This window comes from uncultured Anaerococcus sp., assembly GCF_963512375.1.
Taxonomy (GTDB): Bacteria; Bacillota; Clostridia; order Tissierellales; family Peptoniphilaceae; genus Anaerococcus.
In genome coordinates this window covers 1-57,671 of sequence record NZ_CAUPMI010000006.1, presented here as the reverse complement: position 1 = coordinate 57,671, position 57,671 = coordinate 1, and the positions used below count along the sequence as shown (strand labels likewise).

Sequence of the window (57,671 nt, the reverse complement as noted above, 5' to 3'; positions counted from 1 at the left end):
ATAAAAGATGACCTGACCTTGATGGATTGCCAAAAGATTCAGTTTCTAATATCTCGATTAGCTTTTCTTTAACTTGGGCTGGTTTATGGAGACTTGTTGCAGCATTGTCAAAATACATATTTTTCTATTAGCCTCCTTCCATTTTTACCTTTTCCCATTAGAAAAATCCCGTCATAATCATCTTTCGTAAGTATTTTCAAAGCCTTATCCAAATCTTCTTTCCTAATCCTTAGGGCAAAGCCACAGCCTGCATCTATTTCTGGAGGCAGGGGAATGAGCCTTGCCTTTTTGAAATCTTTGACCTTATCAAGGGCCCTGGCTGGGTCTTCGAATTTAGCAAAGGAGAAGAGGATAAATTCTTCTCCTAGCATGGGCTTACTACATGGTGGCTTCTTAAAATTTCTACAATCTTGTACATATTTGTAATCTCACCTACAGCTAGTTTTTCTTTAAGCTTGTAATTACCTAGGCAAAGGCCGCAAGAAAGGATTTCTACACCCTTACTAGCTAGATTTTTGAGATCTTCGATAGTTTTCTCATTATCGCTTGTTAAAAATACTCCTCTATTGTAGAAGATTACCTTTTCTGGGAGGACATCTTGTTCTGTAAGGGCATAGATGAAGCCTTCAAGTAGGCTCTTAGAAAATTCTTCATCGCCTTTTCCCATCCTATCATCAGATATAGCCACAACATATGATGATGTATTCATGGTTGGGGCATCATCCATGATTTCGCAAATCTCTTCAAGATTTTTCTTTAAACTTACCCTATAGACTCCATCTTCGATTTTCTCGCAAGCTGATTCGATTTTTAATTCTTTGGCCATTTTTGCAAGATTTTGTGTAGCAACTTCATTATCTACAAGGATCTCAAAGTCTGTTTCATCTGGATTTTCCTTAATTAGCTTCTTGGTTTCTATAACTGGTATTGGGCAAACTTTTCCTAAACAATCAATTTTTTTCATAATATCTCCTTATTTTACAATAACATCATAAGATCTCTTCTTCATCACTTGGCCTATTTGCCAAAGATCTAGGCCTTGTTTATTAAATTCATTTATAATTTTTTCTGCCTCTGATTTACAGGCTGCCACACAAAGGCCACCTGATGTTTGTGGGTCAAAGAGGACTTCTTCCATGGCAAAGTCATCAATCATAAATTCTACCTTATCTGCTAGGTAGGACCTGTTATTTTGACCGCCTGATGTGTAGAGAAATTTTCCGGCAAGGTCCTTAGCAGGACTTAGGATTGGGACCTTCTTGCTATCTATTACTATAGAATAGTCATCTCCTGCCATCTCTGACAGGTGGCCCAAAAGTCCAAAGCCTGTGATATCTGTAGCGGCGTGGATATGGTAATTTACAAATATATCCCTGGCATACTTATTAAGCTTAGCCATTTGGCTAACACAAGCCTTAAAATCATCCTCACTTACAAGGCCCTGGGCATAGTTTGCTGTGACTAAGGCTGTGCCAATTTTTTTAGTAAGTAAGATGACATCGCCATCTTCTGGAGTATTATTTTTCCAAATCTTAGATTTTTCTACCTTGCCTGTCACAGATAGGCCGTATTTTATGGTCTTATCGTGGATAGAATGGCCTCCTGTAAGGCTTGCCTTAGCCTCAGTAACCTTATCATTGCCTCCACGAAGGATTTCTCTTAATATAGCAAAGTCCTCTTCCAGCGGGAAGGTTACAATATTTAGGGCAGAAATAACTTCGCCCCCCATGGCATAAACATCGCTTAGGGCATTGGCTGCAGCGATTTGCCCAAAAAGGTATGGGTCTTCGACCATGGTAGGGAAAAAGTCCAATGTCTGGATTATACAAGTCTTACCATCAATATCTATAACAGCTGCATCATCCTTCTTGTCAAAGCCAACTATTATATCATCCCTCCTGTAGGGCTTTATATCCTTTAATAGGGAATCTAAATTACCAGCGGCAATTTTCGCATTGCAACCACCGCATACTTCTAAATTTTTCATAAGGCCTCCTATTAATATTTTACCAATTATTAGCAAAAATGAAATGGACTTGCAAACAATACCATACGAGTTTGATAAGCATTATCAAAGACTTGGAATATAAATATTTGAATCTAGTAAAACGTTTGACAAGATGGCTGATATATTAGATAATAGTGGGGGGATATAAAGATAGGGGAAGAATATGATTTATTTAGACAATGCAGCCACAAGCCTTATAAAACCAGACCTTGTTAAGGAAAGGCTTATGGAAAATTTTGATAAAATTGGAAATCCTTCTAGGGGTTTTAATAAAATAAGCCTAGCAAGCCTTCATATGGTTTTAGATACTAGGAAAAAACTTGCAAGACTTTTTAATATTAAGGATCCTAGAAGGATTGCCTTCACATCCAATGCTACAGAGGCTCTAAATATTGCCATATCTTCTTTTATAGGCAAGGGAGATCATGTTATAACATCGGTAATTGACCATAATTCAGTCCTCCGTCCCTTATATCTTAAGGAGGCTGAAGGAGCAGAAATATCCTTTATAGATTTTAAGGATAGGAAAGAGGGTCTACTTAATTATAATTCGATAGAAGCCATGATTAAGCCTAATACCAAGGCCATAATCATAAGTCATGTTTCAAATGTCACTGGCAATATCACAGATTTGGATTTTTTATCTAAGCTTTGTAAAAAACATGGCCTTCTCTTAATCGTAGATGCTGCCCAAAGTGCGGGCCTTCTTGATATAGATGTTGAAAAAATTGGTATTGATTGCCTTTGTTTTACAGGTCATAAGGCACTTTTTGCCATGCAGGGCATAGGGGGAATATACATAAGAGAGGGGCTTGTTCCCAAACCTATTAAGGTGGGCGGTGCTGGCTTTGCATCATTTGATAAAAATCATCCAGAAGAGATGCCAGATGCCCTCGAGGCAGGCACCCTAAATGGCCACGGGATTTTATCCTTAAATGCTAGCCTAGATTACATAAATGAAACAGGTCTTGCTAATATTAGAAAGAAAGATACGGATTTACTTTCATACTTTACAAAGAGACTTGAAGAAATCCAAGATATTGAAATATTTGGAGCTAAGGATTTGAGTAGTAGGGTTGGGATAGTAGCTCTTAGGTCGTCAAAAATTCCTTCAGATAGGCTAGCTCAAATATTATCTGATGACTATGACATAGCCACAAGGTCTGGTGCCCACTGTGCTCCCCTTTGCCACAAGGCCTTGGGGACTGATTCTGATGGTCTTGTGAGGTTTTCCTTTTCATATTTTAATGAAAAAGAAGAGATTGACCAAGTAATCTTAGCCCTTAAGGAAATTTTAGGAGAAAAAGATGATAGTAATAAGTTTTGATACAACAACTGATGCCATGATGATGGAAGATTTTGCTAAAGCGGGTAATTTTGGGGGAAGGCTTATCCCTATCCCTAACCAAATATCAGCAGGATGCGGCCTAGCCTTTGAGGCAGAAATGACAGATATAAATCAAATAAAAAAGATTTTAGAGGAAAAAATGGTCGTTTTTGATAAAATATATGACCTGGGAGATGTCAAATGAATTATGTAGGCATAGATATAGGCTCAACTGCAAGCAAGGTCTCTGTCATAGGCGATGAAAACTTTAATTTTGTAAGCCCGACTGGCTGGTCTTCTAAGGAAGTGGCAGGTGACATTAAAACTAGACTCCTTGAAAGGGGCATAGATGTCACAAGCGATCAGACCCGTGTAACAGCTACAGGCTATGGTAGGGTAAGTGTTGATTATGCTGACTTTGTAATTACAGAAATAACCTGCCATGCCAGAGGGGCCAGGGTTCTTTCAGGAAGCGATAATCTAGCTGTAATAGATGTTGGTGGCCAAGACACCAAGGCTATCCTTATCGAGGATAAGCTGGTATCGGAATTTCAGATGAATGACAAGTGCTCTGCTGGCACTGGCAAATTTATCGAGGTCATGGCCAATAAGCTAGGCCTTGGCATAGATGAATTATTTGATCTAGCTAAAATTGGAGAGCCCCTAGCAATTTCATCTATGTGTACAGTTTTTGCTGAAACTGAAATCACATCCCTTATTGGCGAGGGTAGGAAGAAAGAAGATATAGCAGCAGGAATTGTAGGCTCTGTCGCCCAAAAGGTTAGGCAGATGTATAACAAAATTGGAGAAAGCGATGATCTTATCCTAACGGGTGGCCTTTCAAATGTATCCTACTTTGCAGAGGTCCTCTCAGATTTAATTGGCAAAGAAGTAAAAAATGTAGAAAATGGACAATTTGCTGGCTCTCTTGGAGCAGCATACTTAGCTAAGGAGAAGAAAAAAAGATGAATGAAGTAATAAAAGATTTACCAGATATATTTGATGAATTTGCTGATGCGAGGAAAAATGCCTTTTTAAGTGTAAAGGAATTAAAGGATAAGGATATACCTCTAGTAGGTGCTTATTGTACATATTTTCCAGTAGAAATCGCCTGGGCAGCAGGAGCTGCGACAGTGGGCCTATGCTCAACTAGTGATGAAACTATACCAGAAGCAGAAAAAGACCTACCAGCCAATCTATGCCCACTTATAAAATCATCCTACGGATTCGCCAAAACTGACAAGTGCCCCTTCTTCTACTTTTCTGATGTCATAGTAGGTGAGACAACCTGCGATGGAAAAAAGAAAATGTATGAGCTAATGGATGAAATAAAGCCAGTTTATATGATGAACCTACCAAATAAACAAGATGAAAAGGCTAAGAGATATTGGGCAGATGAAGTAGCAGAATTTAAGACCTATATGGAAGATAAGCTAGGCGAAAAAATCACAGAAGAGAAATTAAGATCAGCTATAAAGCTTGGCAATGATATAAGAGATGCCCAGAAAAATATTGCCCAGACCATGAAGCTTGACCCAACACCAATGTCAGGTCTAGACCTCTTTCATGTCACCTACGGGACCCAATTTAAGATGGATAAAAAAGGTCTTGCAGATGAAATAAATGCTCTTGCAAAGAGAATAGTCGATGAGTACGACCCATCTGCTAGGGAGAAAAAGCCAAGAATAGTTGTAACGGGCTGTCCAATGGGTGGAGCTACAGAAAAGGTAATCAAGGCCATCGAGGATAATGGTGGAGTGATAGTAGCCTTTGAAAATTGCTCAGGAGAGAAAAATTTCGATAGAAATGTAGATTTAGAAGCTTATGATCTAATAAGATCGCTAGCTGACAGGTACATAGACATAGGTTGTTCAGTAATGAGCCCTGATACCAATAGATTTGAACTTTTAGGCAGATTAATTGATGAATATAAGGCGGATGGAGTCGTGGAAATGGACCTAGTAGCCTGCCACACCTACAATGTCGAAAGAGAAAAAATAAAAAGATTTGTTCAAGAAGAGAAAAATATTCCATACACCTACGTAGAAACAGACTTCTCATCCCAAGACCTTGGCCAACTCAATACAAGAATGGCCGCCTTTATAGAAATGCTATAGGATAATATTTCCTCTAAAAAAATTAGATAAGCTATGTATTATAAATAATTTCAGGACAAATAATATCTTTATAAGCAAATTATGGTATAATACATACAAACAATCTAATTTTGATTATATAAAGATAGAGGTAAAATATGAACGATTTTTGTTTACTAGGAGATTCTTGTATAGACTTTGACATGCAAGAAATAAAAGATAAAGATATAAGATTAATCCCAATAAATACAGTTCTAGACGGGGTTGAGTATGGCATAAATAAAGAGAGTATTAGCCTAGATAAATTTTACGAGCTTGTTAAAGAAGGTAAAAAGCACACAACTGTAGCAGCCAATCCTTTAACCTATGAGGAATACTTTAGGAAGGTACTTGAAGAAGGAAAGGATATCTTGTATGTAGGATTCTCATCTGGCTTATCTTCATCTTTTGCAAATGCTTCTATAGCTTGTGAAAACCTAAGAGAAGAATATCCAGATAGAAGAATAGAAATAGTGGATACCCTTGCTGGGTCAATCGAAGAGAGTCTAATCTTAGATATGGCCTACAAATTAAAGGTCAAGGGCCTAGACATGATTGAGATTAAAAAAATCCTTGAGGAAAAAATACCTTATATATGGGTAGAATTTGTGGTTGATGACCTAATGTACCTACAAAAGGGTGGCAGGCTTTCAAAAGGCAAGGCAATCATAGGTCAAGCTATGAAAATTGCCCCAATCCTAGTTACAGATAAGGATGGAAAGATAACCCAATATAAGAATGTAAGAGGTAGAAAAAAAGCTATAGCTAAGGTCCTAAAAGATATTGAAGAAAATATAGACACAAGTATTTGTGATGAAGTTTATCTATCATATTCATCTAATAGGCAAGAAGCAGAAATTATTAAAGAGGAATTAGAAGATTTAGGCATCTCTAAAGTAAATCTTTACGAAATGAGCCTAACTATAGGTGCCCACACAGGTCCAGATACCATAGTTTTTGCCTACGCATCAAAAAAAGCAAGAGAATAATTACTAAAGGAGCTAATTTATTTTTAGCTTCTTTTTTATTTAAAATTCCCTAGACTTAAAATTATATCAAAGTATAGTAAGAAAAATAATTATTCCAGCTTATATTTAGCCAGTATTGGCTAGGTAAATTCAAAAAAGAAAAGAGGTTATTATGAAAATTATTGGAGACGGCTTAACATTTGATGATTTACTATTAGTACCAGGTCCTTCAGAGGTTCTACCTAATGAAGTTGAAGTAGGAACTAGATTGACTAAGAAGATCAAGCTCAATATCCCACTCATGTCTGCATCCATGGATACAGTTACAGAATCCAGGATGGCCATAGCTATGGCTAGACAAGGTGGTATAGGTATCATTCACAAAAATATGTCTATAGAAGAACAAGCTCGAGAAGTCGACAGGGTTAAAAGAAGTGAGCATGGGGTTATTACAGATCCATTCTTCCTTCATCCATACAACACTCTTGCAGATGCCCTAGAAATCATGTCAAATTACAGGATTTCAGGTGTACCAATAGTAGATGATCAGATGTATCTTAAGGGAATTTTAACCAACCGTGATGTAAGATTCCAAGAAGACCCAAGTGTAATTATTGATGATATAATGACAAAAGATGGCTTAATAGTGGGTCATGTTGGAATTTCAATGACTGATGCTGTCAAAAAGATGGAATCTGGCAAGGTTGAAAAACTTCCAATAGTTGATGATGATTTCAAACTTAAGGGTCTTATCACCATCAAGGATATAGAGAAAACTCGCCAATATCCAAACTCAGCTCGTGATGAACACGACAGGTTATTAGTTGGTGCAGGTGTTGGTATTACAGGCGATATGATGGAAAGGGTCGATGCCCTAGTAGAAGCAAAAGTCGATGTAATTGCCCTAGATACAGCCCACGGCCACTCTAAGGGAGTTATGGATGCTGTAAGAAAGATAAAAGCTAAATATCCTGACCTTCAAGTTATAGCCGGCAATGTTGCCACAGGCCAAGCTACCAAAGACCTCATAGAAGCTGGAGTAGATTGTGTAAAGGTAGGTATAGGTCCTGGTTCAATTTGTACAACTAGGGTTGTAACTGGTGTCGGTGTTCCACAAATCTCAGCCATTATCGATTGCTATAAGGCAGCTAAGGAATATGACATTCCAATAATAGCTGATGGTGGTGTTAAATACTCTGGTGATATTACAAAGGCTCTTGCTTGTGGGGCAAGTGTAGTAATGGCAGGTTCTCTCTTTGCAGGTACTGAAGAATCTCCAGGAGAGACAATCATGTTTGAAGGTAAGCAATTTAAGGAATACCGCGGCATGGGCTCTCTTGCAGCTATGAAATCAGGATCAAGCGATAGGTATTTCCAAAATGATACCAAAAAATATGTCCCAGAAGGAGTAGAAGGTAGGGTAGCCTACAAAGGATCAGTAGGTGATGTCATCTACCAACTTCTAGGAGGCCTTAGGTCAGGTATGGGATATGTCGGAGCTCAAAATCTAGTAGAACTAGAAGAAAAAGCAAGATTTGTCAAAATAAGCCCAGCTTCTCTTGTAGAAAACCACCCACACGATATCCAAATCACAAGAGAATCTCCAAACTATACTAAAAAATAATTTTCATAAATCACTCTGTCGCTTAAGACTCATCTTTTGTGGCGGGGTGATTTTTCTTTATCAATTCGTGGATAAATATTAGATGGTATTTCTAAAAATTCAAAGTATAATACCCACTATACGATATCACATTAAAGTAAAAAGGAGTACATATGGCTTTATCATTAGCTATGAAAATATTTAAAAATCACTTACTAAAAGGAGAGCTTAAAACAGGGGAAGAAGTCGCAATAAAGATCGACCAAACCCTTACCCAAGATTCGACAGGAACTATGGCCTACCTCCAGCTTGAGGCAATGGATATAGAAAATGTCGCTACAGAAAACTCTCTTGCCTACATAGATCATAATATTTTACAAGCAGGTTTTGAAAATGCTGATGACCACGAATTTATAAAGTCAGCTGCCAACAAATATGGAATTACTTTCTCAAAGGCAGGAGCAGGCATCTGCCATCAGGTAAACCTAGAGCAATTTGCCAAACCTGGTCAAACCCTCTTAGGGTCTGACTCCCACACACCTACAGCCGGTGGCCTTGGCCAGCTTGCCATAGGGGCAGGAGGCCTTGAAGTGGCAGTTGCTATGGCTCGCGGCTTTTATTTTGTAAAAGTCCCTAAGGTATTTAGGGTAAATTTGACCAAGAAGCTAAATAAAAATGCCAATGCCAAGGACATTATCCTCTATATCATAGGCAAGCTTACCGTAAAGGGTGGTACAGGCTATATCATGGAATATACAGGCGAAGGGGTTAAGAGTCTTTCTGTTACAGACAGGGCAACCATCTGCAACATGGGAGCAGAGCTAGGTGCGACCACATCTATTTTCCCATCAGATGAAAATACCCTAGCCTATCTAAAGAGCCAAAATAGGGAAGAAGATTATGTTGAAATATCTGCTGACCCAGGAGCCTTTTACGATGAAAATATAGACATAGATTTAAGTAAGATAGTGCCAGCTGTAGCCAAGCCACATTATCCAGACCAATATGCAGTGGTGGGCAATCTAGAAAAGATAAAGCTTGACCAAGTTGCTATCGGTTCTTGTACAAATTCTTCTTATATGGACCTCATGAAGGTAGCTGCTATTCTTGATGGCAGGAAGGTTCACCCAGATGTATCCCTAGTTATATCACCAGGTTCTGCTACAATTTTAGAAAAGATTTCAGAAAATGGTGCCCTTGCTACAATGATAAAGGCTGGAGCAAGAATCCTAGAATCAGGCTGTGGCCCATGTATAGGTATGGGTCAGGCACCAAAATCAGACGGAGTTTCCCTAAGGTCCTTTAATAGGAACTTTAAGGGTAGGTCTGGCACCATGGATGCGAAAATCTATCTTGCAAGCCCAGAAACATGTGCAGTAAGTGCAGTCCTAGGCTATATAGCAGATCCTAGCGAGCTTGACTATCAGGAAAATTTCCCAAAAGATGTAGACTTTAACCATACAGATGCCTATTTTATAAGACCAGAAGATGACCACACCAAAAGAATCAAAGAAACAATTAAGGGTAAGAATATCAAGCCTTTCCCAAAGGCAAGTAAAGCAGGCGATATAGATAAAAAGGTAGTCTTTAAGGCAGGAGATGGAATAACAACCGACGATATCTGCCCATCAAATGCTAAGCTTTTGCCATTTAGGTCAAATATTGCCTATTTATCAGAATATGCCTTCACAACCAAAATCGACGACTTCAAGAAAAGATGTGAAGACATGGATGGTGGGGTCATCCTTGCAGGTGAAAACTATGGCCAAGGCTCATCCAGAGAGCACGCTGCCCTAATTCCTCTATATCTTGGAATAAAGGCAGTTGTTGCCAAGTCCTTTGCTCGTATCCACAGGTCAAATCTAATAAATAACGCAATTCTTCCACTAGTATTTGAAGAGCCTGCAGATTATGACAAAATTGACGAATACGATGACATTAGAATTGTAAATATGGAAGAATCTATAGAAAAAGATTCCTATATCTTAGAAGATTTGACTAAAAATATCAAGATAAAATTAAAATCAGATTTTTCAAATAGAGAAAAGCAAGTTCTCCTAGAAGGAGGCTACCTAGCTTATGCTAAAAATTTAGTATTGGAGTAAGTATGAAAGTAACACTAATAAAGGGTGATGGTATAGGCCCCGAAATAAGCCAAGCTATGAAGGAAGTAGTAGGAGCCCTAGACCTTGACCTAGAATTTGAAGAGATAAATGCAGGCCTTTCCGTCTTTGAAAAGGAAGGCACCTATATACCAGAAGCTCTCTTTGAATCCATAAATAAAAATAAAATCGCCATCAAAGGCCCAATCACAACACCAATTGGCCATGGTTTTAGGTCTATAAATGTAGAATTAAGGAAGAAATTTGACCTCTACGCTAATATCAGACCAATCAAGGCCCCAGGTCCATTAGAGTTAAAATTTGATGGTGTAGACATGGTAATCTTCAGAGAAAATACAGAAGACCTCTACGCAGGAGTTGAAGAGCAAATTTCAGACAATGAAGCCCACTCCATAAAGATAATCACAAGAGATAAGTCAGAAAGAATTATAAGGGCTGCCTTTGACTATGCCCAAGCTCAAAATAGGAAAAAAGTGAGTGTCGTAACCAAGGCTAATATAATGAAACTAACTGACGGACTCTTTCTAGATGTTGCAAGAGAAGTAGCCAAAGCCTATCCAGATATAGAAATGGAAGAAATCCTAGTCGATAACACTGCCATGCAGATGGTCATGCACCCAGAAAGATTTGATATTATTGTCACAGAAAACCTCTACGGCGATATCCTATCAGACCTTGGAGCAGGCCTTGTAGGCGGTCTTGGCCTCATGCCTGGAGTAAATAAGGGTAAGGATATTGCAATCTATGAATCAATCCACGGCTCAGCCCCAGATATAGCTGGCCAAAACCTTGCCAATCCTATTGCCATGCTCTTAACTCTCTGCCTAATGCTAGATGATATAGGAGAAAATGCCAAGGCAGCTAAGCTGAGATCTGCAATCTATAAGACCCTATCAGATAAGGCAAATTACACAAGAGACTTGGGTGGTTCTGCTACTACAAAAGAAATCACTCAAGCGATAATCAAAAATTTAGGGGTCTAGAATGGAAATTAATAAATACGCAGGCCCTATCAAAGAACTAAATAATATAGACAAGAGTCTCTATGACAAATTTGATATAAAAAGGGGCCTTAGGAATAAAAATGGGACAGGAGTCCTGGTTGGCATAACCAAGGTGGGGGATGTTTGCGGCTATAAGATAGAAGATGGCAAGAAAATCCCCGCCCATGGCGAGCTTTACTACAGGGGCTATCCTCTAACAAAGCTTGTAAAAGATGTTGAAGATACCCACAGGCTTGGCTTTGAGGAAGTAATCTATCTTTTGATTTTTAATAGCCTAGCCCAAAAAGAAGAGCTTGATAGCTTTAGGGAAATTCTAGCATCAAATATGACCCTACCAAGGGGATTTTTTGAAAATACTATTCTTAACCTCCCAGGTACAGACATAATGAACAAGATGATGGGTTCAATGCTAGCCCTTTATACCTATGACAAGGACCCAGACAATACATCTATAGAAAATGTCCTAGGCCAATCCCTATCGCTCATCGCCAAGATTCCTCTCCTTGCCATATATTCCTACCAGGCAAAACTACATAAATTTGGCAGAGAGTCGCTCATAATCCACAACCCAAGCCCAGATAAGTCAATTGCAGAAAATATTCTCTCCATGCTAAGACCTGACCAAGCTTATAGCAAGAAGGAAGCAGAAATCCTAGACCTCTTGCTTATAATCCATGCAGAGCATGGAGGAGGAAATAATTCAGCCTTTGCAACCCACGTAGTCTCCTCATCAGGCACAGATACCTATTCATCAATTGTAGCTGGCCTTGCCTCTCTCAAGGGCCCTAGACACGGAGGAGCCAATATAAAGGTAAGCAGGATGCTTGATAATATTAGGGAAAATATTAAGGACACTGAAGATGAGTCAGAGATTAAAGCCTACCTAGAAGATATCCTAGATAAAAAGTCCTTTGATAAGAAGGGCTTAGTCTATGGCCTAGGCCATGCAGTTTATACCCTATCAGACCCTAGGGAGCTTCTCTTAAAAGAGAAGGCTAGAGAGATAGCAGAGATAAAGGGCAGAATGAAAGACTTCCTTTTTATAGAAAGGGTTGAAAATATTGGAGCAAGGCTTATCAAGGATAGGAAAAACATGGCCTATCTTCCATGTGCCAATGTTGACCTATATTCAGGTTTTGTCTATGATATGCTAAATATTCCAAAAGACTTGTATTTACCAATCTTTGCTATAGCAAGGACAGTAGGTTGGTGTGCCCACAGACTCGAGCAAATCGAAGATGAAAAGATTATTAGGCCTGCCTACAAGTCTTTAAATGACAAGAAAGAATATATACCAATGGATAAAAGGTGAAAAGATTGGGTATAAGGTATTCTAAGGAGTTTATATGAAAGTTTCTTATATAAAAGCATTTGAAGACAATTACATTTGGACCATAGAAGAAGACAAGGACATAATATTAGAAGATCCAGGCGATTCCAAGCCTGCCCTTGAATATTTAGATGGTAAAAATCTTGTGGCAATCTTACTTACCCACAAGCACCTAGACCATATAGGCGGGGTAGAAAAGTTAAAGGCAAAATATCCTTTTGCTAGAGTATTTGGACCTATAGAAACAGAAAATCTAAATGATAAGACCCTAAAAGAAGGAGATACTTTTAGCCTTTTAGGCTATGATTTCAAAGTAATAAAGACAGCTGGCCATACCTATGACCACATTTCTTACCTTGTAGATGGCAGACTATTTTGCGGAGATGCCCTATTTTCATCAGGTTGCGGAAGAGTCTTTACAGGAAGATTCGACTTATCTTTTAAGACAATCGATAAAATAAGGTCTCTTCCAGAAGAAACCCTAGTCTACCCAGCCCACGAATATACAATAAAACATCTAACATCATCCAAAAATATAATTAAAGAAGACTTCATGGATGAAGAAATAAAAAAGGCAAAAGAAAGCCTAGCTTTAGGCAAACCGACCCTTCCAACAAGTATAAAAAGAGAATGGAAGATAAATCCACTATTTAAGGCGAAGGATCCTGAAGAGTTTAAAGTCTTTACTAAACTTAAGAATATGGACTAAAAAAACTCCCCAGCTTAGAATAAAATCTAAGTTAGGGAGTTTTCTTTAGGAAACAGTCATCATCATGAGAATTTATAAAGCCTACCGCCTGGAGGAAGGAATATATTGTCGTAGATCCTACAAATTTCATGCCACGTTTTTTAAGATCCTTTGATAGCTTATCAGAGATTTCTGATGTGGTCTTGTCATTTTCATAGATAATCTCATCTCCCACAAAGCCTTTTAAGTAAGCATAAAAAGACCCAAATTCTTCTTCAATTTGTTTGAAAACCTTGGCATTACTAATACTAGCCCTTATCTTTAGCTTATTTCTGATTATATCAGGATTATTTAAAAGCTCATCTATCTTTGTTGCATCATAGATTAGTATTTTTTCTAAATCAAATCCATCATAAGCCTTGCGGAAGGCCTCTCTTTTATTTAGGACAATCTCCCAAGAAAGACCTGCCTGAAAGGCTTCTAAAATAAGCATCTCAAATAGATAGTCTTCATCAAAATTAGCCTTTCCCCACTCCTCATCGTGGTAGATCACATAGGCAGGGTTATTAGGATTTACCCAAGAGCATCTTTTCATAATTATTTTCCTTTCTTTGGCATTTTAAATTTAGCCATATCATGGCCTTCTAGCTTCAGTAGCTCGTACTTATTATCTATCCCTCCTGCATAACCTGTTAGGCTCATGTTGCTCCCAATTACCCTATGGCAGGGGATGATTATAGAAATAGGATTGGCTCCAACAGCCCCACCTACAGCTTGACTAGACATATTTTTTATTTCTCTTTTCTTGGCAATAAGTCTTGCAATTTCCTTGTAGGTCATGACCTTACCATAGGGGATGGTAAGGAGGATTTCTATTACACTTTTCCTAAAATCACTCATTTCTGGAAGGAGAAATTTAGGGACAAAACCTGGGTTTATTCTTTTAAAATATAAGTCTAGGAAGCTAGTGGCCTCCTTAAAATTTTCGGGCTTATTTTTTAGAAAATCATCCTCATCAAAAGGAAAGGCATTCTCAAAATAAAGACCAGTAAGAATATTTCCTTCAGAAGTCATAATTATATTATCAAAATTTCTTGGAGTATAGTATCTATATAAGTAATTCATTTTCTTATTTTCGCTTTCAAAATAATTATACCCAAATAAGCGGTATGAATTTAAAATTATAAAGGAGGACCCATGGCCTTAGATGCTATAAACATTGCCCAGGAGGCAATTGACCTAATAAAAGAAAAAATAAATAACCTAAATAAGCTAAATATAATAGTGGCTGGAAAGACTGGTGTTGGTAAGTCTACCCTTATCAATGCTGTATTTAAAGATAACCTAGCCGAAGAAGGCCTGGGTAAGCCTGTTACAAGTCACATGAGAAAGATAAGCAAGTATGGGGTCCCGCTAAATATCTACGATACCAAGGGCTTTGAGCTTGGAAAAGATGTCCAGGAAGAGGTCAAAGCTGAGATAATATCTACTATTAATAATGGCCTTAGCAAAAATGACATCAATGAGGCCATTCATTGCATTTGGTATTGCATAAACACCAGCTCTAATAGGGTAGAGCCAGAAGAAATCGAGTGGATAAGAGAGCTTACCCACGAGAATAGGACGACCCAAGTGCCAATCATAATTGTCCTAACCCAGTCAATTTCAAAGAAAAATGCTGAGAAACTTCGTTCTATAATCGAGGATGAAAACCTGGATATAATCCAAGTTGTTCCAGTTCTTGCCAAGGACTTTGAGATAGAAGATGTAGGTACAGTCAAGTCTTTCGGCCTAGATAGGCTAATAAATATTATGGGACACGCTCTGCCAGAAGAGCTTCAAGACACCCTCCAGCATGTACAGATAGCAAATTTAGAAGCAAAAAAGTCAAGAGCAGTTAAGGCTGTAGCTGCAGCAGCCCTAGCTGCCACAGGCCAAGGTGCAGCCCCAATTCCCTTTGCAGATGCCACTTTACTAATCCCAACCCAAATAGCGATGATAGCATCAATTACAGTCATCTTCGGCTTCGATATCAATAAATCAGTCATCGCAGCCCTAGTTTCATCCACCCTAGGATCAGGGGGAGCGACACTTTTGGGAAGGACAGTTGTAGCCAATATCATAAAACTAGTCCCAGGAGCAGGATCCATAGCAGGAGGAGCCATATCAGCAGGCACAGCAGGAGTAATCACAGCAGCCCTAGGCACAGCCTATATAGCAATCATGGAGCAAGTATTTAAGGGAGAGATGAAATTAGAAGACATCACAACCAAAGAAGGCAAAGAAAATATCCAACAAATCTTCAAAGAAAACCTCAAAAATGGCAAGGAAAACTTAATGAAAATCCTTGAAAAGGGTAAGAAGAAATAAATTCAAATAAGAACCATTAAATAAATAGTTAAAAACAATTCTAGCTTGTAAAATACCTAAATAATGATATAATAATTGTAAGAGAAGCCACCTCTTAGGTCATCAAAAAAGCCCTTGATTAATTCAAGGAAAATGTAGAGTGCGATTCTTCATGAGAATCAAAAAAGACGGTAGCTGTAACTATCGTTTTTTTTTTATAATGGTAATTCAAATAAAGGCTCATAAATTTTAACAAAACTTTAATATAAAAATATCTGAATCGCTCAATAATGAGCGATTTTTTGCGTTGTAGTATTGTTTATAAAGTTCATATTTATGGGTATAAAATCAAATATAATAGACATATAAAAATAATATTGAGAGTATGGAAAGGAAATGAAATGACAGAAAAAGTAGCAATCCAAGAGACCTACGGCGAAAAATACCAACACTGTTGGGGATGCGGCGTTCAAAATAAAGAAGGCCTCCATCTCAAATCCTACCCAACAGATGATGGAAAAGAAGTAATATGCAAGGTAAAACCAGATAAGATGTACACAGGAGGAGTCCCATTCAACCTTTTCGGCGGTATGATAGCAATGCTATTTGACTGTCACGGCACAGCTAGCGCAGCCTACTTCAACCACCACGCCCAGGGCCTAGAACTAAATAAAGACACAGTAATCCAAAGATACATCACAGCCAGACTAGAAGTAGACTTCAAAAAACCAACCCCAATGGATGAAGAAATCATAATCAGGTCAAGCCTAGCAGAACTAGGAGAAAGAAAAGCAATAATAGAAATGACCCTAGAAGCAAAAGGAGAAATAAGAGCCAAAGCAAGAATGGTAGCAGTAAAGATAAAAGACCAATAAAAAGATAAAGCCCTCTGAAATAAAAAATAAGGGGGCTTTTAAGTTTGAGAACAAACGAAAAAGGACAAAATCAAACGCAAGATTCTTGCGTTTGAAACGTAAAGAATAAGATTTCTCCACTCGAAAGCTCGGTCGAAACAAGGGGATGAGAAAGTGATAGCACAGAAAAAAAGTAAAACTCGGTCGTGACGATAACCCTTCTCGAGTGTAACGAGAGAACTCATAGCTATGTATATATAGGGTTGTTAATCTACATTGGCATTAGGTAAATATAACCATTACCTTATAAAAACAAAAGTTTTCGCAGAAAACATCACCTTCCCATTCATCAACCTCAATGGAAAGTCCGTAGGCTAATTGATGCCACTCTTATCCGAATTGACTACACCCTTTCTCGAACATATGTGAGAGAACTCATGGTTCTTTTAATAGAAGGTTTTGTATCTGCATCGGCAGTAGGTGCATCTTACAATTCCCTTTCTTCGAGCGAAGGCCAGCCCGTCGGCTCCAGGAGACATGTCTATTAGAACTGTTAAGTCGTCATTATTAATTAAAATCAAAGAAAAACTATATACACTCTTCGTATAAGTAACATGCTGTTAAAAGTGTTTCTATTAATTTAAGCTTGTGTAATAGATCCCTCTGCTACGGTCGGGATAAGGGGAGTAAAGATATTGGGACAAGGGAAGGAGAAAGTGATAGAACAGAGAAAAGTAAAACTATGTCGTCACCATCCTCCCTTCTCGAACGAACGTGAGAGAACTCATCGATCTGTTCATATCGGGATATGTAATTACATCGGTATTAGGTGAATATCATCATTACCTTATATCTACAAAAAGTTTTCGAAGAAAACTCACTATTCCCTTTCATCGACCAAAGACAAGCTCGTCGGCTCAGAGAGATCAAGCTCGTCGGCTCCAGGAGACATGCCCATTAGAACTGATAGTAAGTCACAATTTACTCAAGTCAAAGAACAAATTCATCTTCAAAACCATAATCAAAATAAGATAGATTTAATTCATTACTCATAATCGACTCAAAAACCAAACGCAAGATTCTTGCGTTTGAAAATATTTAAAATATAATAAACGCAAAAGGAGAGATTATGAGGGAAACTTACAACTTAGAATTCAAACAAACCATGACAAACTCGTTCCTTAAAACAGTAGTGGCTTTTGCCAATTATGACGGAGGCAAAATTATCTTTGGTCTAGATGATGAGGCCAATATAATTGGGATAGAAAACCCTACAAAATTTGCTATAGACCTTGAAAATAAAATAAATGACTCAATAAATCCTCAAGTATCTTATGAAATAGAGATAGATCAAAATTATCTGGTAATATTAAATGTGGAAAGTGGTGATGATAAGCCTTATTTCTACAAATCCAAGTCATATAAAAGAAATGATTCAGCTACAGTCGAAGTTGACAACCAAGAACTTAAAAGATTGATACTTGAGGGGAAAAATATATCCTATGATCAGGTTCCATCCACATACAAGGATTATAAATTCTCATACTTAGAAGGTAAATTGCAGGAACAATTAGGCATAGATAAATTAAATAATGATATATTAAAAACTTTAGAGCTAATCGACAAAAATAACGAATTAACAAATGCAGGAGATATCTTTTCTGATAGAAACTCAAGAAATATGATAGATATTGTAAGATTTGGTGATGATATAAATACTATATTAAGCAGATTCACCTACAAGGATATGTCAATCTTAAAGGCCTTTGACCTAGCCCTAGATAAATACAAGGAATACTATAATATCGAAAAAATAGATGGTATGTATAGGAGAAAGATAGAACTAATACCAGAGCCAGCTTTCAGAGAAGCAATAGCCAATGCCCTAGTTCATAGAGATTGGATGATCCATTCCTTCATCCAGATATCCCTAACAGAAGAAGGAATCAGGATAATATCACCAGGCTCCCTCACCCAAGGCATATCAGAAGAAGAATATATAAATGGCAATTTATCCCTAATGAGAAACCCAATCATAGCAAATATATTCTTTAGACTGGATATAATAGAAGCCTTTGGTACAGGTATCAGAAGAATAAAAAAGGCATATGAAGATGAAGTAGTAAAACCAGAATTTAAAGTATACCAAAACTCAATAGAAGTCTTCCTACCTGTAATAGAAAAAAGCCTAGACCTAAGCATAGATGAAAACAAGGTTATAGAAGCTTTAATAAATAAAAAACTCTCAAGCTCTCAACTAGGAGAAATCACAGGTTTTAAGAAAAATAAACTCATAGACTTGTTAAATTCACTAATAGAAAAGTCTGTAGTAGTAAGAGAAGGTAAGAATAGGGGAACTAAGTATAAGTTAAGATAACAGAAAGGATATATTATGACAGATATAGTTATAGATAGCGTTTTAAAATATTTAGATGAATTAAAATGTAAAAATATTTCAAATGCTTATTTTAGAGGAGAATCAAAAAAATATGATTCTATTACATCATCTTATTTTAGAAAGGGCACTATAGACCATTCACAAACCACTTTTAAGGAATTTATCGAATCTTATCGATATGAAGTAAGTTCACAATTAAGTGAATTTGATAGAGAAAATTTTTTAGCATACGCTCAACATCATGGGTTGCCAACAAATTTGATTGACATTACAAGCAATCCTTTAGTAGCTTTGTATTTTGCATGTCAAAATAATTCTGAGGATTCGGGCTACGTATATGTGTTTAAGAGTAATAGATTTATTAATTTTCCCAATGAGCTAAAAGAATATGAGCTTAAAAGTATATACGAGGCTTTAATAAACAACGATAACATTCAAGAGATACTTTTTCATATTATTCACAAATATTATATTGAAAACTTTGATGATTTTATGCATTATTACTCAGAAAATATTTCTATCTATTTAGACTTTGTAAAAGGTAATATAAAAGAAGATCCAGATAAAAATTATTTAAAGTCTCAAGAAGAGGCAGTAGCATGGTTAAAGTCAGTAAAAGACCAATATGGTATGCAATATTATTTTGATAACTTTTTTGAAAAATTCTATAAAAATTCAGGGATTGATAATATAGAATCTGGACTTGATATAATAAGAGTTATTGGTAATTTATTAGGGTATAAAACTAATGATGACCTTTTCAGTAATCATACTGTGCTCATAACATTGTCATTTTTATCAACATTTATATTTTTGATTAGTACAAAAAAATTTAATGCATACTATATCTCAATGCCAAAATTTCCAGAAATGCTATATAGTCCTGAATTAAATTTTGATAGAATGAATCTTCAATCTGGCAAATTTATATATCAGAATGTGATCTATCCTTATCCTTATTTTCTAAATAAAGAAGAATGGACACCTACCCAAGAAGAAATAAAATATGATTATAAATTTAAAATAGAAAATAAAAATCAGATTTTAATTGAACTTGATTTATTAAACATAAATAATATGACACTTTTTCATGACCCAGACAATATTGCCTCATATATAAAAAATAAATATAAACCTAATGAAAATTAAACATTTTATTAAATAAACAAGAAATTGTAAGTTTTTTTACCTTATTTATTAATTTGCATGACTTGGGCGAAACTAGGGAGGAGATCAAGCTCGGTCGGGACAAGGTGAGGCAGAAGTGACAGCATAGGAAAAAGTAAAAATTGGCCGTTACCATCCTCCCTTCTCGAACGAATGTGAGAGTGCAAGCCTGCCCGGCTCTTTGAGGGCCATGGTTATGTGTATTTAGGGTTCTGTACCTACATCGGTATTAGGTGAATATCGTCATTACCTTATATCTACAAAAAGTTTTCGCAGAAAACCACCTTACCCTATCCCAAAACCTTCCTTTTCCCAAGGAAAACATAACCAATTTTAGCTTTCTTGACTTTGTTTGAAAATTACATAAACATCTCCTTGATTATGTTTACATAATCACAATTTTATATTATAATTTAATATATATCCATATGTCTTAACATGAATTTAATCAATTCACATAGTATTTTGTTAAGCATTTTATTATCTTGCAAAATCCTTATAATAAAAGATAATATAGATATAACAATTCAGGAGTAAGAAATGGAAAGCATTAAAAAACATCTTCCAAAAATTATAATAATAATTTCATTATTGATGAACATAGCCTTCGCTTATTTTATCAATAAATACAATATACTACCAATGAAATACAGGCTACTAGTAATAGGAAGCTCTATTTTGCTTATGCTTATCTATATTCTTTTATACACCAAGGGTAAAATCAAAGGCGCTTTTAACGTGCTTTATTTGATAGCCCTTGTTTTTATTGTTTTAGGCCAGGGAGTTGCCATGTCCTATGCCAATACATCCATTAGGACAATCGATGAAATAAACAAAAATAAGAACATCACAAAAACACAGATGTCCTATATAGTAAGGAAAGATTCACCATATAAGAGCCTAGAGGATATCAAAGATGCTAGCCTTGCTACATCTGAGGCAGACAATGAAGAAACCATAGATAAGATAATAAGCGAATATAATGACAAATATAAGGGAAATTTATCCAAGGTCAAATACGTAGACTATATAACCCTAGCCAAGAGCCTATTAAGTGGCAAAGAGGAAGTAATCCTTCTTAATGAAGGCTTTAGGCAAATCATAGAAGAAAATATCGAAGACTTCGCAGACCAGACCAGAATACTAGACTCAGTCCTAGTAGAAGGCAAGAGCGAGGAAAAGGAAAAGGAAGAAGTCGCAAAAGATGATTCCTTCAATGTTTATATATCAGGTATAGACACCTACGGATCCTTATCCACAGTGTCTAGGTCAGATGTCAACCTTATAATAAGTGTCAACCCAACAGCAGGCAAGGTCCTAATCACAACCATACCAAGGGATTCATACGTAGATATCCCAGGCATAGGCAAGGACAAGCTAACTCACGCCGGCCTATATGGAGTAGACAAGTCAATAGCAACTCTAGAGGGCCTCTTTGGGGAGGACATCGACTACTATGCCAAGGTCAACTTCACCACTCTAAAAGATTTAATAGACCTCTTAGGTGGTATAGAAGTAGAAAACCCAAGGGCATTTTCAGCAAGTGGCTACAATTTTGTCCAAGGAACAAATCACCTAGACGGTACTGCTGCCCTTGTATTTGCTAGGGACAGATACCACCAAGCTGCGGGAGACTTCGATAGGGGCAAAAACCACACTAGGATTATAGAGGCAATTATTAGAAAGATGCTCAGCCCTCAAATGCTCCTAAACTTCGGAGACATAGCAGGTGTAGCACTCAAATCAGTCAACACAAATATGCCTTATGATAAAATGATAGAATTAGTTAATAGACAACTAGACGAAGGCACATCATGGAAGATAAAGAGCCAAGCTCTAGAAGGAGCGGGTACTATGGACCTACCATCAGCTCTAATGCCAGATTCTAGACTATATATGATGGTACCAAACGAAGATTCTAAAAACAAAGTTAAGGAAAGCATAGAAGATAATAACAAGTAGGGGAAGATATGGGTCAGACTACAATACTCATAATGATTTTAACAATTGTATCAAAAATATTTGGCTTTGTGAGAGAGTCGGTCATGGCTGCTTATATAGGAGCTGGTGAACTTAAGTCTATTTACACTACATCAATGACAATTCCCAATATGATGATCGCCATAATTACAGCTGGTATCATAACAGCTTATATCCCAACTTATAATAAGGTTAGAAATGATATAAGTGATGAAGCTGCGAAGGATTTCACATCAAACTTAATAAATATATTAATGTTTTATGGATGTCTTACCCTACTTATAGTTTTCATATTTGCAAGACCGCTGTCTAAACTTTTTTCGCCAGATTTATCTGGCACATCATTAGATTTGTGTGTAAACTTTACAAGAATAATTGTTTTCACTACTTTTACATTATTATATGCTTCGGTAACTAAAGGATATCTTAATATCAAAGGTAATTTTGTTGATCCTGCTTTAGTTGGAATCATTCTGAATATAGTAATTATTATATTTACTATATTAACTAATAAATTTAATAATCCATATATTTTAATAATTGGAGCTCTATTTGCCAATATTATACAATTTATAAGATTTCCTTATGCAAGTAAGAAATTAGGTTTTAAATATAAAAGAATATTCAATTTAAAAGATATATATATTAAATATCTTATGACCATGATGCTACCTATTATATTTTCATCTGCAGCTGATCAATTATCTATATTGGTTGATAACTCAATGGCTTCAGCTTTTTTTGGTGTTTCATCCGTATCGAAAATATATTATGCAAAGACAATGCTTAACTTCATTATGGGAGTAGTTACGGTTACCGTTGCTACAGTGTCATTTCCAGAGATAGCTAGACTTGGTCAAGCAGGAGAAATAGAAGAAATGAAAAGCTCTATATCATCAGCCATAATAATGACTATGCTTTTAGTAATACCAGCTACATTAGGAATGATGGCTTTATCAAGTCCTATCATTAAGCTTGCTTTTGAAAGAAATGCATTTACTTCTTCAGACACATCGATTGTAGCAAGTCTTTTAGTATCCTACGGTCCATTTATAATTTTTACTTCATTTATAAAAATCTTAGGAAATGCATTTTATTCTGTTGGAGATGCTAAAACACCAGTAATCATCATTTTTAGCCAACAAGGGATAAACATAATCTTAAACTTTATTTTAGTTAATTTTATAGGAATAAATGGAATTGCTCTAGCTACATCTGTATCGACAGCAATAGGTACATTATTGATGATTATAGCTTTTAAGAATAAGTTTGGAAGCTTTAATTTTAAGGGCAATTTAAAATCAGTAGCAATAATATCTATATGTTCGTTTATTATGTCAATTATTGCCTTAATAGTGCATGATTATTTGAAAATAAAAGTAGGGTTAATTCTTTCATTACTAATTTCAGTATCATTATCTGGAATAGTATATTTATTATCTATATCTTTATCAAATATAGATGAGGTTAAATCTCTCAAACTTTCTTTTAAAGAAAGAATTAATAAGAAAGGAGAATAATTTGAAAAGTGAAAAAGGAATATTTAGGAAATTTCTAATATTATTATTTTTTGACATTATAATAATCAATCTTTCATACTTTTTTGCCTTGTATTTTAGGTTTGATTTAGAGTTTTCTGCCATACCTATAGAGTATTTCTCAGCATTTACTAAATATGCTTTTATAAATACAGCTATTACAATTATTATTTATTCATTATTTAGACTTTATAAGATGATTTTGCAATATGCTTCATATAATGAACTTATTCAGATAACTTTGGCCTGTATTTTATCACTAGTGACTCATATCATAGGTATAACATTATTATTTGAGAGAATGCCAGCATCATATTTTATATTTGGATTCATTATTCAATATACTGGCACAGTAGCTTTAAGGTTTGCCAAAAAGTTACTCATACAAGCTAGGTATAATGTACTTAGGAGAGATCCTTCATATAAGAAGGCTATAATTATAGGAGCAGGCTCTGCTGGACAAACCATAAAGGAAGATATTAATAAATCCAATGTCCAAGAAAATACAAGTATTAAAGTAGTAGGATTTATAGACGATGACCCAAGCAAGAAGGGACGCTATATAGATAATACCATCATATATGGCGGTAGAGATAAGATAAAAGAATTGGTAGATAAGGAGTTAGTAGACCTAATCCTAGTAGCCTTACCATCAGCTGCAGAAAGAGATAAGAAAGAAATTCTTAGCATATGTAGCGATACAAATGCAGAGGTAAAGGTCTTGCCAGGACTTTATCAATTAGTGTCTGGTAAGATATCAGTATCAAAGATGAAGGATGTAGAGATAGAAGACCTTCTAGGTCGTGAACCAGTCAAAATATTTTCTAACGAAACCTATGAATACCTCAATGACCAGGTGGTCCTAGTGACAGGAGGCGGAGGCTCGATTGGTTCTGAACTATGTAGGCAGATTGCCCAATATGGTCCTAAGCTTCTCATAATATTTGATATCTACGAAAACAATGCCTACGATATAGAGCAAGAATTAAAAAGAACTCACAAAGACCTCAATTTATTAACATTAATAGGTTCTGTAAGAGACTACAACAGGGTCAAACAAGTATTTGAAACATATAAGCCTAGCATAGTATTCCATGCTGCAGCTCACAAGCATGTACCACTTATGGAAGTAAGCCCTATGGAGGCTATCAAAAACAATGTTAGAGGTACTTATATAGTAGGACTCTTATCACTTATATATAATGCAAAGCGTTTTGTCCTTATATCCACAGACAAGGCTGTAAACCCAACATCTATAATGGGAGCTACAAAGAGAGTCTGTGAGAAGATAATCCAAGGTTTAAATGATGTGAGAGAAAACCAGAACTACAATATGCTAAGCAAGATAGTAGCAAGAGATGGTGACCACACCTTCAAAGTCGATCCAGCTAGAGAATTAGCAGGTAAATCTCAAAGGACAGAGTTTGTAGCAGTACGTTTTGGAAATGTCCTGGGATCTAATGGTTCAGTAATACCATTGTTCAAAAAACAGATAGCGGAAGGTGGACCAGTAACAGTCACCCATCCTGATATTATAAGATATTTTATGACGATTAAGGAAGCTGTAAAACTAGTTCTCCAAGCAGGCTCTATTGCAGAGGGCGGCGAAATATTCGTTCTAGATATGGGAGACCCTGTAAGGATTGATGATCTAGCTAGACAGCTAATCAAGCTATCAGGTTATGAACCAGATATAAATATGAAGATAGTCTACACAGGTCTTAGACCAGGAGAAAAGCTCTACGAAGAAAAGCTAATGGATGAGGAAAACCTATCAGAAACAGTCCACGAAGGAATATCAGTAGGAAAGCCACTAGATTTCTCAAGAGAAGACTTCTTCAAAGACCTAGAGTCAGTAATCAATGAAGAACACTTAGATAATGATGATATAGTAGAGATAATTAATAAACTTATTACTACTTTTATAGGAAAACAAAGGAGTTAAGATGCAAATACCATTTTCGCCACCAGACATATCACAAGCAGAGATAGATGAGGTAGTTGATGCACTCAAATCTGGATGGATAACAACAGGACCAAAAACAAAGAAACTAGAAAAAGAATTAAATCAATTTACTGATACTAACATAGGTGTATGTCTAAATTCTCAAACAGCAGCAGCTGAAATGACCCTAAGAGTCCTAGGTATTGGACCTGGAGATGAGGTTATAACAAGTGTTTATACTTACACAGCATCAGCATCAGTAATAGATCATGTAGGCGCTAAAATAGTGATGGTAGATACTCAGGAAGATAGTCTAGAGATGGATTATGAAAAGCTAGAAGAATCCATTACAGAAAAGACAAAAGTAATAATTCCTGTTGATCTTGCAGGTATACCATGTGACTATGACAAAATCTTTGAAATAGTAGAAAGAAAGAAAAATCTATTTCATTCAAATAATGAAATCCAAGAAAATTTTGGAAGGATAATTGTAGTTGCTGATACTGCCCACTCTCTAGGAGCTGAATATAAGGGCAAGAAGACAGGATCAGTAGCAGATTTTTCAAACTTCTCATTCCATGCTGTTAAGAACTTCACTACAGCTGAAGGCGGATACTCTACATGGAAAGATAGAGAAGGAATTGATAACGAGAAACTTTATAAACAATATCAACTTCTATCCTTACATGGTCAATCAAAAGATGCCTTAAGCAAAACTAAACTAGGATCATGGGAATATGATGTAGTTGGTCCATGGTATAAATGCAACATGACAGATGTCCTAGCCGGAATTGGTCTAGCTCAAGTAAAAAGATACCCAGAGCTTCTAAAAAGACGTAGGGAAATTATTAAAAAATATGATGACGCATTTAAGCCACTAGGCATAGAAGTCTTAGACCATTATAATGATATTCATTCATCATCAGGACATCTTTATATAACAAGAGTACCTGGAATAAGCTTAGAAGATAGAAACTCAATAATAGAAGAAATGGCAAAAGCAGGTATAGCTTGTAACGTACATTACAAACCACTTCCTCTATTAACAGCTTATAAAAATTTAGGTTTTGATATAAAAGATTACCCAAATGCCTATAAGCGATATGAAAATGAAATAACACTTCCTCTTCATACCAAGCTTACAGATGAAGAAGTTGATTATGTTATTGAAAAATATTGTGAGATTGTAAAAGAATATATATAGAGCGAGAAGGTACTATGAAAAAATTAATGATTTTAGGAGCTAGTGTTTTACAAATACCTGCTATCTTGGAAGCGAAAAAAATGGGACTATATGTTATAGCAGTTGACATGAATCCTAATGCAGAAGGTTTTTCATATGCAGATAAGAAAATTGTGGTGAGCACTACTGACACAGAAAAAGTATTAGAAGAAGCTAAGAAAAATAAAATAGACGGGATTATTACTATTGCTAGTGATAGACCTATGACTACTGTAGCTAAAGTTGCAAAAGAACTTAACTTAATAGGAATAAATGAAAGTACAGCAATAAATGCTACTAATAAGTCTAAAATGAGAGATGTTTTAAAAAAGAATAATGTTCCCATACCTTTGTATTTATCAGTATCTAATTATGATTGTTATATTAAAGCCATTAATAAAATTAAAGAAAATAACTACAAATGTATAGTAAAGCCTGCTGACAATTCAGGAAGCAGAGGTATAAGATTAGTCGATAATTATGATTCAGAAAATTTAAGAAGAATATATGATTATTGTATAAAGAATACAAATTCTGGTAGTTTAGTAGTTGAAGAATATATGGAAGGACCAGAGGTCAGCGTAGAAACAATTTCTAAAGATGGCATTTGCAATGTTATTCAAGTTACAGACAAGATAACCACAGGAGCACCATACTTTGTAGAGATGGGTCATAGTCAGCCATCAAAATTAGAACATTCAATAGTTGAAGAAATTAAGAAAGTTGCTATTGATGCTAACAGAGCGATTGGTATCACAGATGGACCTTCACATACTGAAATCAAAATAACAAAAGATGGCCCAAAGATAGTTGAAATTGGTGCTAGATTGGGAGGAGATAATATTACAACTCATTTAGTCCCATACTCCACAGGAATTAATATGGTTGAAGCGTCTATTAAAATTGCAATTGGTGAAGATGTGAATATCGAAGAAAAACTCAACTTGGCATCAGCTATCAGGTATAAGAAATGTGACCTTGGAAGAATAATAGAAATAACAGGAATAAGTGAAGCATCAAAAATTCAAGGCATAAAAGTTATTAAGATTATTCATGGTGTAGGTGAAAATTCGACTAATATTAAAAGTTCTAATGATAGAGTATGTTACGCTATATCGCAACATGATTCAGTAGAACAAGCGATAGATGCCTGTGAAACAGCTTTAGAAAAAATAGAAATTAAGGTACAAAATTAATATAAATATGATTTATAGAAAATATATAAAAAGACTTATAGATTTAATATTTGCAATACTTGCGTTACCTTTTGTTCTTATTATATGCTTTATATTTGGTATTTTGATATATATAGAAGATCAAGGTGACATATTTTATATCGCAAAAAGAAGAGGTATAAATGGTTCTATATTTGGTATGTACAAACTTCGTTCAATGAAAATGAATGCACCTGATATAAGAAATGAGGATAACTCAACTTTTAGTAGCTCAAATGATCCACGAGTTACAAAAATAGGTAGAATAATGAGGAAAACATCTGTAGATGAGTTGCCTCAGATATTTAATATTTTAAAAGGCGATATGAGTTGGATAGGACCCAGACCAAATAACCCAAGCAAAGTTTATGAAAATATGACTAAAATTGAAAAGAAAAGACTTAGTATTAGGCCTGGTGTAACAGGCTATAGCCAAGCGTATTTTAGAAACTCAATTAATCAAGATGAAAAGCTGTTAAAAGATGTATTTTATGTAGATAATTTAAGTCTAATACTCGATATTAAAATAATTATTCAAACTGTAAAATCAGTAATCTTACAAAAAAATATTAATACAAAATAATTTAAGGAATATAATCATGAAATTATTAGAAGGAAAGAGAATACTATTTTTAGGTGCTTCAACTTATTTTTATGAAGCAGCTACATATGCTAAAAGTCAAGGTGCAGTCATTGTTGCTATTGACAAAAGGAGCAAAGAAGAGTGTATAGTTAAACAAATCGCTGATAAAGATTACCTACTGGATACTACAGATATAGATTCGATAAGAGATATAATTATAAAAGAAAAAATCGACGGTATATATCCAGGTGCAAGTGAAGTAAATATACCAATTTCTATCAAGCTCGCAAATGAATTTGGCTTACCAGCTTATTGTGATGAGGATTTATGGTCAATGGCCACAAATAAAGGGATTTTTAAAGAAATATGCAGAAAGTTTGGGGTACCTGTTACTCCAGTATTTAATATAATAGAACCTATAGACGAAGAACAGATTATAAATTTAAAATTTCCTGTTGTAACAAAGCCTGTTGATAATAATGGATCAACAGGAATAAGTATATGTGAAAAATCAGATGAATTCATAGAAGCATTTAAAAAAGCTAAAAACGCTAGTAAATGTGGAGAAGTCTTAGTTGAAAAGAAAATGAATTTTGAAAAAAGCTTGATTGCTCATTATACAGCTCAGGATGGAGATGTTATATTCTGTGGTCTAACTGACAAAGAATCCAAGAAAATAAAAAATGATGCAGCTCCTGTTATGTCTATTCAATTTATACCATCTGACTTAACTAATAAATTTAAGGATAGTATAAATGATAAGATAATTGAAATGCTAGAAGGGGTTGGAATTAAGTATGGACCAATTTGGATAGAGGTCTTTTACGATGATGACCTATTCTACTTAAATGAAATAGGGTATAGGTATGGTGGTTCTTTAACATATTATCCTGTTGAGTACTATTTTGGAATTAATCAAATGCATCAGTTAGTATATTATTTAGCCACTGGTAAATCATTATATAAAGACTTTAAAAATACCAAGGAATTAGAAAAAAGATTAGGAAATGTATATTGTATTTTACCTATGCAACTAAGGCCAGGTAAAATTAAATCAATTGAAGGATTAGACGCTCTACTAAGAGAAAAGTTTGTTTATGCATTTATCCAATCTCACATTGTAAATGACATAATATTAGAAACTGGAACTACTCATCAAGTGTTTGGATATATACATTTAATTGCGAATAACAAAGATGAATTAATAGAAAATATTAAATATGTTGACAAGTCAATTAAAGTGCTAGATGAGCAAGGTAAAAATATGCTAGATATTTTGTACTTACGATAGATAATTAGTTTATAGGGGTATTACTATGACAAATTTGAAAGTTATATCAGAAGATGAAGTTATAAAAATAATGGAAGATAGTTGGATTGATGGTATAGATATTATAAAAAAATCTTTTATTGAACGAGGAAGAGGTAAGGTCATATTACCAGATAAAATATCTCAGATATTTGATTCAACAACACAAAATAGGATAAATTGTATGCCATCAACCCTAGTTGATGAAAATGTTAGCGGTATGAAATGGGTTTCTGTATTTCCAACAAATTATAAGCAAAATATAAAAAATGTTAATGGATTAACTTTAATATCAGAGATAGAAACTGGGAAACCATATGCTCTAGTAGCAAGTACATGGTTGACCAAATTTAGAACTGCAGGTGTCGCTGGATTAGCTTCTAAATATTTAGCAAAAAAAGAAAATGAAATCATTGGATTTATTGGATCAGGTGAAGAGGCGAAGATGCATTTTGAGATTTTTAAATTGTTATACCCTGAACTCAGGGAATGTAGAGTATCATCTAGAACAAATAAATCTTGTATTAAATTTGTAGATTCACTAAAAGAAAAATATGAAGATGTAGATTTCGTTATATGTAATAATGACTATGAAAAAGCTATAAGAGGATCAGATATTATTGTTACAGCAATATCAGGTCAAGATACTGTACTAAAAGCAAAATGGATAGACAAGGCAAATTTTTATGTTCATGTTGGAGGACTTGAAGATGAGTATGAAGTTGCATTTAAAGCAGATAAAATTGTTTGCGATGAATGGGATGCTGTAAAACATAGAGGTAGTCAAACTATTAGTAAAATGTATCAAGATGGTCTTTTAAAAGATGAAGATATTTATGCTGAATTATTCGAAATATTATTAGGAAAGAAAGAGGGTCGCAGCAGTAGCGATAAATTTATATATTTTAATTCTGTTGGGATGTCATATGTTGATGTATTGCTAGCGAAATATATTTATGATAATTCTTCTAATTTCGGAAAAGTTTTATATATATAATATTGGAGATTAAATTGGATAGTCAAGAAAAAATACGATTAACAGGATATAATGACGAAAAAGGGATAAAAGCATATATTAAAAATCATATTCAAAAATATTTTTTATTGAAAGAGATGTTTATTGGAAAAACAAGTAAGTTTCAAAGTGCTAAAATATTTATTGATTTTTGGATTAGTGTACTAGTCTTAGGTGCTGGTATAAATGATTATTTTCAGTATAACTTTTACAAGATAAGTTATGCTGAAAGAAAAACTTTTATTGTTGGAAGAAAATGGAAAAAAATTCTATTAGAATGTAATGGATCTACAAAAATCGAATTATTTGATGACAAATTAAAGTTCAATGCAAAATTTGATGAGTTTTTAAATAGGGATTGGATTGATGTTGATAAGGCAGATTACAAATCAATTTTGGATTTTATTTCTAATCATGATACATTTTTCGTAAAGCAAAACATTGGAAGTGGAGGAAATGGAATAGTTAAATATAATTCAAAAGAGATTAAAGACGTAGAAGATTTTTATCATACAATAAAGGGAAAATCATTTTTATTAGAAGAAGCCATTAACCAGGATGCAAGTTTAGCAGAATTTAATCCTACATCTGTTAATACAATTAGGGTGGTAACAATAAGAGATGAATCTGAGGTGCATATTATGGATGCTGTGCTTAGGATGGGAAACGGAGATAAATCAACAGACAACTTTCATCAACATGGATTGGCAATGAAACTAGATGTTAAAACTGGAGAAGTTGTAAGCCCTGCAATTGATAAGAGTAATAATAAGTATGAATACCACCCTTTATCTAATAAAAAATTAGTAGGATATGTTGTTCCAAATTGGGATAAGGTTATAGATACTGTAACTAGAGCAAGCAAAGTGTCTAAAGAAGTTAGATATGTTGGCTGGGATATCGCAATTTTAGCTAATGGAGAGGTATCAATAATTGAAGGAAACTGTTCATCAGATCCTGATATTACACAAATGCCAGAACAGATTGGAAGATGGTATGACTATGAGAAGATTATTAACAAGCTTTAATTATAAAATCATTTTATTAATTAAAATATATTTTAATGGAGAATTTAAACATGAATTTAATACTAATCTCTGAATTTATGCAAGATGAGATATATTTAAATGAAGAAGTAAAATTCTATGATGATTTCGATAAAGTTATTTTATTTACAGTGAAAGGGCATGTATACAGTAATAATCATTTAACTATACCAGATTATATTGATGTAGGTAAATTAGACATACATTACAATTCGAATTTAAATAGAATTAAGTATTTGCTTAAAGGGGTTTTTAATATAGAAAGCTTTCGAGAATTTCTTTACTTGATTAAGAGTAAAAAAATGTCATTAAGTTCATTAATGAGATATTTACTATTTTCATCTAAAAGTTATCTGGTTTATGATAACATTAAGAAAAGACTTAATGATTTTAATCTAGATAAAAGTGAATCTATTGTATTTTACACATATAGAATTGGTCCAGCTACGTTTGCTTCTTATAAACTAAAGAAAGATTATCCAAATTCAAAATTAGTATCAAGAAGTCATGCACAGGATATATTTGAATTTAGAAATAAAGAAGAATATCTACCTTATAGGTCTGATTTATATAAAAATATTGATGAAATATATTGTATTTCGGAAGATGGCAAGAAATATCTAGAAAATAAATATGATTTTAATCAAAAAAATGTTTTTATTTATAGGTTAGGAACAAGAGATGTTGGAATAAATACAAATATAACAAATAATAATTTTGTAATTATTACCTGTTCTAGGATTGCAAGAATCAAAAGATTAACCATTATTGCAGAAGCATTAAAATGTATAGAGCGAGAAGATATAACTTGGATTCATTTTGGTGATGGAGATGATGATTATTTAAATGAAGTTAAAAACATCTTGAATTCTTGCAATCGAAATATTAAATTTGAATTTAGAGGCTTTGTTGATAATCGAGTTTATTTGGATTTGATAAGTAACATTCCATTTTCAATATTTATTAATGTTAGTGAATCAGAGGGATTACCTGTGTCAATTATGGAAGTAGAATCAGTTGGAGCTCCAGTTATTGCAACAGATGTGGGTGGTACATCTGAAGCAGTAGTTAATGGATATAATGGAATATTACTTCCAAAGAATTTAACGCCTGAGGATTTGGCTAGATCTATTTTAATATTTAAAAATATGAGTAATGAAGATTTTATAGAATATTCTAATAATTCAAGAAAAAAATGGGAAGAATATTTTAACTATGAGTTAAATTACCATAAATTTATTAAGCATCTTGAGGGGTTAAAATGATAAATAATAAAATTACTAATAAGAGATTGAAAATAGCTTACATATCATTTACTTTATTGATTATTAGCTTTTTTTTGATTATATCTTTGTTTAAAGATGTTAATACTATATTTGCATTGTCAATAATTACTTATGTCTCATTTATAATGATATGCATTCCTAATTATAAAAATAACATTTCTATTTTAATGTTTCTAATGTGTTTTTTTATTTTTTTAATGGGCTCATATTTTGCTTATGAATATTTAGATTACACAGAAGGGGTAGTTTTATTTGACGAAAATACACAAAATCATATATATTTATCTATTTTAATTGCACTAATAAGTATATTTTTTGGATATTTTTTCGCCCGATTTGGTGCCGATTATAAAAATAATGAAGTAAACAAAGAAAAGGAATTGCTGGTGCAGTCATCTAGTTTAATATTATTTTATCTTTCTTATATACCTTATATTACTATTGAGTTTCTAAGGGTTATTAAAGTTAGAGAAATTGGGTATACGGGTTTATATTTGGAAAATATAGTGAACCTACCATATATTATTACACTTTTTGCATATGGTTGTAGGATATATTTTTTTATATATTTATCTACATTGCCTAGTAAAAATAAGTCGAGATTACCAATTATATTATTTTTTATATATTCAGCAGTATCATTATTTACTGGAAATAGGTCTACCTTTGTAGTGAATGTATCATTAATATTTATTTACTATATTTTTAGAAGTAAGAATTCAAGTGTTAGGGACAATTGGATAAACGAAAGAAATATAATTTTTATTATTATTTTAGTACCTATCCTATTGTATTTATTAGATTTAGTTGGTAATATTAGATTTAATAATACACTTTTTGAACAGGAGTCATCATCAACATTAATAGATATTTTTGTCAAACAAGGTGTTAGTTCAAGCGTTATAGGATATGGTAAAATATATAATTATAAAATTCCTGAGAAAATATATTCTTTTGGAGATATTTATGAAAAGATAAGATTTAATCCTATATCAGTACTAGTTATGGGAGGAAAGTTTATTAGCGGAAATAGTGTTGAGAGAGCAATAAATGGAAATTCATTTGCTCATATTATTTCTTATATTGTTCTTCCATTCGGTTATTTAAGAGGAAGAGGACTTGGTACTACTTACATCGCAGAAGCCTATCATGATTTTGGTTATTTGGGCATTATACTTTTTAGTTTTATCTATGGAGTCATATTAAAGAAATGCCGTAATTTTGAAAACTCAAATTACTTTAAGAGATCAATTATTTTAATTGTTTTGGGTAGCTTGTTGATGACTCCACGCTCAAATGCAGATGATATTTTAAGTATATTTTTACAAACTGAAGTTATATTTAGTTTTATTCTATTGAGATTACTTATACTTGCGAGTCGAAGGAAATTGATTTTTAAATAATTAAATTAATAATTGCTATTTAATATAATTATATTATAATTTTAGTATAATTGATGGACATAATAAAAGTATTGAACTTTAGATATTTATGTAATAAAATAATATAAAAAGGAGAAAATATGAACGAACAAGAAATTGATTTATTGGAATTGGGTAAGCAGATTCTTAAGCATAGCTTACTTATTCTGATTCTTGCTATCCTGGCGGGAGCGGGGGCTTTTGGGCTTTCTAAGTATGTGATTAGTCCTAAGTATGAGGCTAATACTTCTATGATTGTTAGCAATTCTACTGAGCAGAAAGACAAGCAAACTGATGTGGAGCTTAGTCAGATTAATGCTAACAGGGCCCTAGTTTCTACCTATTCTGAGATTGTTAAATCTAGGGGGATTGCTGATAAGGTTATTGCTAATCTCAACCTTGATATGGACTATGAGGAGTTTTCTAATAAGGTATCTATAGAGCCTGTGAAGGATACTCAGATTATTTCTGTTAAGGTTGTTGATACTATAGCTCAGAGAGCAGCAGATATTGCCAATGAGACTTCTATGATCTTTAAGGATTCTATTACTCAGATTATGAATGTGGACAATGTCCAAATCCTAGACAAGGCGACCTTGCCTGAAGCACCATCTTCTCCAAAGGTTATGAGAAACACTGCTATTGGTGTTATGCTTGGGTTTATTCTTGGTATAGGTATTGCCCTTATTATGGAGCTATCTAATACTAGGGTTAAGACTAGTGAAGAAGTGACTGAAGCATTTGATATTGCTGTGCTTGGTCTAATTCCAGATAGACACAAGTATAAGAAGTAGGGGGGGAGATTATGGCTAAAAAACATTCTTATTATAATTCAAGTCTATATGATGAGGCTATTCGTTCTGTCAGAACTAATATCCAATTTGCAGATATTGATCACAAAAATAAAATAATCGCTATGACTTCTTCTAAGCCTAGTGAGGGGAAGACTACTGTAGTCTACAAACTTGCCCAATCTTTTGCTGAAAATGGAGAGAGGGTTGTCCTCCTAGATTTCGACCTTAGGGCTCCTAAGGTAGGGGTTGTGGCTGGTATTGATAATAACGTGGGCCTTACCAATGTTATTACAGGCAAGCTCGAGCTTGATAGAGCTCTTTATAGGGACAAGGGTCAGGAGAATCTTTTCTTGCTCCTTTCAGGTCCTACACCACCTAACCCAGCTGAGATTTTAGCTTCTAACCATATCAAGGACTTGGTTAATGAATTATCCCAGTCTTTTGACTATGTATTTATAGACACACCTCCAGTAGGTCTATTCACAGATGCATCTATTGTGTCTACCTTCTGCGATGGTATGATTTTTGCAATTAAATCCAATGATACCAAAAAGGAAGAGATAGCTAGAGCCCTTGATAATCTAAAGAAGGTTAATGCCAAGGTTATCGGTGCTGTCCTTACCTTTGCTGATGTCAAAGAATTTAATTATAAGGGATACTATTAATGATTGATACACACTGCCATATTATCTATGGAGTGGATGATGGGTCTAGGTCGATTGAAGAATCGATGAAGATGGTAGAAATCTACTTGGCTAATGGCTTTACAAAAACTATTGCCACAAGCCACTTCGATAGGTCTAGATATATGGTTGATCCTGACGAGATTAGAGAAAAAGCTGCCATCCTTAATGCAGAGATTGCAAAAAGAGGCATGGATTTTATCATATATCCGGGCCATGAAATCCAGGTAGAGCCTAATACTGTCAAGCTTATAAATGATGGTAGTCTAAACAAACTTGCTGATAGCAGGTATGTTCTATTGGAATTGCCCTTTATGAACAAGGCCCTATTCCTTAAGGATTTGATTTTTAATATCCAGCTGGAGGGCTTGGTACCAATCATTGCCCATGCTGAAAGATATGCCTATGTCAAGGAAAATCCTGACTATCTTCTAGATTTCATCAAGATGGGTGCTCTAATCCAGGTCAATTACTCATCGATAGTTTCAAGCCAAAGGACTACAAGGACCTTACTTGAGAGAAACATGGTCCATTTCTTAGGGACTGATGCCCACCAATCAGAGTGGAGAAGCCCAAATATCAAGGATGAAAAGAGAGAAATCATTGATATAATTGGGGAGGATAAGTTTAAAATCCTAGCAGAAATTAACCCACAAAAGATTTTGGATGATGAGTATATAGGCTCAGGATACGACCAGATTAAGGAAGCTAAAAAGAAGAAGAGATCTATATTCAATTTTTGGAGAAAGAAATGAAATTAAGAAATATAATTTTAACTCTTTTTGCCCTTGCCCTGCTTGCATCATGCAACAAAGAGGAAGAAGTATATGAGAAAAGAGATGTAAAAGTAGAGTCTGTATTTGATAATATAGAAGGCAAAGAGGAAGAAAAGCCAGCCGAAGAGGCGAAGGAAGAAAAGAAGAAAGAAGAGCCTAAGAAGGAAGAAGCTGAAAAGCCAGCTGATAATCAAGAGGCTAATCAAAATCCTCAGAATAACCAAAACCCTGCTAATAACCAAAATCCAGCAGATAATAACCAGGCCAATAAGCAAACAAAGACAGCAAATGTCCTTGCTAACCTTAGAGAAGGCCCTACAGCATACGAGGAAAACTTCATCCTATCAGTTCCAGCTGGCAGCCAAGTGGAATTTGTAGAAGAAATCTATCAAGACGGAGTAGCTTGGTCCAAGGTAAGATTTAACGGCCGTGAAGGCTTCATAAGATCAGACTTATTAAGATAAAAACAAACTTCTCAGACCCAAAAAAGTTGGGTTTGGGGAGTTTTTTTTAATTGGGGAAAGGAAGTTTTCTTCGAAAACTTTTCTTATTATAAGGTAATGGTCATATTTACCTAATGCCGATGTAGACACAGAACCCTTTATTAAAAGAACCATGAGTTCTCTCACTCCGTTCGAGAAGGGTGTGTGTGTTCGTACGGGGTTAGTCTACAGAAGCCGACGGACTTGTCTCACATAAGTTCGAGGAGGGAGGTTGCGGTCCTAACTTAGCTTAAAATATTAAAGATTGGGAATTTTTAAGAAAATTATTTATTAAAGTTTTGAATATGAATTTTTTCCTTCCTTAGTTTCGACCGAGCCTAGCGAGTGGAGAAAACTATTACGAATAATCAAATTTTTAGAAATACCATGAACGATATGTTACTCATGCGAGGGGTAGATATAGTTGTGCTTTGATTTGAATAAATTATGAGTCATTAGCAGGTCTAATAGAAATGTCTCCTAGAGCCGACGGGCTTCCAACATAGCTTGAAGCAAGGTAAGGAGAGTTTTCTGCGAAAACTTTTTGTAGATGTAAGTTGATGGTCATATTTAGCTAATGCCGATGTAGATACAGAACCCTTTATTAAAATAACCATGAGGTCCTCCAGGAGCCGGACGGGCTTGCCCTCACATCCGTTCGAGAAGGGAGATGACGCTTCGTACAGGTTTGGTTTCCTTGAGCCGACGGGCTTGCCTCGCATATGTTCGAGAAGGATAGTGGCGACAACCGAGTTTTCTTCCTTCCCTTATTTCGACCCTAGTGGGGAAATCTGTTGTTTAGGAATTATTGAAATAGGTTTATTTGATGAAATTCTAATTGACAGCACGTATAAATACGTAGTATAATAAATATGTCAGGAGGTATAAAAATGCCGATGACACAAAATGAAATGGTCAAGCTACTTAAAAAACATGGTTTTTTAAAAGTAGATGGAGGTAAAGGGAGTCATGTAAAAATGACTAAGCCCGGACTTCCAAGACCTATTATCATACCACATGGTGAACTTAAAAAGGGAACTGAGCGTGGTATTTTAAAGGATGCGGGGCTTTTATAGTCCCCATTCTTAAAAAAGAGAGGTATATTATGTTAGTTTCTTATCCTGCAATTTTTTATTATACACCAGAAGAAGGTGGTTATTATGTTTACTTTCCAGACTTAGAGGGGGCAGGTACCCAAGGTGATACCATTGAAGATGCCTTATTTATGGCGAGTGATTATCTAGGAATATTGGCAAGTGACCTTGTGGAAACAGAAGGCAGGCTTCCAAGTAAATCATCAATTAAGGATTTATCAATCAAAGATGATTTTCCTTTTAAAGATGATCCAGAGTTTGATGGCTACTATGATGAGGAAAAATCATTTGTATCAATGGTGTATGTAGACTTGAAGGACTATTTTGCAAGCCAGGAACTTGTGAAAAAAACCCTATCAATTCCTAAATGGTCGAACGATCTAGGAAATAAATTAAATATTAATTTTTCAAAGGTTTTAACTGATGCAATAGTAAGTGTTGCTAATGGTAAATAAATGTAAGGGGCTTTGTAAGTCCCTTTTTTAGTCGGCTTCAACAAGAAACTATTTTAGCTTTGAATGTAATAAATAATGATAACCGAGCTTACTTTTTCATTGTCACTTAACATTCCCACGCCTCATTACGACCTCTTCTCCTTCCCTTATTCCGACTGCTCAAATTTTAAGAAATACTTAGGACAAGATATTACTTATACGAAGAGTAAATATAGTTGAGCTTTGATTTTATAAAAAAGTGACGTCTGAACAGGTCTAATAGACATGTCTCCAGGAGCCGACGGGCTAGCCACTACTGTCGATGAAAGGGAAGGAGAAGTTTTCTGCGAAAACTATCTGTTTTATAAGGTATGGTTATATTTAGCTAATGCCGATGTAGTTACAGAACCCTATATGTACATAGCTATGAGTTCTCTCACATGCGTTCGAGAAGGGAATGGTTATTCGGACAGATATGCTTCTCATTGCGTTCGAGAAGAGAAATGGTGACTACAGAGTTTTCTCTTTTCTCTTGTTTAGACCGAGCCTAGCGAGTGGAGAAATTATTATATATTTTAATTTATAATGCGTATTTGCGGTAAAATAGCACCATTTCTATTGCGTATTTGTAGGTAAATGGCATTTATTCTATTGCGTATTTGTGGTATAATGATATAAATTATAATGCGTATTTGTAAGATGGGTGGTTTATATGTTTAAAAGAAAGATTTATAAGGACCTTCTAGATTGGAAGGATTCTTCCAAGGGTAGTACAGCTCTCTTGATTGAAGGAGCTAGGCGTGTTGGTAAATCTACTATTGCTGAAGAGTTTGCTAAGGCTGAGTATAAGTCTTATATTTTGATTGATTTTGCTTTTGCACCAGGCCACATTATTGATCTTTTTAAAGATGTTAATGATTTGGACTATTTATTTTTACAGCTGCAATTACACTATGGTGTAGATCTCCATGAGAGAGAGTCTTTGATTATTTTTGATGAGGTTCAATTTAATCCTCTTGCTCGTCAAGCCATAAAAAAGCTTGTTGCCGATGCTAGGTATGATTATATTGAAACTGGGTCACTAATTTCAATCAAGAAAAATGTTGAAGGTATTTTAATTCCTAGTGAAGAGAGGAAAATTGAGATGTTTCCTATGGACTTTGAGGAATTTTTATGGGCTACTGGTGAAGGTGTAACTAATAATATGCTTGAAAAATTTTTCACTAGCAAAAAGCCTCTTGGTGAGGATGCTAATAGGAATATGATGAGGCTTTTTAGGCTTTATATGCTTGTAGGTGGTATGCCTCAGGCTATCAAGGCTTATATTGATACTAATAATTTTAGGATGGTGGACCAAGTTAAAAGAGATATTATCAATCTTTATGAGCAGGACTTTTATAAGATTGATCCAAGTGGAAAAATATCTACACTTTTTGATTCGATACCTGCTGAATTGGCTAGGTCTTCATCTAGGTATCAAGTGTCAAGCGTTATTAAAAATTCAAGGGCTAGTGATTTGCTTGAAGAGATTTCTGAGCTTAAAGCGTCTAAAACCGTACTGATAGCCTATAATGCCAATGATCCTAGCACGGGTCTATCCAGAAATTTAAACCTTGATAAGTTTAAGATGTATTTAGCTGATACTGGGCTAATGGTTACTCTTATGTTTAAGGATAGGGATTTCACAGATAATGTCATATATAAGAAGATCCTTTCCAATAAATTGTCATCTAATTTAGGTATGCTTTATGAAAATATTGTCGGACAAACATTCGCTGCTAAAGGATATAAGCTCTTTTACCATACTTATTATGACAAGACTGCAAAGAGGACTTATGAGATAGATTATTTGATAACAGAGGCTAATAAGATTAGCCCTGTAGAGGTAAAATCTTCTAATTATAGGAAGCACACATCTTTGGATGAATTTTCCAAAAAATATTCCAAGAATATTGGAAATAAGTATGTGATCCATAATAAGGATTTTAAGAAGGAAAAGGATATATACTACCTACCATTTTATATGGCTCAATTTTTATAGGTGGCATTGGTTAGGAGAAGATTATGAGACCAAAAATTAAAATTACTTTAGTTGATAAGAAGGGGGATTGTCCTTGTCATAAGGGCTATCAGATTGGACAAACTTGGGATTTTGATACTGATAGGGGAGAGTTTTGTTCGCTTGCTATGCATACTCTCTTTCCTATGGTGGATATTCTCCGTTATGGGGGCAAGCTTCCTAAGTCTAGGGCTGGGGATGTGCGTTTTGCTTGTCCTGATGCTGATGTGATTAATATTTTTAGATTAGAGAAGATCGATGAATAATATTTTTATTTATATATTTCTAATCAATTTATTTGGATTTCTTTTATACATTCCTTATAAGTCTATGAGGTCAGGAGTTTTGAAAAGTATTTTGATCTTAATTCTCTATTTGATAGGAATTTGTGGAGGGTCCTTGGGACTTATCCTTGCTATTTTGATCTTTGATAGGAATGCAGCCAAAGATGGGCTTAGTCTGAAGGTTTTTGCCTTTGCTAGTTTTGTAATTGAGCTTGCTTTGCTCTTGATTTTTAGAAAGGATATGGGAAGTCTTTCTTTTGATTTTGTCAGATTTTTTGAGGATAGGCCATATTTATTTGTATATGTGCTAAGTATTAATCTGATAAGTTTTTTAGCCTTTGGCTTTGATAAGCATAGGGCTAATAGAGATAAGCGGAGGCTTAAAAATGGTCTTTTGCTAGGCCTATCTTTTATTGGAGGGGCTATCGGTGGCCTTATTGGTATGAAGGTTTTTAGGCACAAGACCAAGAAGGCTTATTATAAAATGGGTCTGTCTCTTATGATTTTGATGCAGGTTTTGATATTGGTTTTGTTTATGAATGTGTAATAGGTTTTGAGGTGAAGGGGTGTTTTCTTCGAAAACTTTTGTTTTCATAAGGTTATGGTTTTATTTACCTAATGCCGATGTAGTTACAAGACCCACTATGATCAGAACCATGAGTTCTCTCGCAAAGCTCGAGAAGGGAAGGGGCGCTTCGTACTGGCTTGGTCTCTATGAGCCGACGGGCTTGTCTCACATAAGTTCGAGAAAGAAAAGCGATGACGCCAAAGATTTCTTCTTTTCCCTTGTTACGTCACATTCCATTCCCTTATTCCGACCGATGTGGAGGAATCTATTACATATACTTAAATTTTAAGAAATACTTAGAACGGCATGTTACTTATACATCGAGTAAATATAGTTGTGCTTTAACTTTAATAAATAATAGGGATATAGCAATTCAAATATGTAGTTCTATGTAAGAGATTTTTTATTTATACTTGTATAAATTTTATAAATATGGTACTATAAAAGTAACATAAATAGTACTATAAATGTAACAAAAAAGAAGGGTTTTCTATGATAGAAGTAGAAATAGATAATAGAATCAAAGAATTTAGGAAGGAAATGGGTCTTTCTCAAAATGCCCTGGCAAAAATGGTCGGTCTTAAGCGCAGATCGATAATGGCTTATGAAAATAATACTATAAGCCCGACCCTGGAGACTGCCTATAAGATTTGCAAGGTTTTTGATAAAGACATCAAGGAAGTATTTATTTTTAAATAGGAGAAATTATGGGATTATTATTTAATTCAAATGAAGAAATAGAAGAAAAAGTAAAAGAAGCCTTTGGAGATGAGGGTGCCTACCTAGTAGCCTTTAAGCATAACTCAGCAGCTAAGGGCCTTATAAAATTACTCTTAAGCAAGTTATATTATGTATTTGATAGCACCAGGACCTTTATCTTACATTTTGGCCCAAAGGGAATCTATGAATCTGAAATGTCCAATTCACTAAAAAAAGACTTCCTCTTCATAGCCTGGAATGAGATAGAGGATATAAGCATAGACTATTCTTATAAAAATATCCTAAAAATTAACCACCTAGGCAAGGTCTACCAATACGAAATCCCATATAAGGGCAAGATTTTTGTAAATAATGAGAAAAATATAGAAAAGCTTCTGGATAATGATTGGTTTAGGGTTTAAAAACTTATGAAAAAGATCGAAATAATAGATTATTTCCCTGCTTATGATATAAGTTTGGCTTGGTATAAAGACCCCCTAACTGTGAAGATGGTTGATGGGGCCCAGAAAGCTTATGAGTTGGATGATCTTATTAGGATGTATACTTATTTATCTAAGCACGGGGACTTATTTTATATAGAATATGATAATAAGCTTATTGGTGATTGTGCTATTTTTGATGATAATATGGTTGCCCTTGTTCTTGATAAGGATTATAGGGGCAAGGGTCTTGGTTCTCTTGTTTTAAAAAGTTTGATTGATTATGCTAAAGATAAGGAACTTAGATATTTAAAGGCTGAGATCTATGATTTTAATGAGCCTAGTCTTAATTTATTTAGTAAATTTGGCTTTAAAGAGTGCGGAAATGAACTTTATAGGCTTGATTTATAGATAAGAAAGGCCCAAGGCATATGCTTTGGGCTTTTGTCTTACTTATTTTCTTTTTCTAGTTTGAATTCCAAGAGGACTGGGTTGTGGTCGCTATTTACGAAGCCTAGTTTTTGGCCTTCGACTTTATTTACTATGACATTTTTGCTGACTATGAAGCCATCTATTATGCATTCGTAGGAGTCATTTGGGTCGTATGGCTTGTGGTTGAGTCTTGAGGAGTTTGTGTTTTCATCAAAGACTGTTTTGAAATCATCTGACATATATTCATAAGGGAATGGTGATGGATGCCACATGTCTTCTGGTGTGTCTGTTTTGTGACCTTCTCTTAGTTCTTGGTTAAAGTCTCCACCTACTATTACGTAGTTGCCTTTTTTATATTCTTCTGCCATGAAGGCTAGGATTTGTTTGGTCTGGGCAAGCCTTCCATTTGAGCCTGATTCGTAGGCATCTAGGTGGGCATTGACAAGGACTAGCTGCTTATCAGTTCCCTCGATTGGGAGGTAGGATGCGTTGAAGCCTCTTTTTAGGTTGGCGAGCCTTACAGGCCACTTATGTGGGATTGGTTGTTGGTATCTAAAGGATGATTCGATTTGGTATTTGGAATTTGTATAGATTCCTGAATTTACCTTGCCCATTGGAGGGAAGGGAATTGGGACGAAGTTTACCTTGTAATTGTAGGCGAAGGTTGAAATACCGTCTAATTTATTGTCGAAAAATTCGACTTCATTTATGTGATAGGTTCTTTTGGAATTGCTATCCACTTCTTGGAGCAGACATAGATCTGGGTCGATTTTATTTATGGAGTCTGCTATGCCTGTTAGGGCCTTTTCTACATGGTCTTTTGATATAGGAAAGACCATGTTACCTCCATCCATAAAGAAGTCTGTATCTTTATCTAGGCCAGCATAACCTATGTTCCATGTTAGTAGCTTGTAATTGTGATCTTGTTCTAGTTTTTGGTCTTTGGTTCCGGTTACTGCTATTTCTTCTACATCTTTTGGATTATATTCTGTTATCATTAGATAAACTAAAAGAAGGATAAAGGCTAGTAAGACGATACCTACAAGACCAAGTAATATTTTTATTGTTTTTTTCATAAGCACCTCTCTTTTAAAATAAGCTTATCACTTATAAAGAATTTTGTAAATAGTTATAGCTTTAAATTAGGGTAAGATAAATAGGTAAGGAGATTGTATGAAGAAAATTTTATGGGATATAGATGGTACACTTTTAAATTTTGACCTGGCAGAAACTAGGGCGATTTTTGAGTGTTTTGATATATATGGTTTGGATAAGCCAAGTGATGAAATGATTAAGATCTATAAGCTTATAAATAAGTCATATTGGGAAAGGCTTGAAAGAGGCGAGGTAACTAGAGATCAGGTCCTTGTGGGAAGATTTGAGGATTTCTTTGCTGATTATGGTATAAATAGGTCAATAGCGGGTGATTTTAATAAGACTTATCAAGAAGAGCTTGGTAAGACCTATGTCTTTAATCCATATGGCAAGGAGATCATCGAAAAACTCCATGGCAAGTATGACCAATATGCTGTGACAAATGGATCTCTAACTGCTCAAAGAGGCAAGCTTGATGGGTCAGGACTAAATAAGATTTTTATCAAATCTTTTATTTCGGAACTTGTAGGATACGAAAAGCCTGATGAGAGGTTTTTTGACTATGTTTTTGACCATATAGGCTCGAGAAATCTTGATGATTATGTAATCATTGGTGATTCTTTAACTTCTGACATGCTTGGCGGAATCAGATCTAAGATTAAGACTGTTTGGTTTAATCCAAATGCTTTGGAAAATACATTGAATTTAGATATTGACTATGAGATAAGGTCTCTAAAAGAAGTTGATGGATTGATTGATAAAATATTTGCATAAATTGAATTTTAAAGATAAAAACTGTATAATCTGAACAGATAAGAAATGACATTAGGCCTATATCTTCATTAAGGTATAGGCACATTTGTTTAAGGAGGAATAATGGATAAGGCTGTGCCCGACCCGGATTTTAAGACAATAGGATACTAGTATAGTGGTGATTCTTTTTGCCATTATACAAATAAGAGAAATGAGGTAAAAATGGCAGAGAGAAAATATGATGTTGATAATCTTAAAAACTTACAAGAAGAAATCAACCAAATGAACCCTGTAGATATTGCTGACAAGCTTGAAATTTTGCCAGAAAAATCTGTAGCAATTTGGATTAAGCTTTTAAATAAGGATCTCTTGGCAGATGCTTTTACAGAATTAAGACCAGAAAATAAGGATAGAATCCTATCTATTTTATCAGAAGAAAATATTAAGGACCTAATCAAAGAACTAGACGAAGATGAGCTTGTAGATACCCTCCAGGAACTACCTGCAAATATTGTTCAAAAGTTAATGACAAGCCATATCGAAGATTCCAGGAGAACTATTATTAACGAGCTATTAGGATATCCAGAGGAATCTGTCGGTTCTATAATGACAGTTAACTTCCTATCTGTAAAATCTAGTGAATCTCCAGCTAAGGCTATGGAAAAGGTCATGAATTCTGACCTAGATGCTGAAAAGCTAGAGCAAATCTGGGTTACAGATGATTCTTTAGTCCTAATAGGATTTGTATTTATAGCCGATCTTATTAGAAATAAAAAATCTACTATCGAATCTATCACAGAGCCTATAACAGCTGTAGTAAGTCCAACAGACGACCAAGAGGTAGTAGCTAAGCTATCTATCAAATATGACCTAGGAGAGGTGCCAGTTACAGATTCTGAAGGAAGACTAATCGGTATCGTACCAGCAGAAGATGTTATCGACATCGTTCACGAAGAGATGCAAGAGGACTTTGCTAACGTAACAGGTATTTCTGATCAGTCAGAAACATACCTAGACGAACCAAGCAGGACCATTGCCAAAAATAGGACAACTTGGCTAGTAATTTGTTTAATTACTGCTACAATGACAGGCTTTATTATCCAAAGATATGAATCAATACTCGCCAAAGCTGTAGCCCTTACAGCCTATATACCAATGCTGATGGACTCCGGTGGAAACGCTGGAAGCCAAGCATCAACTACAATTATGACTCAATTATACAGTGGCGAGCTATCTGCTAAAGACTTCTTAAAAGTTATTTTTAAGGAAGCTAGGGTAGGAACACTTGTATCCCTAGTCCTTGTTGCTATCAACTTTATAAGGATAATAATAGTAGATAATGTAAGCCTTGCAGTAAATTTAACAGTGTCAATAACATTATTTTTGACAATAGTTCTATCAAATGTAATTGGTGGACTCTTGCCATTAATTGCTGATAAGCTAAAAATAGATCCAACCGTAATGGCTGGACCACTTATAACTACAATTGTAGATACAGGTGTACTTTTAATTTATTTTGAAGTAGCATCTCTACTTTTAGGTTTATAAATAACTACCGTATACTTATTAATGAGTATGCGGTTTTTTATTTGTATTATTGATATTTCAATATTTATGATTAGAGGCAACTTATAATAATTAAGTATTATAAATAAATATGATAAATTTATTTGACAAATAATAAAAGGGGTTATATAATATGAACTATCAAATACAAAAGCGTTGATGTGGAAGAGTAATTAGGATAGTCTTCAAGAGAGCTAGTGGTTGGTGCGAACTAGCAGGATGAAACTAACGAAAATCACCACTGAGCTTTCTTACCGAAAAGTAGGTAAGTGCGGGAGCTCCCGTTACAGAGCTATTCATTAAATGAAACTAAGTGCATCATTAGATGAAAAAGAGTGGTACCGCGGAGTGTAAAATTTTGTTTATTACCCTTCGTCTCTTTAACCAGTAGGGATAAAGAGACGGAGGTTTTTTTATTCCAAAAATAATGGAGGAAATTATGAATTTAAGAAAAAAATTTGCAGTTGGAATGTTATTAGCAGGCCTATTTTTATCAGCCTGTGGAAATGAAGGTGGAAACGAAAGCAAGAAGGCAGATGGAGCAAATAAACAAGAAGCAAGCGAAACAATAAAGCTTGGCAACTCTTCTCCTTTAACAGGTCCTTTATCAATCTATGGTCAAACTACTAATAATGGTATAAAACTTGCCATAGAAGAAGTAAATGCAAATGGCGGAATCCTAGGCAAGAAGGTTGACTGGGTAGAATATGATGATAAGGGAGAGATAACAGATGCTGTTACAAATTACAACAAACTTATGGAAGACAAGGTAGATGCAATCTTTGGTGGTGTTCCATCAAAACCAGCCTTAGCCATAGCAGAATCATCTGTTAATGATGGGGTATTATATATCACTCCAACAGCGACTCAAGCAAACATAACAGAAGGTAAGCCAAATGTATTTAGGACATGCTTTACAGATCCATTCCAAGGTGAAGTACTAGCACACTTCTCAAAGGAAAAGCTAAATGCTAAAAAGGTTGCAATCCTTCGTAATCAATCATCAGATTTCTCAATGGGAGTTGCTGATGTGTTTGAGAAAAAGGCTAAAGAATTAGGCATGGAAGTAGTGGCTGATGAATCATACGGCGATAGCGATACAGACTTTAAGGCTCAGCTTACAAATGTAAGAGGCCAAAACCCAGATGTCCTATTCATACCAGACTATTATGAAAAGGTAGCCTTAATAGCTCCTCAAGTAAAGGAAGCTGGCATAGATGCAACTCTAGTTGGTGCTGATGGTTGGGATACAGTCCTATCAGTAATGGATGAATCAAGCTTTTCATCATTAGATAATTCATACTTCTCAAATCAATTTACCCTAGAAGACCCATCTGAAGAAGTACAAACATTCTTAAAGAACTATAAAGAAAAATTTGGTGAAAACCCATCAACATTTGCAGCAGAAGGCTATGACACAGTTTACCTATATAAACAAGCTGTAGAAGCAGCAGGAACAACAGAATGGGCTAAGGTTATAGATGCCCTAAAGAAAGTAGAATTTAAAGGCGTTACAGGATCATTTACCTATGATGAAAACAACAACCCAATCAAAACTGCTAAGATGATAAGAATAGAAAATGGTGAGTACAAATTCGATAGTGATGCAGGTACTAATAAATAATTATTTGTAAAAATTTATCAAGAATAAAAAGTAAATATTAGCTTTTGCTGGAAAATAATTAATAAGAGACTGGAAAATATAGCAATCGGCGGTAGCATATAATTAAATATCCAAACAAATCTATTTTTATTAAGAAAATATTTGACAAGTAGGTTTTGGGATATATAATATGTAAATATAAATGCTAAGAAATGGAATATTATAAGATAACTTATCTTTAAAGAGAGATATTGGATGGTGTGAAATATCAAGATGGGCCTTAGAACTAGCCATGAAGCAGCGCATTGAAAGATTAGTAGGTGTAGCCGGGAACTCCCGTTACAGAGTTATTCATTATATGATCAGAGTGCATCGTTTGATGAAGAAGAGTGGTACCGCGGAGTAGGTTAAATTTATGCAAACAAACCCTTCGTCTCTTCTACCATATGGTAGGAAAGACGGAGGTTTTTTTCTACCAAAAATAATTAGGAGGAAAAAAATGAACAAGAAAATTATAACCATGATTGCTATAGCAGGAGTAATATTTACAGGATGTGGAAGCGGAGCAAATAATAAAAATGTAGCTGATGAGAATACTATAAAAATCGGCTCAACCTTCCCACTAACAGGCCAATATTCCAACTACGGAGTATCAACTGTAAATGGAATAAAGATGGCAGTTGAAGAAATAAATGCCAACGGCGGGATAGATGGTAAAAAGATTAGCTTAGAATCCTTAGACGATAAGGGAGAGTTAACAGATTCTGTTACAAGTTATAGAAAGCTTGCAGAAAGTGGAGCGGCAGCTGTAATTGGTACAAACACCTCAAGCCCTTCACAGGCTATAGCTGAGGCAAGCCAAGCTGATGGCATACCAGTTATCACCCCAACAGGTACCGAAGAATCCATAACCGTAGGAAAGCCAAATGTTTTTAGAACATGCTTTACAAACCCTTACCAAGGAGATTTATTAGCAATTTATGCAAAGGATAGCTTAAAGGCAAAGACAGCTGCAATCTTAGAAAATACTGCAAGTGATTATTCAACAGGCATAGCTGATGCCTTTGAAAAGAAGGCAGAAGAGCTTGGAATCGAAATAGTTGCCAAGGAATCTTATGGAGAAAATGATACTGACTTTAAGGCCCAACTTACAACTATAGCTGGCAAAAATCCTGATGTATTGTTATTGCCGGAATATTATGAGAAATTATCACTTATTACACCACAAGCAAGAAATGCAAATATCAATGCAGCCTTCTTGGGTGGAGATGGTTGGGATGGAATCTTAAAGACAATGGACCCATCAAGCTATGATGTAATTGAAAATTCATACTTTACCAATCACTTTAGTATAGAAGATACTGATCCAAAGGTTCAAGAATTTATAAGTAAATACAAGGAAACTTATGGAGAAGATCCTACAGCATTTTCAGCCCTAGGCTATGACACAGTTTATATTATAAAACAGGGTTTTGAAGCAGCCCAGTCTGATTCAAATGGAGATAGATGCGCTTCAATAAAGGGTTTAAATTTTAAAGGCATCACAGGTTCATTTACCTTTGATGAAAATAACAACCCTAAAAAGGCAGCATCAATTATGAAGATAGAAAAAGGGGAATACAAGTTTGATTCAATTGTAAACCCTAGATAGAAAGAGGAGAGATTAATGGATTTTATTACCCAATTATTTAACGGGCTACAACTAGGCTCTATATATGCCCTTGTAGCCCTAGGGTATACGATGGTTTATGGTATAGCCAAACTTATCAACTTCGCCCACGGCGATATCATAATGGTAGGCGGCTATACTGTATTTCTTACCATCCAATTACCTATATTTAAGGCAGGCTTGCCACTATGGCTTGCTATAGTACCTGCCATATTAGTTTGTACGATTCTTGGCGTAGTCATAGAAAGAGTAGCCTACAAGCCACTTAGGAATTCTTCAAGAATTTCCTTACTCATAACAACCATAGGTGTGTCCCTATTTTTACAAAACTTATTTGTAAAGATATTTACATCAAGTGCAAAACCTATACCTGGGCTTTTCCCTCAAAAGTCTCTAAACTTTGGAGGAGTTCACCTATCACTTGCTACGATAGTTACAATCGTATCAACAATTATCCTAACATATTTATTGAACTTATTTGTAAATAAAACAAAACATGGTAAATCAATGCTAGCTGTAAGTGAAGACTACGGTGCTGCAGAGCTTGTTGGTATAAATGTAAATAAGGTTATGACAATGACCTTTGCAATAGGATCAGCCCTTGCAGGTGTAGCTTCAGTTTTATATGTAGCAAGCTATCCACAAATCCAACCTTTTATGGGATCAATGCTTGGTATTAAGGCCTTTACAGCAGCAGTCCTAGGAGGAATCGGAAGTATACCAGGAGCTGTTATAGGCGGTTTAATCCTAGGTATAATAGAAGTTTTGACCAGAGCTTACCTATCAAGTGCTTATGCAGATGCTATAGTATTTGTAGTATTGATTGTAGTTTTACTAGTAGCTCCAAATGGTTTATTTGGCAAGCTAGAGAAAGAAAAGGTGTGATATGTCCAAGAATAGAAAGAAAACTTATCTTATCACAACAGCATTAGTAGTATTATTTTTTGTAATAATCCAAAGTCTAATTGGACTTAATGTTTTAAATAGATATTGGCAAAATATCCTTGTACTAATTTGTATAAATATAATAATGGCCACAAGTCTTAACCTAACTGTAGGTGTCTTAGGACAAATTAACCTAGGCCACGCAGGCTTTATGGCAATAGGTGCTTATTCAGCAGCTTTATTTCTTAAAAGCGGTCTAGTAGGTGGATTTTTAGGATTTATACTTTCTATTATAATAGGAGGAGTGGTTGCAGCTATATTTGGTGTTTTAATAGGACTTCCTGTTTTAAGACTTACCGGTGATTATCTAGCTATAGTAACCCTAGCCTTTGGGGAAATTATAAGAGTACTTATAGAAAACTTAGGCTTTACAGGAGGTGCCCAAGGCCTAGCTGGTATCCCAACAACTAATGATTTTGGAAAATTTTATTTTGTGGCAGCCTTCCTTGTAGCTATGATATTTACCTATGCTTCTTGCCGTCATGGTAGGGCTGTCTTATCAATAAGAGATAACGAATTAGCAGCCCAAGCTTGCGGTATCAATATCACAAAGTATAAGACCTTTGCCTTTGCCCTTTCAGCGGTATTTGCAGGTATAGCAGGTGCCCTTTACGCTCAAAGCTTTGGGGTATTGGCAGCAAATATATTTAACTACAACAAGTCATTTGACTATCTAGTAATGGTAGTATTAGGCGGTATGGGATCAATGACAGGTGCAATTTTCTCATCAATAGGTCTAACAATTCTTCCAGAAATATTAAGACCACTTGCTGAATGGAGAATGGTAATCTATGCCCTAATCCTAATAGCTGTTATGATCTACAGACCTCAAGGTCTCTTAGGAAGAAAAGAATTCTCAATAAGAAATCTACTAAAGATAGATAAGTACAAGAAAGGAGATGTAGAAGGTGAACAGTAAAGAAATAATACATGATAATGTGCTTGAAGTAAAAGACCTTAGCATTTCCTTTGGAGGACTTAAGGCAGTATCTGATGTAACTTTTAACCTAAAAAAGGGAGAGCTCTTAGGCCTAATCGGCCCTAACGGAGCTGGTAAAACCACACTTTTTAATATGTTATCAGGAGTCTATACTCCTACAAGCGGTGAGATTTTACTAGATGGGGAGATGACCAATGGCATTTCTCCAGATAAGCTTTCAAAAATGGGTGTAGCAAGGACTTTCCAAAATATAAGGCTATTTGATAACCTAACAGTCCTAGATAATGTTAAACTTGCCATGAACCAATATATGGACTATGGAGTTCTTAGCGGTATGCTAAGATTTCCTAGCTTCTGGAAGGAAGAAAATAAAGCTACAGAGACAGCTAAGGAAATCTTAAGCCTCTTTAACCTAGAAAAATATTTCAGGGCCTTTGCGGGAAGTCTTCCTTATGGGGCCCAAAGAAAGTTAGAAATAGCAAGAGCTATGGCAACAAGACCTAAGCTTCTTCTACTAGATGAGCCAGCAGCAGGTATGAATGAGTCAGAAACTCAAGATCTTATGGATTCTATAAGGGTCATAAGAGAAAAAACCGGAGTTTCAATCCTATTGATAGAGCATGATATGAACCTGGTTTTAGGCATATCAGAAAGACTTATTGTTCTAAATTATGGAGAAATCCTTGCCCAAGGTGATCCTAAAGAAGTAATCTCAAATGAAGAAGTAGTAAGGGCCTATCTTGGCAGTTAGAAAGAGGAAATATGAGTATATTAAGAGTTGAAAATTTAAGTGTATATTATGGAAATATCAGGGCTCTTAAGGGTATAAGCCTTAAAGTAGAAGAAGGCGAAGTAGTTTCCTTGATAGGAGCCAACGGTGCTGGTAAAACTACAACCCTTCAGACTATTTCAGGTCTTTTGGATGCCAAAGAGGGTGATATTTTCTTTAATGAAAAGTCAATCAAAAAGGAAAAGACCTTTCAAATCACAAGAGATGGTATAGCTCAAGTACCTGAAGGAAGACGAGTATTTGCAGGTCTTTCTGTAGAGGATAATTTAAAACTTGGAACAATAGCTGTAGATAGGTCTGATGAGGAAAATCAAAAAGAACTTAAAAAGATTTACGAGCTTTTCCCAGTTTTAGAAGAAAGAAAAAATCAAAAAGCAGGTACCCTTTCGGGTGGTGAGCAGCAAATGCTAGCTATGGGCAGGGCCCTACTTACTAACCCTAAGGTGCTACTTTTAGATGAGCCTTCAATGGGTTTATCGCCTCTATTTGTAGATAAGATATTCGATACGATTAGGATTTTAAAAGAAGAAGGCAGGACAATCCTACTTGTAGAACAAAATGCAAATCTTGCCCTAGATATAGCCGACAGGGCCTATGTCCTAGAAACAGGCAAGATTGTAAAAGAAGGTAAGGCAAGTGATCTAAAGGCAGATCCAGATGTAAAGGCAGCCTACCTAGGTATATAAAAATAAATCCCAAGACTTAAGAAATCTCCTTAAAGTCTTGGGATTTTTATTAATAGTTTTTAGCTAAATTGTAAAGGGTCTTGACATGGACACCTGTTGCTCCAGTTTCATTTATTCCTTGTGGAGCTGATAGGTAGGCAGTTCCTGCTATATCAAGGTGAACCCATGGGCAAGCTTCGATGAAGTTTTCAATAAATTGACCAGCTGTTATAGATCCAGCCATTCTTCCACCAGAGTTTTTGACATCGCCATTTTCGCTCTTGTTATAGGTCTTAAAGAATGGGTCATTTGGAAGTTGCCAAATTTTCTCATCAGAATCTTCGCTTGCTTTTTTAACCTTAGCAAAGGCGGCATCATCATTTGTAACAGCGCCTGTGTAGGTTTCACCAAGAGCCACTAGGACTGCACCTGTAAGGGTTGCAAGGTCAACTAATAGGCTTGGCTTATATTCTGTAGCTGCGTAATTTACAGCATCTGCAAGAGTAATCCTTCCCTCAGCATCTGTATTATCTACATCTATTGTCATGCCATTTCTTGCTTTGATTATGTCGCCTGGCTTGTAGGCCCTTCCTGATATTAGGTTTTCGCAAGCTGCAACAATAGCTACAACATTGACCTTAAGCTTATTTGAAGCAATTGCCTTCATTGCACCGATAACTGTACCTGATCCACCCATGTCTGAGTTCATAGTCTTCATACCAGCAGAGGTTTTAATAGAATAACCACCTGCATCATAGGTTAGACCCTTACCAACTAAGGCTAGAGGCTCATTGTCACCCTTTAGGTATTCCATAACTATAAATTTAGGCTCCTTATCAGAGCCCTTAGCTACTTCATAAAAAGCAGTAAGACCCATATCAAGAATTTCATCCTTGCCATATATTTTTACATCAACACCAAGGTCTGATAAATTATCATGGGCAGCTTGGGCTAAAGTTTCTGGGTAGATGTCATTTGACCTTAGATTCACAAGGTCTCTTGCTAAAAATTGACCTTCTAAAACATTTGAAAGCTCTTCTAGGTCAGCTTTAAATGGTGAAAGGCTTTCATCAAAGTTAATTTCAGAAAGTTTTTGACAAGCTTTTTCGCTCTTGTAGTGGTCAAACTTATATGAAGCCACCATAGAGGCTTCTACTATTGCAAGGCAAAAGTCCTTATCATCAAGGTCTGTATTATTTGCTGAAAATGAAATAGTAGAAATATCCTTATCAGCTAAAAATCTTATAAGTTTAGCGACAGCTTCTTTTAGGACATCCTTAGTAAAGTCTTCCTTTTTGCCAAGGCCTAGTAGGATTTCTCCTTCAGCTTCTACTGGCAATATTTCACCACTTTTAGCACTAAAAAAATTATGCTTATTATCTTCTTCGAAAATAAAATTGATTTTGTTTTCTTTTTTATCATTAAAATTAAAGTTCATAGATCCTCCTTGCTTTTATTTTACTAATTATAAAAATATCTTCACTATAAAAGACTTATTAATAGAAAGTGATATAATTAATTAAAGGAGCTTTTATGAAAAGTAGTGAAGATGATTATATAAAATTAAGGGACGGAACCCACATTTTTTATAAGGAATATGGCCAGGGTGAAAATCTTTTTCTCCTTCATGGTAATGACGGGGATATGACATATTTTGAATATCAGATAGGATTTCTATCTAAGTATTTTCATCTTATTTTGATAGATTTTAGAGACCATGGATTTTCTGATAATAATAAGGATAAGCTCAGTTTTGAAATTATGGCAAATGACCTAAAGGAAGTCTACCAGGCTTTGGGCCTTAAGAAGGCTCACATTTTAGGTTTTTCTGATGGGGCAAATCTTGCCCTTGTATTTCATAAGATGTATGGAGAAATGATTGATAAACTAATTCTTAATGCTCCAAATGCAAGATTTGATGGGATTACACCTTTTGCAAAGGTCCTTATGATTTTAGAAAATATAGTCTGGACTATTTTGCCATTTTTTAAAAAGAATAAAAGGGTAGCAAGACTTCTGCTAGGAGATCTTAAGCTTGAAAAGTCGGACCTTAGAGATATTGACAATCCAACTATGATTATTGTTGGGTCTAATGATTTGATAAGGTTATCTCACATAAGAGGTATTGCACAAAACATTAGAGACTGCAAGTTTTATATTATAAAAAACCAGGGCCACAGGTTAGCAAGGAAGGCCCCAGAGATTTTTAATAAGCTTGTTTTAGATTTTTTGAAAGGAGATTAGATGAAATTAATTAAAAAATACAGGAAAAAATTTATACATTTTATATTTTTGTTTCTTGTCTTGATGGCTATATATTATTTAGCCAAGACTGCTACAGGTTTTAAAACCAGCCTCATTCTTGGAATGTTTTTGCTAGTGGGTATTGTTTATGTCTTTATAAGATTTAAGGATATTTTGATTTCACTGAGAAATAATTATGGAGAACTTGCCCTAAAGCTAGCTAGAGAATACATACAAAGGATCAATTCAATTTTTATTGGATTTTATGGTCTTGGCTTTCTTTTGAGTGTTAATGTGAGTGATAATTTAAATTATTTTCCCTTTAATGAATTTTCTTTTATGACAATTGTCCTTGTTAGGGCTCTTCTTGAATTTGTACTAGGCTTTGTCTTTTTAATCCTAGCAAGATTATCCTTTGATAGGCAAAAGAAATTTTTAAATATACTTTATCCACTTTTGGCTTTCACTGGATTTTATCTAATTCTAATAGGGGATACTGTTTTTAGCTTGGTTCCTCTTTTCTTGATAGGCTTTATTTCTTATCTAACAAGAGAGACTCTAATAAAAGATGCTTTTGTATTTAGTGTAGAAGAGATAATCATAGATTCGATTTTTGCAGGCTTTTGGGCTTTTATCTACCTAAAAAATATCGCTACAGATCAGCCTCTAGAAAATTATCCTTCCCTATATAAAATTTTGATTTTTTCAATTTTGATAGGTGCTGTTTTATTATGTCTAAAAATTATTCTTCTCTATATGAAAAAGGATGTTTTAATAAGCGATGAGCCAGATATAGGAGAATTTAGGGACTTTGTTCAAAAAAATACTCCTACAAGTTCAACTACAGCAGGTCTTTGATTTTTGAAGGATAAGTATATATATTATTACACTGATGAAAATGGTGAAAAGCTTGTTGCTTTTTTATATCAAATCGTAAATAACAAAATAATTGTCATGGGTGAGCCCTTTGGTGATAGGGCATATTTGGATGAGGCTTTGTCAGATTTTATAGATAAATCATTTATCAAATCTCTAAATCCAGTCTTTTATGAAGTTGGTGAGAAATTCACCCTTAATTTACACGATTATGGATTTGATTTTATGAAATTTGGTGAAAATGCCCTTATTGACCTCAGTGAATTTTCTTTAGCAGGGAGGAAAAAATCCTCTCTTAGAAATATCCTAAATAGGTTTGAAAAAGATGGTTATAAATTTGAAATCTTAGATCCTCCTTATGATGACAAGTTTCTTAATAGGCTTGAAATAATATCCGATAAGTGGCTTAAGGGCAGGGAAGAGAAGGGATTTTCCCTAGGATTTTTTGATAGAGATTATTTAAATGAATCAAGGCTTGGTCTTGTTTATGATAAAGAAGGAGATGTGACTGCTTTTACCAACATCATGCCAAACTATGACCCGGATGTAATGACCATAGATCTTATGAGGTATGACACAGATATGAATGTCAATTCTATGATGGATTATCTATTTTTAAATCTTTTCTTAAAGGCCAAGGAAGAGGGAATGAAATATTTCAACCTAGGTATGGCACCTCTAGCCAATGTTGGTAAGTACAAGTCAGCCTATTTGAGCGAGAGGGTTGCAGCCTTTATTTATGGCCACGCTGATAGCATCTATCCTTTTAAAGGGCTTAGAAATTATAAATCAAAGTATGCGAGCTTATGGGAGCCAAGGTACACCTGTTTTGGCAAGGGTAATCTGATTCTATCATCACTACTTGCAGTCTTCCTGGCTGATAAGAAGCACAACAAGGATATATAGATGTATGTCTACCTACTTGAAATTAATTTTATAATCTATGATGCCTTTTCTCTTAAGGATAAGAGAAGGACTGTGAGGTCGATTTTAGATTACGCTAGAAAGAATTTAAATATTTCTGCAGCAGAAATTTCTGACCTAGATATACTTAATAAAGCCCACTTGGGCTTTGTGACCATTAGTAATTCCAATAAGGTCGCTAGAAAAATTATTGATGATTTGATAAATAGGATCGAATCTACTTATCCAATAGAAATTTTAGAGAAAAATATAGAAAGTTTAGCCTAGTTTTTGGGTATATTTTAAGTGAAAGAAAGACTAACTATTAAAAGTCAAGAGGTAAAATGCTAAAAATATAAGAATT

57 protein-coding genes and 2 other annotated features (1 of these 59 running past the window's edge) are annotated in these 57,671 nt (G+C 34.8%); of the genes, 49 read left to right on the top strand and 8 right to left on the bottom strand.

Annotation, left to right across the window (positions count from 1 at the left end; all coding sequences use genetic code 11):
• The 4 genes in view from RRB46_RS04035 to selD are tightly spaced (at most 9 nt apart) and all read right to left on the bottom strand, a layout consistent with a single transcriptional unit that may run on beyond the window.
• A protein-coding gene (locus RRB46_RS04035) for an aminotransferase class V-fold PLP-dependent enzyme (protein ID WP_311537593.1) crosses the window boundary here: on the bottom strand, positions 1-118 show its 5' end (the start). It extends 1,019 nt beyond the left edge of the window; only the first 118 of its 1,137 coding nucleotides appear in the window; the start codon lies at positions 116-118; the stop codon falls past the left edge of the window.
• Entirely contained in the window at positions 108-371 is a 264-nt protein-coding gene (locus tag RRB46_RS04030; RefSeq protein WP_311537592.1) for a DUF3343 domain-containing protein, read from the bottom strand. The genes RRB46_RS04035 and RRB46_RS04030 overlap by 11 nt, the downstream gene beginning before the upstream one ends.
• A complete protein-coding gene (gene yedF, locus RRB46_RS04025) occupies positions 365-964 on the bottom strand; it encodes a sulfurtransferase-like selenium metabolism protein YedF (protein ID WP_311537591.1) in 600 nt (199 codons plus the stop codon). Before yedF ends, RRB46_RS04030 begins: the two co-directional genes overlap by 7 nt.
• A 9-nt stretch (positions 965-973) precedes the next feature.
• A complete protein-coding gene (gene selD / locus RRB46_RS04020) occupies positions 974-1,987 on the bottom strand; it encodes a selenide, water dikinase SelD (protein WP_311537590.1) in 1,014 nt (337 codons plus the stop codon).
• A gap of 184 nt (positions 1,988-2,171) precedes the next feature.
• Between selD and RRB46_RS04015 the strand changes: the two genes are divergently transcribed.
• The 10 genes from RRB46_RS04015 to gloB all read left to right on the top strand — a co-directional run bounded on the left by RRB46_RS04015 (position 2,172) and on the right by gloB (position 13,207).
• Positions 2,172-3,335: an aminotransferase class V-fold PLP-dependent enzyme gene (locus tag RRB46_RS04015; RefSeq protein ID WP_311537589.1), complete on the top strand. Its 1,164-nt coding sequence runs from the start codon at positions 2,172-2,174 to the stop codon at positions 3,333-3,335.
• On the top strand, positions 3,316-3,540 hold the full coding sequence (locus tag RRB46_RS04010) for a DUF3343 domain-containing protein (RefSeq protein WP_311537588.1): 225 nt from the start codon (positions 3,316-3,318) through the stop codon (positions 3,538-3,540). The genes RRB46_RS04015 and RRB46_RS04010 overlap by 20 nt, the downstream gene beginning before the upstream one ends.
• Entirely contained in the window at positions 3,537-4,304 is a 768-nt protein-coding gene (locus RRB46_RS04005) for an acyl-CoA dehydratase activase (protein ID WP_311537587.1), read from the top strand. The genes RRB46_RS04010 and RRB46_RS04005 overlap by 4 nt, the downstream gene beginning before the upstream one ends.
• Complete coding sequence (locus RRB46_RS04000) at positions 4,301-5,452, top strand: double-cubane-cluster-containing anaerobic reductase (RefSeq protein ID WP_311537586.1); 1,152 nt, start codon at positions 4,301-4,303, stop codon at positions 5,450-5,452. The genes RRB46_RS04005 and RRB46_RS04000 overlap by 4 nt, the downstream gene beginning before the upstream one ends.
• Positions 5,453-5,589: 137 nt before the next feature.
• Complete coding sequence (locus RRB46_RS03995; protein ID WP_311537585.1) at positions 5,590-6,459, top strand: DegV family protein; 870 nt, start codon at positions 5,590-5,592, stop codon at positions 6,457-6,459.
• Between the two features lie 151 nt (positions 6,460-6,610).
• Positions 6,611-8,062, top strand: coding sequence for an IMP dehydrogenase (gene guaB / locus RRB46_RS03990; protein WP_311537584.1), 1,452 nt, complete (start codon positions 6,611-6,613; stop codon positions 8,060-8,062).
• 152 nt (positions 8,063-8,214) lie between these two features.
• Positions 8,215-10,146, top strand: a complete 1,932-nt coding sequence (locus RRB46_RS03985; RefSeq protein WP_311537583.1) for an aconitate hydratase — start codon at positions 8,215-8,217, stop codon at positions 10,144-10,146.
• 2 nt (positions 10,147-10,148) lie between these two features.
• Positions 10,149-11,147 (top strand): isocitrate/isopropylmalate dehydrogenase family protein, encoded by a 999-nt coding sequence (locus tag RRB46_RS03980; protein WP_311537582.1) that lies wholly within the window; start codon positions 10,149-10,151, stop codon positions 11,145-11,147.
• Position 11,148: 1 nt separating this feature from the next.
• A complete protein-coding gene (locus RRB46_RS03975) occupies positions 11,149-12,480 on the top strand; it encodes a citrate synthase (protein ID WP_311537581.1) in 1,332 nt (443 codons plus the stop codon).
• A 34-nt stretch (positions 12,481-12,514) separates the two neighbouring features.
• Complete coding sequence (gene gloB / locus RRB46_RS03970; RefSeq protein WP_311537580.1) at positions 12,515-13,207, top strand: hydroxyacylglutathione hydrolase; 693 nt, start codon at positions 12,515-12,517, stop codon at positions 13,205-13,207.
• A 31-nt stretch (positions 13,208-13,238) separates the two neighbouring features.
• Here the strand turns inward: gloB and RRB46_RS03965 are convergent, their stop codons facing one another.
• The gene (locus RRB46_RS03965) at positions 13,239-13,781 is read right to left on the bottom strand and encodes a DNA-3-methyladenine glycosylase I (RefSeq protein ID WP_311537579.1); all 543 of its coding nucleotides are present in this window, start codon (positions 13,779-13,781) and stop codon (positions 13,239-13,241) included.
• Positions 13,782-13,783: 2 nt separating this feature from the next.
• Entirely contained in the window at positions 13,784-14,311 is a 528-nt protein-coding gene (locus tag RRB46_RS03960) for an MGMT family protein (RefSeq protein ID WP_311537578.1), read from the bottom strand.
• A 72-nt stretch (positions 14,312-14,383) separates the two neighbouring features.
• Between RRB46_RS03960 and RRB46_RS03955 the strand changes: the two genes are divergently transcribed.
• The 27 genes from RRB46_RS03955 (at position 14,384) to RRB46_RS03825 (ending at position 43,237) form a co-directional block, all read left to right on the top strand.
• A complete protein-coding gene (locus RRB46_RS03955) occupies positions 14,384-15,556 on the top strand; it encodes a GTPase (protein WP_311537577.1) in 1,173 nt (390 codons plus the stop codon).
• A 380-nt stretch (positions 15,557-15,936) separates the two neighbouring features.
• Positions 15,937-16,410 (top strand): hotdog domain-containing protein, encoded by a 474-nt coding sequence (locus tag RRB46_RS03950; RefSeq protein ID WP_311537576.1) that lies wholly within the window; start codon positions 15,937-15,939, stop codon positions 16,408-16,410.
• 1,108 nt (positions 16,411-17,518) lie between these two features.
• A complete protein-coding gene (locus tag RRB46_RS03945) occupies positions 17,519-18,766 on the top strand; it encodes an RNA-binding domain-containing protein (RefSeq protein ID WP_311537575.1) in 1,248 nt (415 codons plus the stop codon).
• A gap of 15 nt (positions 18,767-18,781) precedes the next feature.
• A complete protein-coding gene (locus RRB46_RS03940; protein WP_311537574.1) occupies positions 18,782-19,936 on the top strand; it encodes an FRG domain-containing protein in 1,155 nt (384 codons plus the stop codon).
• A gap of 558 nt (positions 19,937-20,494) precedes the next feature.
• Positions 20,495-21,916, top strand: a complete 1,422-nt coding sequence (locus tag RRB46_RS03935; RefSeq protein ID WP_311537573.1) for an LCP family protein — start codon at positions 20,495-20,497, stop codon at positions 21,914-21,916.
• Between the two features lie 8 nt (positions 21,917-21,924).
• Positions 21,925-23,454: a murein biosynthesis integral membrane protein MurJ gene (gene murJ, locus RRB46_RS03930; RefSeq protein WP_311537572.1), complete on the top strand. Its 1,530-nt coding sequence runs from the start codon at positions 21,925-21,927 to the stop codon at positions 23,452-23,454.
• Position 23,455: 1 nt separating this feature from the next.
• Positions 23,456-25,417 carry a nucleoside-diphosphate sugar epimerase/dehydratase gene (locus tag RRB46_RS03925; RefSeq protein ID WP_311537571.1) on the top strand — a complete coding sequence of 654 codons (1,962 nt, stop codon included), beginning with the start codon at positions 23,456-23,458 and terminating at the stop codon, positions 25,415-25,417.
• A gap of 1 nt (position 25,418) precedes the next feature.
• On the top strand, positions 25,419-26,621 hold the full coding sequence (locus RRB46_RS03920; RefSeq protein WP_311537570.1) for a DegT/DnrJ/EryC1/StrS family aminotransferase: 1,203 nt from the start codon (positions 25,419-25,421) through the stop codon (positions 26,619-26,621).
• 14 nt (positions 26,622-26,635) lie between these two features.
• A complete protein-coding gene (locus tag RRB46_RS03915) occupies positions 26,636-27,835 on the top strand; it encodes an ATP-grasp domain-containing protein (RefSeq protein ID WP_311537569.1) in 1,200 nt (399 codons plus the stop codon).
• Positions 27,836-27,842: 7 nt separating this feature from the next.
• On the top strand, positions 27,843-28,436 hold the full coding sequence (locus RRB46_RS03910; RefSeq protein WP_311537568.1) for a sugar transferase: 594 nt from the start codon (positions 27,843-27,845) through the stop codon (positions 28,434-28,436).
• A 16-nt stretch (positions 28,437-28,452) separates the two neighbouring features.
• A complete protein-coding gene (locus RRB46_RS03905) occupies positions 28,453-29,727 on the top strand; it encodes an ATP-grasp domain-containing protein (RefSeq protein WP_311537567.1) in 1,275 nt (424 codons plus the stop codon).
• A gap of 25 nt (positions 29,728-29,752) precedes the next feature.
• Positions 29,753-30,742: an ornithine cyclodeaminase family protein gene (locus RRB46_RS03900; protein WP_311537566.1), complete on the top strand. Its 990-nt coding sequence runs from the start codon at positions 29,753-29,755 to the stop codon at positions 30,740-30,742.
• A gap of 14 nt (positions 30,743-30,756) precedes the next feature.
• Positions 30,757-31,788, top strand: a complete 1,032-nt coding sequence (locus RRB46_RS03895; protein ID WP_311537565.1) for a sugar-transfer associated ATP-grasp domain-containing protein — start codon at positions 30,757-30,759, stop codon at positions 31,786-31,788.
• A 50-nt stretch (positions 31,789-31,838) separates the two neighbouring features.
• On the top strand, positions 31,839-33,071 hold the full coding sequence (locus tag RRB46_RS03890; protein WP_311537564.1) for a glycosyltransferase: 1,233 nt from the start codon (positions 31,839-31,841) through the stop codon (positions 33,069-33,071).
• A complete protein-coding gene (locus RRB46_RS03885; RefSeq protein ID WP_311537563.1) occupies positions 33,068-34,495 on the top strand; it encodes an O-antigen polysaccharide polymerase Wzy family protein in 1,428 nt (475 codons plus the stop codon). The genes RRB46_RS03890 and RRB46_RS03885 overlap by 4 nt, the downstream gene beginning before the upstream one ends.
• 119 nt (positions 34,496-34,614) lie before the next feature.
• Positions 34,615-35,307: a Wzz/FepE/Etk N-terminal domain-containing protein gene (locus RRB46_RS03880; protein ID WP_311537562.1), complete on the top strand. Its 693-nt coding sequence runs from the start codon at positions 34,615-34,617 to the stop codon at positions 35,305-35,307.
• A gap of 11 nt (positions 35,308-35,318) precedes the next feature.
• Positions 35,319-35,972: a CpsD/CapB family tyrosine-protein kinase gene (locus RRB46_RS03875; RefSeq protein WP_296126799.1), complete on the top strand. Its 654-nt coding sequence runs from the start codon at positions 35,319-35,321 to the stop codon at positions 35,970-35,972.
• Positions 35,972-36,745, top strand: a complete 774-nt coding sequence (locus tag RRB46_RS03870; protein WP_311537561.1) for a CpsB/CapC family capsule biosynthesis tyrosine phosphatase — start codon at positions 35,972-35,974, stop codon at positions 36,743-36,745. The genes RRB46_RS03875 and RRB46_RS03870 overlap by 1 nt, the downstream gene beginning before the upstream one ends.
• Complete coding sequence (locus RRB46_RS03865) at positions 36,742-37,230, top strand: SH3 domain-containing protein (protein WP_311537560.1); 489 nt, start codon at positions 36,742-36,744, stop codon at positions 37,228-37,230. The genes RRB46_RS03870 and RRB46_RS03865 overlap by 4 nt, the downstream gene beginning before the upstream one ends.
• A 908-nt stretch (positions 37,231-38,138) precedes the next feature.
• On the top strand, positions 38,139-38,324 hold the full coding sequence (locus tag RRB46_RS03860) for a type II toxin-antitoxin system HicA family toxin (protein ID WP_311537559.1): 186 nt from the start codon (positions 38,139-38,141) through the stop codon (positions 38,322-38,324).
• 29 nt (positions 38,325-38,353) lie between these two features.
• A complete protein-coding gene (locus RRB46_RS03855) occupies positions 38,354-38,797 on the top strand; it encodes a type II toxin-antitoxin system HicB family antitoxin (RefSeq protein ID WP_311537558.1) in 444 nt (147 codons plus the stop codon).
• A 691-nt stretch (positions 38,798-39,488) separates the two neighbouring features.
• Positions 39,489-40,817, top strand: a complete 1,329-nt coding sequence (locus tag RRB46_RS03850; RefSeq protein ID WP_311537557.1) for an AAA family ATPase — start codon at positions 39,489-39,491, stop codon at positions 40,815-40,817.
• A gap of 23 nt (positions 40,818-40,840) precedes the next feature.
• Entirely contained in the window at positions 40,841-41,101 is a 261-nt protein-coding gene (locus tag RRB46_RS03845; RefSeq protein ID WP_311537556.1) for a TIGR04076 family protein, read from the top strand.
• A 79-nt stretch (positions 41,102-41,180) separates the two neighbouring features.
• Positions 41,181-41,666 (top strand): DUF1294 domain-containing protein, encoded by a 486-nt coding sequence (locus RRB46_RS03840; RefSeq protein ID WP_311537555.1) that lies wholly within the window; start codon positions 41,181-41,183, stop codon positions 41,664-41,666.
• A 516-nt stretch (positions 41,667-42,182) separates the two neighbouring features.
• Positions 42,183-42,386 (top strand): helix-turn-helix transcriptional regulator, encoded by a 204-nt coding sequence (locus RRB46_RS03835; protein WP_311531271.1) that lies wholly within the window; start codon positions 42,183-42,185, stop codon positions 42,384-42,386.
• Between the two features lie 8 nt (positions 42,387-42,394).
• Positions 42,395-42,808 carry a histidine kinase gene (locus tag RRB46_RS03830; RefSeq protein WP_311537554.1) on the top strand — a complete coding sequence of 138 codons (414 nt, stop codon included), beginning with the start codon at positions 42,395-42,397 and terminating at the stop codon, positions 42,806-42,808.
• 6 nt (positions 42,809-42,814) lie between these two features.
• Positions 42,815-43,237, top strand: a complete 423-nt coding sequence (locus RRB46_RS03825; protein WP_311537553.1) for a GNAT family N-acetyltransferase — start codon at positions 42,815-42,817, stop codon at positions 43,235-43,237.
• 38 nt (positions 43,238-43,275) lie between these two features.
• Here the strand turns inward: RRB46_RS03825 and RRB46_RS03820 are convergent, their stop codons facing one another.
• Complete coding sequence (locus RRB46_RS03820) at positions 43,276-44,334, bottom strand: endonuclease/exonuclease/phosphatase family protein (RefSeq protein WP_311537552.1); 1,059 nt, start codon at positions 44,332-44,334, stop codon at positions 43,276-43,278.
• A gap of 97 nt (positions 44,335-44,431) precedes the next feature.
• On the opposite strand from RRB46_RS03820, the gene RRB46_RS03815 reads away from it, so the two are divergent.
• From RRB46_RS03815 to RRB46_RS03780, 8 genes are all read left to right on the top strand, one after another.
• A complete protein-coding gene (locus RRB46_RS03815; protein ID WP_311537551.1) occupies positions 44,432-45,127 on the top strand; it encodes a YjjG family noncanonical pyrimidine nucleotidase in 696 nt (231 codons plus the stop codon).
• Positions 45,128-45,328: 201 nt separating this feature from the next.
• The gene (gene mgtE, locus RRB46_RS03810; RefSeq protein WP_311537550.1) at positions 45,329-46,654 is read left to right on the top strand and encodes a magnesium transporter; all 1,326 of its coding nucleotides are present in this window, start codon (positions 45,329-45,331) and stop codon (positions 46,652-46,654) included.
• Positions 46,655-46,819: 165 nt separating this feature from the next.
• Positions 46,820-47,055 (top strand) — a binding site (T-box leader).
• A gap of 56 nt (positions 47,056-47,111) precedes the next feature.
• A complete protein-coding gene (locus RRB46_RS03805) occupies positions 47,112-48,296 on the top strand; it encodes an ABC transporter substrate-binding protein (protein WP_311537549.1) in 1,185 nt (394 codons plus the stop codon).
• A 177-nt stretch (positions 48,297-48,473) separates the two neighbouring features.
• Positions 48,474-48,716, top strand: a binding site (T-box leader).
• A gap of 58 nt (positions 48,717-48,774) precedes the next feature.
• Positions 48,775-49,926: an ABC transporter substrate-binding protein gene (locus tag RRB46_RS03800; RefSeq protein ID WP_311537548.1), complete on the top strand. Its 1,152-nt coding sequence runs from the start codon at positions 48,775-48,777 to the stop codon at positions 49,924-49,926.
• 15 nt (positions 49,927-49,941) lie between these two features.
• Positions 49,942-50,829: a branched-chain amino acid ABC transporter permease gene (locus tag RRB46_RS03795; protein WP_311537547.1), complete on the top strand. Its 888-nt coding sequence runs from the start codon at positions 49,942-49,944 to the stop codon at positions 50,827-50,829.
• 1 nt (position 50,830) lies between these two features.
• Positions 50,831-51,808 carry a branched-chain amino acid ABC transporter permease gene (locus RRB46_RS03790; RefSeq protein WP_311537546.1) on the top strand — a complete coding sequence of 326 codons (978 nt, stop codon included), beginning with the start codon at positions 50,831-50,833 and terminating at the stop codon, positions 51,806-51,808.
• A complete protein-coding gene (locus RRB46_RS03785; RefSeq protein WP_311537545.1) occupies positions 51,798-52,580 on the top strand; it encodes an ABC transporter ATP-binding protein in 783 nt (260 codons plus the stop codon). The genes RRB46_RS03790 and RRB46_RS03785 overlap by 11 nt, the downstream gene beginning before the upstream one ends.
• A gap of 17 nt (positions 52,581-52,597) precedes the next feature.
• Positions 52,598-53,305, top strand: coding sequence for an ABC transporter ATP-binding protein (locus RRB46_RS03780; RefSeq protein WP_399529904.1), 708 nt, complete (start codon positions 52,598-52,600; stop codon positions 53,303-53,305).
• Positions 53,306-53,354: 49 nt separating this feature from the next.
• Here the strand turns inward: RRB46_RS03780 and RRB46_RS03775 are convergent, their stop codons facing one another.
• Complete coding sequence (locus RRB46_RS03775; protein WP_311537543.1) at positions 53,355-54,722, bottom strand: leucyl aminopeptidase; 1,368 nt, start codon at positions 54,720-54,722, stop codon at positions 53,355-53,357.
• Positions 54,723-54,817: 95 nt separating this feature from the next.
• Between RRB46_RS03775 and RRB46_RS03770 the strand changes: the two genes are divergently transcribed.
• Genes RRB46_RS03770 through RRB46_RS03755 form a run of 4 tightly spaced genes read left to right on the top strand, consistent with a single transcriptional unit; the run spans position 54,818 to position 57,595 of the window.
• Positions 54,818-55,528, top strand: coding sequence for an alpha/beta hydrolase (locus RRB46_RS03770; protein ID WP_311537542.1), 711 nt, complete (start codon positions 54,818-54,820; stop codon positions 55,526-55,528).
• On the top strand, positions 55,529-56,386 hold the full coding sequence (locus tag RRB46_RS03765) for a hypothetical protein (protein WP_311537541.1): 858 nt from the start codon (positions 55,529-55,531) through the stop codon (positions 56,384-56,386).
• A 3-nt stretch (positions 56,387-56,389) separates the two neighbouring features.
• A complete protein-coding gene (locus tag RRB46_RS03760) occupies positions 56,390-57,310 on the top strand; it encodes a phosphatidylglycerol lysyltransferase domain-containing protein (protein WP_311537540.1) in 921 nt (306 codons plus the stop codon).
• A complete protein-coding gene (locus RRB46_RS03755) occupies positions 57,311-57,595 on the top strand; it encodes a DUF503 domain-containing protein (RefSeq protein ID WP_311537539.1) in 285 nt (94 codons plus the stop codon).
• Positions 57,596-57,671: the final 76 nt, after the last annotated feature.

What these genes read in the sequence shown, in the direction of transcription:
- RRB46_RS04030 (WP_311537592.1), bottom strand. Translation starts at nt 371, where the DNA reads ATGCTAGGAGAAGAATTTATCCTCTTCTCCTTTGCTAAATTCGAAGAC.
- yedF (WP_311537591.1), bottom strand. Translation starts at nt 964, where the DNA reads ATGAAAAAAATTGATTGTTTAGGAAAAGTTTGCCCAATACCAGTTATA.
- selD (WP_311537590.1), bottom strand. Translation starts at nt 1,987, where the DNA reads ATGAAAAATTTAGAAGTATGCGGTGGTTGCAATGCGAAAATTGCCGCT.
- RRB46_RS04015 (WP_311537589.1), top strand. Translation starts at nt 2,172, where the DNA reads ATGATTTATTTAGACAATGCAGCCACAAGCCTTATAAAACCAGACCTT.
- RRB46_RS04010 (WP_311537588.1), top strand. Translation starts at nt 3,316, where the DNA reads ATGATAGTAATAAGTTTTGATACAACAACTGATGCCATGATGATGGAA.
- RRB46_RS04005 (WP_311537587.1), top strand. Translation starts at nt 3,537, where the DNA reads ATGAATTATGTAGGCATAGATATAGGCTCAACTGCAAGCAAGGTCTCT.
- RRB46_RS04000 (WP_311537586.1), top strand. Translation starts at nt 4,301, where the DNA reads ATGAATGAAGTAATAAAAGATTTACCAGATATATTTGATGAATTTGCT.
- RRB46_RS03995 (WP_311537585.1), top strand. Translation starts at nt 5,590, where the DNA reads ATGAACGATTTTTGTTTACTAGGAGATTCTTGTATAGACTTTGACATG.
- guaB (WP_311537584.1), top strand. Translation starts at nt 6,611, where the DNA reads ATGAAAATTATTGGAGACGGCTTAACATTTGATGATTTACTATTAGTA.
- RRB46_RS03985 (WP_311537583.1), top strand. Translation starts at nt 8,215, where the DNA reads ATGGCTTTATCATTAGCTATGAAAATATTTAAAAATCACTTACTAAAA.
- RRB46_RS03980 (WP_311537582.1), top strand. Translation starts at nt 10,149, where the DNA reads ATGAAAGTAACACTAATAAAGGGTGATGGTATAGGCCCCGAAATAAGC.
- RRB46_RS03975 (WP_311537581.1), top strand. Translation starts at nt 11,149, where the DNA reads ATGGAAATTAATAAATACGCAGGCCCTATCAAAGAACTAAATAATATA.
- gloB (WP_311537580.1), top strand. Translation starts at nt 12,515, where the DNA reads ATGAAAGTTTCTTATATAAAAGCATTTGAAGACAATTACATTTGGACC.
- RRB46_RS03965 (WP_311537579.1), bottom strand. Translation starts at nt 13,781, where the DNA reads ATGAAAAGATGCTCTTGGGTAAATCCTAATAACCCTGCCTATGTGATC.
- RRB46_RS03960 (WP_311537578.1), bottom strand. Translation starts at nt 14,311, where the DNA reads ATGAATTACTTATATAGATACTATACTCCAAGAAATTTTGATAATATA.
- RRB46_RS03955 (WP_311537577.1), top strand. Translation starts at nt 14,384, where the DNA reads ATGGCCTTAGATGCTATAAACATTGCCCAGGAGGCAATTGACCTAATA.
- RRB46_RS03950 (WP_311537576.1), top strand. Translation starts at nt 15,937, where the DNA reads ATGACAGAAAAAGTAGCAATCCAAGAGACCTACGGCGAAAAATACCAA.
- RRB46_RS03945 (WP_311537575.1), top strand. Translation starts at nt 17,519, where the DNA reads ATGAGGGAAACTTACAACTTAGAATTCAAACAAACCATGACAAACTCG.
- RRB46_RS03940 (WP_311537574.1), top strand. Translation starts at nt 18,782, where the DNA reads ATGACAGATATAGTTATAGATAGCGTTTTAAAATATTTAGATGAATTA.
- RRB46_RS03935 (WP_311537573.1), top strand. Translation starts at nt 20,495, where the DNA reads ATGGAAAGCATTAAAAAACATCTTCCAAAAATTATAATAATAATTTCA.
- murJ (WP_311537572.1), top strand. Translation starts at nt 21,925, where the DNA reads ATGGGTCAGACTACAATACTCATAATGATTTTAACAATTGTATCAAAA.
- RRB46_RS03920 (WP_311537570.1), top strand. Translation starts at nt 25,419, where the DNA reads ATGCAAATACCATTTTCGCCACCAGACATATCACAAGCAGAGATAGAT.
- RRB46_RS03915 (WP_311537569.1), top strand. Translation starts at nt 26,636, where the DNA reads ATGAAAAAATTAATGATTTTAGGAGCTAGTGTTTTACAAATACCTGCT.
- RRB46_RS03910 (WP_311537568.1), top strand. Translation starts at nt 27,843, where the DNA reads ATGATTTATAGAAAATATATAAAAAGACTTATAGATTTAATATTTGCA.
- RRB46_RS03905 (WP_311537567.1), top strand. Translation starts at nt 28,453, where the DNA reads ATGAAATTATTAGAAGGAAAGAGAATACTATTTTTAGGTGCTTCAACT.
- RRB46_RS03900 (WP_311537566.1), top strand. Translation starts at nt 29,753, where the DNA reads ATGACAAATTTGAAAGTTATATCAGAAGATGAAGTTATAAAAATAATG.
- RRB46_RS03890 (WP_311537564.1), top strand. Translation starts at nt 31,839, where the DNA reads ATGAATTTAATACTAATCTCTGAATTTATGCAAGATGAGATATATTTA.
- RRB46_RS03885 (WP_311537563.1), top strand. Translation starts at nt 33,068, where the DNA reads ATGATAAATAATAAAATTACTAATAAGAGATTGAAAATAGCTTACATA.
- RRB46_RS03880 (WP_311537562.1), top strand. Translation starts at nt 34,615, where the DNA reads ATGAACGAACAAGAAATTGATTTATTGGAATTGGGTAAGCAGATTCTT.
- RRB46_RS03875 (WP_296126799.1), top strand. Translation starts at nt 35,319, where the DNA reads ATGGCTAAAAAACATTCTTATTATAATTCAAGTCTATATGATGAGGCT.
- RRB46_RS03870 (WP_311537561.1), top strand. Translation starts at nt 35,972, where the DNA reads ATGATTGATACACACTGCCATATTATCTATGGAGTGGATGATGGGTCT.
- RRB46_RS03865 (WP_311537560.1), top strand. Translation starts at nt 36,742, where the DNA reads ATGAAATTAAGAAATATAATTTTAACTCTTTTTGCCCTTGCCCTGCTT.
- RRB46_RS03860 (WP_311537559.1), top strand. Translation starts at nt 38,139, where the DNA reads ATGCCGATGACACAAAATGAAATGGTCAAGCTACTTAAAAAACATGGT.
- RRB46_RS03855 (WP_311537558.1), top strand. Translation starts at nt 38,354, where the DNA reads ATGTTAGTTTCTTATCCTGCAATTTTTTATTATACACCAGAAGAAGGT.
- RRB46_RS03850 (WP_311537557.1), top strand. Translation starts at nt 39,489, where the DNA reads ATGTTTAAAAGAAAGATTTATAAGGACCTTCTAGATTGGAAGGATTCT.
- RRB46_RS03845 (WP_311537556.1), top strand. Translation starts at nt 40,841, where the DNA reads ATGAGACCAAAAATTAAAATTACTTTAGTTGATAAGAAGGGGGATTGT.
- RRB46_RS03830 (WP_311537554.1), top strand. Translation starts at nt 42,395, where the DNA reads ATGGGATTATTATTTAATTCAAATGAAGAAATAGAAGAAAAAGTAAAA.
- RRB46_RS03825 (WP_311537553.1), top strand. Translation starts at nt 42,815, where the DNA reads ATGAAAAAGATCGAAATAATAGATTATTTCCCTGCTTATGATATAAGT.
- RRB46_RS03820 (WP_311537552.1), bottom strand. Translation starts at nt 44,334, where the DNA reads ATGAAAAAAACAATAAAAATATTACTTGGTCTTGTAGGTATCGTCTTA.
- RRB46_RS03815 (WP_311537551.1), top strand. Translation starts at nt 44,432, where the DNA reads ATGAAGAAAATTTTATGGGATATAGATGGTACACTTTTAAATTTTGAC.
- mgtE (WP_311537550.1), top strand. Translation starts at nt 45,329, where the DNA reads ATGGCAGAGAGAAAATATGATGTTGATAATCTTAAAAACTTACAAGAA.
- RRB46_RS03805 (WP_311537549.1), top strand. Translation starts at nt 47,112, where the DNA reads ATGAATTTAAGAAAAAAATTTGCAGTTGGAATGTTATTAGCAGGCCTA.
- RRB46_RS03800 (WP_311537548.1), top strand. Translation starts at nt 48,775, where the DNA reads ATGAACAAGAAAATTATAACCATGATTGCTATAGCAGGAGTAATATTT.
- RRB46_RS03795 (WP_311537547.1), top strand. Translation starts at nt 49,942, where the DNA reads ATGGATTTTATTACCCAATTATTTAACGGGCTACAACTAGGCTCTATA.
- RRB46_RS03790 (WP_311537546.1), top strand. Translation starts at nt 50,831, where the DNA reads ATGTCCAAGAATAGAAAGAAAACTTATCTTATCACAACAGCATTAGTA.
- RRB46_RS03775 (WP_311537543.1), bottom strand. Translation starts at nt 54,722, where the DNA reads ATGAACTTTAATTTTAATGATAAAAAAGAAAACAAAATCAATTTTATT.
- RRB46_RS03770 (WP_311537542.1), top strand. Translation starts at nt 54,818, where the DNA reads ATGAAAAGTAGTGAAGATGATTATATAAAATTAAGGGACGGAACCCAC.
- RRB46_RS03765 (WP_311537541.1), top strand. Translation starts at nt 55,529, where the DNA reads ATGAAATTAATTAAAAAATACAGGAAAAAATTTATACATTTTATATTT.
- RRB46_RS03755 (WP_311537539.1), top strand. Translation starts at nt 57,311, where the DNA reads ATGTATGTCTACCTACTTGAAATTAATTTTATAATCTATGATGCCTTT.